Consider the following 56,170-nt stretch of genomic DNA (forward strand, 5'->3'; position numbering starts at 1 on the left):
TGCAGGTCCACCAGATAGGAGGAGGCCAGACGCGGATGCGGGTCGGTATCGAAGTCGGGGTAGTCAAGCCACGACACCGCCCGCCCCCGGTGCTTGAGCTTCGCCACCGTCCACTTCGCCGGCCGCCCCGCAGCGATCGACGCGCAGTGCTCATACAGCCGCAGCACCGTCGGGATCCGCTCAAGCGCCCGGCGGTGCACGTACAGTGCCGTCGGCGTCAGCTTGCCGGCCGCGGAGGCATGCATCGCGCCTCGGACATAGGCGTCGTCGCGCAGCTTCAGCAGCAGCCGGTCCGCCCGCTGGCACGCCTCCTTGTAGGATCGGAAAAAGGAGCGCACATCCTGCTGCAGTGCCACCGGCAGACCGGCAAAGGGACCGCGGCCGTGGAAGAGCTGCACCGCCAGATACAGCAGGGCGTTCAGGGTCGAACGCCGGGCGCCCTCCGTCATCCGCCCGGTATCCGCACCGTCCCGTACCAGACGAGTCAGCTCCACGGGCTTGAGATGCGCCAGCATCTGCGCCACCTCCGGCGGCATCTCTTCGATCAGCGGAAGCCTGCCCCGCCGTTCACAGAAATCGACCAGTGCGCTCACCGCCGTAGCGGTGTCCTGCGACGCCAGCCACTGTGTATCCGGCACCACCCGGTGCGCCAGGTAGTCCAGGCGGGCACGGTCGTCCTTGAACGCATACACCACCCCCGGCGCCGCAGACACCACGCGGACACCGGTCGCCTGCTGCACGTACTCCCGCAGCTCGCCGGCACCATACAGGTGCTGGAACGTCTGCCGAGTGGTCAGCAGCCCGTCGCCGAACTCCTCGCCACGGACCTTCGACCTCTCCCACGTCAGCCGCGCGGACACCACCAGCAGCGTCGAGGCCAGCTCCCACGCCCGCACCAGCGTGCGACGGCGCTCCGCCGGATCCTCGATCACATTCAGTACATACGTCAGCAGCACCACATCGCTGGCCCGGGGCTGCGGCTCGGGACAGTAGAAGGGATCCCAGCCCGCCACCTGGCACTCCAGCCGCTGAAGCGCCCGCACGTCGTCGCCACGCCCGCAGCCGTAGTCCAGCACCGTACGACCGGACAGCAGCTGCCGATCCGCCAGCGCCTGCCGCGCCGGCAGCGACAGCACCGCCCGGCCGATCGCCGTCCGACGCCGCTCGCTGCCCCACACCCGCTCCATCGCCACACCCGCACTCAGCCCGAAGCACCGTTAGCGGCAGCGTAGAAGGCCCACGGCCATCCCGCGCGCGCAACCGGCAAACCTGACACCTCCAGCCCCCCACCGCAGCGGGAGCAGGCAGTAGCCGCAGTCAACACCCCGGGCGTCGCCCGTGCGTAACCGCCGAGACTTCTCCCTGGCGGCGCCGGTGCAGGAAACAGCCCTGTCACAGCGATAGCAGCTAACGGGCTTCGCCACAAACGGACCCGGCCCGTCAGCGGCCGAAGCTGCGGTGACCCGTCTGCCGACCCGCGCCCCGGTATACCGCCGGGCCGCCAGCTTCCTCCGTCCCCGCGCTTCTGAATGCGGGTGTCCTTCGCGTTGTACGTCCTCCCATACTCCGAGCCGCCGCGGGACCCTCAGCGCGTTGCCCTGCAGGGTGATTCCCAACCCCCAGGGCGGTGCTGTCGGGTTTGCGTTCCCACGAGATCGACGACGACGCCCACTTCGGCAAGCAGGGTCGCGGCGTGGGGGCTGGGCTGGCGCCTTCCTCAGCGCGGCCAGGTACGCACCGCGAGTGCCGCCAGACGCTCCTGCCTGGTCTGGATCTGCTCAGGGGTCCAGGCGGCGCACTCTCCGACCTCACGTGTCAAGGTCAGCTGCGAGCGCTTGAAGGTCTCGGCTTTCTCCTTGAACGGCTTATTCCCCAAGCGTGAGTTGGATCCCGCCGTCAGCAGCACCATGTTACCCAGCCGGTAGATCCAGCTATCGGCGTCCTCCCGGTTGCCGCTGTGCGCGAGGAACTCCAACCAGTCCTCGGCCAGAGCATTTTGCGGGTAGACGTGTTCGAGATTGACCTCGTTGGGATTGTCGTTGGGCACGAACTCCGGCTGCCCCTCCTTACGGGCCGTCCTCTCCAACGCAATCAGGTAGTACCTGGCTATTTTGCTGGCCTCGCCGCGTCCGAGGGTCGCCAGGCCGAACTGCGCCTTGAAGTCACTGTCCGAGGGAATAAGCTCGTTCACTCGCTGCCGGATCTGCGGCACCGTCGTGATCTCGCCCTTCCTGATAGCCATGGCAATCTGGGAGTACAGCTCCTCGTACCGGCCCCGGTTGATGCCGCCGGTGACCATGCCGCGCACCGACCAGCCGATCATCGCCTTCAGCAGCTTCTCGATCTGCAGCGCCGTCAGACACTCGACCGCGGCCAGCAGCAGAATCTTGTTAGGGACGAGGTTGAACAGCGCCAGGGTGTCCAGCGCCGGCTTACGCGCCGAGCACTTCTCCGCCCAAATTTCATGGCCCGAGTCGGACAGCGCAGCATAGATCCGCGCCGCCGTCAGCAGCTCCTCTGAGAAGGAGAGGGCATCCTGACTGCGAACAACCTCCTTGCGCATCTTCGCATACAGATCACGCTCGGTGACCTTCCCAACCCGCGAACTCCAGTAATGACGCAGGAACTTAGTGAACTTGTCATTCGCCGCCGTCAGCGACAGAGCCCCAATGGCCTTGTGCCAGTTGTTGCGCACTGAGTCCAGGTGCCCCTTTGCCGCGCCGAAGAGATGGTTCTTCAGCAAGTCGGCGGTCGTCAGATCCGCACCGCGATTGTTGAGCGTCTCGAAAATGACGTAGGCGTCCGCCTCCGACGGCGTCTCCACCACCGCGAGCTGCGCCCGGTGCTGCACATACTTCACCCACTGCAACAACTCGCGGGTGGCCTCTGCGCCGTAGCGCTCGCTCAGCTCCTCCAACTCCCGGCGGAAAAAGCCGTACGCCTTAACGATGTCGGAGTCAGCACGCTTGGCTGGCAGCACAGGCAGCGCACTGCGCGTCACGATGGCATGAAAACGCGGATTGTCCTCCTCGTTGAGCTTGAGGTGCGGCTCCGTCCCTTCCGCATCCCACGCCTGACTCGCCAGGAACTCATCACCGATCAACTGCGCGCGGCCGTGATTCAAACGATGCAGCTCATCACGGATCGCGGCAATAAGCAGCGAAGACGTCACCAGACGCTGCTGGCCATCAATAATCTTCTTCCGATCCTCCGCACCGTCCTGGGTCAGCACAATCGTGCCGAAAAAATACTCCTCCTCTGCCCCCGAACGAATCGCACGACTCAGATCCGTCCAGTAGTCCAGCACCTCCTGGTCTACCTTCCAGCAGTAAGCCCGCTGAAACTGAGGAACAATCAACCGATCATTGCGCAGAATCTCCCCGATACCTACCAAGTTGAGCTGAAGCGTCGTACTGCCGTGACCCGATGCCATGACCAGTAGTCTAACCAGTCGCAGCACCATCTTGTATGACCTTTCATCAGGGGCCTTAACGTGACGACACCGGTGACATCGACGTCTCCCTCGGTCTGGACGTCGGCAAGAGTGAAACCACGCCACCGCCGTCACCCTGGATGGGAAGATGGCGTTCGACAAACGCCTGCCCAACACCGAACGCAAGCTCCGCGAGCTGTTCGCGAAACTCCGGGCCAGGCACGGAACCGTCCTGGTTGTCGTCGACCAGCCGCCCTCGATCGAGGCATTACTTCTGACAGTGGCCCGAGTCATGGGCTGTGAGGACCAGGCGATCGCCGAGCTGGAGTTGATCGTCGGCTTCGACGACGACCTGGCCGGCGAGGCCACCGGGGTAGCAAACCGGCTGCACGGCCCTGTTGACGCAGATCCACCCGTCGCTGGAGCAGTGCTGGGGCCGCGGTTACAGCACCCAGCCGTCCTCACCCTGCTGGAACGATTAGGGTCACCGACGCGGATCCGCAAGGCTGGCCGTCGGCGGCTGGTCACCCTGCTGCGGCCGAAGGCGCCGAGGATGGCCGAACGGCTGATCGATGAGATCTTCGCTTCGTTGGACGAGCAGACCGTGACGGCCCCGGACGCCGAGGAGGCCGCGTTGATCGGCCAAAGACTGGCCGGTTCACTGACGGCCGTCCTTGACCAGCGCAAGCTGCCCGGGCCTCCCCGTTGCGCAGCCGCATCCCGCCCTCATCACGATCTCCAGCGCGAGATCGTCACCCGCGACCACCAGTGCTCTTGGACCCCTTTCACCGGGTCGTCCGCCATCGCCCCCTTGTCATAGGCGTCCCGCAGAATCGTCTTCAGGACGCGGCAGTTGTTGACCTGATTCTCCCGGCCTACCCCGCCCGCCTCCAATTCGTCCAGGAAACAGCTCGATGGCGAGCGGCGTCACGGTATTCAGCTTTCGCGAGCCCAGGCGCGGAAATATGTGCACGTTGAGGGGACTGTCGACGTGCTCGCCTGTGGAGTACTGAGGCATCTTCCGCTGCCGGGTCCACCACTGATTCGCGTATTCCGCCACCGTCTTCTGACCCAGCTCGCGGCGGGTCTCCGCCACGGACGGATCCGTGCGCTTCTTCTCCGTATAGATCTGCGCCGAGGCGTTCGTTCGCGTCATCCTGCGTGCCAAAGCCGCCCTCCTCGGACCGCTTTCCCAGACCGTTCCGGAAACGGATTGTGTACGAGTGCGGGCACCGAGAGGGCCGCGCGCAGCTGCAGTCCTTGAAGAAACGACCCCATACCGCTGGCGAGCTGACGAGCCACGAAACACGCCCTTCCGCACGCGAGCCGGAACATCCGCGCCCAGGCCCCGCCGCAACGGTCACCAAGTCAGCAAGCCGGGACGCCTCCGCGCCCAATGCTGACCGTTTGCTGACCCGAACGGTCTGATCATGCCTCTGACCTGCACAAATGCCCGGATGCTAGATCTTGGACTTGAACATGGTGCGCAGCATGGAGTGCTCCGAGTGGTCGGCTCCCTGCCTGCTGGTGCAGGTCAAGGGCTGTTCTGTGCACGGGCGGCTCCAGGGTACGCAGCGGGGCCCCGGCTGTGCACCGAGACCCCGGTCACGTTCGATCACTCCACGGCGGTGGGCCTGCGCGAGGCCGCCATGGCCTCGCCGAGGTCGGTCAGCGGGCGCAGCCGGTAGGTGTAGGAGTAGTCGCGGGAGGCGAACAGCTTGTACTCGTCGTGAGTGTGGGCGCCCCAGCTGTTGTCGCCGCCCACGCCCATCTGCCGGTGGGCGAGCCGCAGGACGACCTCGTCGCGCGGGGTCAGCTGGTAGTCGTGGCGGGCGCCGACGGACAGGTCCTCCGGGGTGAAGTGGGAGGCGTTGACCTCCAGGAGCGGCTCGCCTGAGACCAGCAGACCGGTGCCGTCGCGGCCGGTCAGCGCCACCCAGCGGACGTCGGTCCTGTTGCCGTTCTCCTGCGGGCGGATGTAGGGCTCCCACTGGCCGGAGACGGTCCCCGAGTAGCGGCCCACGTCGGTGCCGTTGTTGCGGTCGATGTGGTTCTCCTCGGGGCCGCGGCCGTAGTAGTGCAGGCGCTCCAGGCGGCCGGGAAGGAACAGCAGGGTGCCGACCTCCGGGATGTAGGGCAGGGAGGTGGCGCCGGGGTGGAGGGTGTTGTCGACCTTGATCTCGCCGTTGCCGAAGACCGTGTACGTGGTGGTGTACGACGACTCGGTGGTCGTCGGCAGGGTGCCGCTGACCTTGATCTCGACGGCCCTGCCCCGTAGGCCGCGCACACCGACGTCCGTGACCTTGCGGTTCGCGCCGGCGTCGCGCCAGGTCTGGTTGCGGACGTGCTGGCCGTTGCCCTTGTCGTTGTCGGTGGGGGCTCGCCAGAAGTTCGGGGCGGGACCGGAGGCGATCAGCTGGGCACCGCGGGCCTTGTACGAGGTGATGACGCCGGTCTTCTTGTCGACGGTGACGGAGAAACCCCTGCCCGTGACGGTGACCGACTCGGCTCCGTCCTCGAAGGCCAGCTCCGGGACGCTGTCCAGCGGCACCGGGGTCACGGCAGGGCTGTCCGCGTCGACGGCGAGCTGCTGTCCGGCGACCTCGAAGCCGGCCTTCGCCCACTTCGTCGTCTCCTTGGTGGTGAAGGACAGCTCAAGGAAGTACTCCGCGCCCGGCGCCGGCGAGTCCGGCACCTCGAAGGGCACATGGATCTCGCTGCTGGACAGCGGGGCGACGTCCAGCTGAGCCCGGCTCAGCCTGCCGCGCTGCACCACCTCGCCGTCGGCGAGCAGCGCCCAGCGCCCGTCGAACTCGCGCAGGTTGGTGAAGAGATTCTCGTTGGTGAGGGTGACCGCCGCCCCGGGGGCGAGCCGGTCACCGGAGGCCGGGGCGGCGTTGATCGCCTGGTAGACACGCTTGATCTCGGCGGCCTTGCCGGTGTGTCCGCGGTCGGCGGTGACGATGCCGTCCGCGACGAAGTTCCCGTCGTTGGGGTTGTCGGCCCAGTCGCCGCCGTAGGCGAAGAACGTCTTCTGGCGGGGCCGCTTCTCGGTGAGACCGGCCGTCGCCGCGTCGAACCAGAACCGCACCCCGTCGTCGCCGGGACCACGCCCGTCGGACGCCAGCTCGGCGGCGCTCAGGGCGCGGGCGTACACACGTGCCCGGCGGATGGTTCCGCTGAACTCACGGGTCCAGTTGTCGGCGTCGGTGGCGAGCGCGAGGGGGGCGGTGTTGCTGCTGGGGCGCCGGGTGGTGGTGCGGGTGGCCTTCGCCTCACCGTCGACGTAGAGGGTGAGCGTGCCGGCGTCCGCGTCGTAGACGCCCGCGATGTGGTGTTCGGTGCCGGTCCAGCCGTCCGGCAGCGCCCAGCTCGCGGTGATCCACTGGCCGCCGCCGTGGATGAAGAACTCCAGGTTCTTGTTGGTCTGCTTCAGGGCGTACTGGGTGTCGCCCTTGGCGAGGACGGGCTGGTGGTAGCCGAGGACGTGCGGGGTGATCCACGCCTCCAGCGTCAGGGAGCCGGTGAGGTCGAGGCCGGCGTCCCGCGCGAAGACCGTGCCGCCGGCGACGCCCTTGGCGCGGTCGAAGGTGCCGCTGGGGGCCATGATCTCGCCGCGCAGCCGGCCCGGCCCGGTCTCGGTGAGGAGCTTGCGGGTCGGCGTGGGCCAGCTGAGGGACTGGTCGACGAAGTCCCAGATCCAGCCGCCCTGGAGGACGTTGTAGCGGCGGATCAGGTCCCAGTACTTCTTGAAGTTGCCGTTGGAGTTCCCCATCGCGTGGGAGTACTCGATCATGACGTACGGCCGGGTGTCGCCGGTGTTCTTCGCACGGGACTCGACGGTCGCGGGGCTGTCGTACATCTCCGAGCGGATGTCGCTGATCGTCGGCCGGTCGTCGCCCTCGTACTGGACGACGCGCGTGGGGTCGTACGACTTGATCCAGTCGCGCATGGCGACGAAGGTGCTGCCGCCGCCCGCCTCGTTGCCGAGCGACCAGATGACGACCGAGGCGTGGTTCTTGTCGCGGTGGACCATGTTCTGGGCACGGGCGACGCAGGCCTCGGTCCAGTCGGCGTGGTTGCCGGGGTACTCGCCGCGGATGCCGTGGGTTTCGAGATTGGTCTCGTCGACGAGGTAGAGGCCGTACTCGTCGGCGAGTTCGTACCACACCGGGTTGTTCGGGTAGTGCGAGGTGCGGACGCTGTTGATGTTCATCCGCTTGATGATCGTGATGTCCTCGATCATGTCCGCGCGGGTGAGGGCCATGCCCCGGTCGGGGTGCATCTCGTGCCGGTTGGTGCCGCGGAAGGAGACGGGTTTGCCGTTGATCCGCATCAACCCGTCCTTGAGCGCGAACTCTCGCAGGCCCACGCGGTGGGACAGCGTCTCGATCAGTCGTCCGGCCGGGTCGCGCAGCCGCAGAACGGCGGTGTAGAGGTAGGGGTGCTCGGCCGACCAGAGCTTCGGCGCGGGGACGGACTTGGCGGCCGTCGCCGTCGCGTCCTCCCCCACGGCGCCGACCCTGACGGGGATTTGCAACGGGCGGGACCAGACGGGATGGCCGTCGGCGTCGTACACCTGGGTCTCGACGGTGTACCGTCCGGCGCCGCTCCCGCCGTAGTCGCGCACGCTCGCGGTGACCGACAGGTCGGCCGCCCGGTAGTCGTCGCTCAGCGGGGTGTCCAGCTTGAAGTCGCGCAGGTGCACGGCCGGGGTGGAGTACAGGTAGACCGAGCGGAAGATGCCGCTCAGCCGGATCATGTCCTGGTCCTCCAGCCAGTCGCCGTCGGAGTATCGGTACACCTCGACCGCGATCTGGTTGGTACCGGGCTTGAGGTACTTGGTGATGTCGTACTCGGCGGGGGTGAAGGAGTCCTCCTTGTACCCCACCAACTCGCCGTTGATCCACACGTAGTGGGCGGACTTCACGCCCTCGAAGTGCAGGAAGGTCCGGCGGCCCGACCAGTCCTTCGGGACCGTGAAGGTTCGTCGGTACTGGCCGACGGGGTTGTAGCGGGTCGGCGCGGCGGGCGGCTGCGGGTCCTCGCCGAGGCCGTTGGGGCCCCAGTACGGGTAGGTGATGTTGACGTAGATCGGGCGGTCGTAGCCGTGCGTCTGCCAGACGGACGGGACGGGGATGGTGTCCCAGTCACGGTCGTCGACGTCGGTGCGGTAGAAGTCGGTGTCGCGGTCGTCGGGGCGCTCGGTGTAGGCGAACTTCCACTTGCCGTCGAGGCTCAGGCGGTACGGCGAGCGGGTGCGGTCGGCGGCCAGGGCCTGTCTGACGTCCGCGTACGGCATCAGCGTGGTGTGCGGCGGCTCGGCGCCCACCTGGAAGAGGCTGATGTCACCGTTCCATTCCGGAGTGCCGGCCGCCGCTCCGTCCCCGTCGGCCGCGTGCACCGTGGCGGTGGACGCTCCGGACAGGGCGAGCGCGCCGAGCACGGCGGCGCCGCCCTCCAGCAGACGACGGCGGCTGACGGGCACGCCCCGCGGGCGGATCGGGTGACCGGCGTAGGAGTCGAAGGAGTGCGGCATGACCGTGGCCTTCCTCGGGACGACAGTGCGGTGCTGTACGGCTTGGAGGGAGCGTCAGATCCTGTGCGGTGCTGTTGAGAAACCGAACGCACACTAGGTTGTGAACACAGGTGAAGCAATGATGCTGTCGAGGTTTGTGTGTTCCTGGGGGGTCACGCTGCCGACCTTGGCCGAATCCCGCCCCTCGTTCCCGGCTCCGCTCCCGCCCGCTCCCCCGCTTGCCCCGCCCCCGCTTTCGCGGCTCTACGCCGCCGCCTCGATCTCCGTCACCTCACCGGATCGCTGCTCGAACTGCGTTCGGTACAGCTCGGCGTAGCGTCCGTCGGCCGCCAGCAACGCGTCGTGGGTGCCGCGTTCGACGACGCGGCCGGCCTCGACGACCAGGATCAGGTCGGCCGCCCGTACGGTGGACAGCCGGTGGGCGATGACGAGCGCGGTCCTGCCCTCCAGCGCCTCGGTGAGCGCCTCCTGCACGGCGGCCTCGGAGGTGTTGTCGAGGTGGGCGGTGGCCTCGTCGAGGATGACGACACGCTGGCGGGCCAGCAGCAGCCGGGCGATGGTCATGCGTTGACGTTCGCCGCCGGAGAGCCGGTAGCCGCGCTCGCCGACGACCGTGTCCAGGCCGTCGGGCAGAGACCGTACGAGATCGTCGAGCCGGGCGCGGCGCAGGGCGTCCCAGAGCTCGGCGTCGGTGGCGGCGGGGCGGGCCAGCAGCAGGTTGGCGCGGACGGTGTCGTGGAAGAGGTGGCCGTCCTGGGTCACCATGCCGAGCGTGGCGCGCAGGGCCTCGGCGCTCAGGTCACGGACATCGACGCCGCCCACGCGTACGGCCCCCTCGTCGATGTCGTACAGCCGCGGCAGCAGCTGGGCGACGGTCGACTTGCCCGCGCCGGACGAGCCGACCAGGGCGACCGTCTGCCCGGGCTCGGCGCGGAAGGAGATGCCGCGCAGCACCTCGGCGCCGCCGCGCGTGTCGAGGGTCGCGACCTCCTCCAGGGAGGCGAGGGAGACCTTGTCGGCGGAGGGGTAGCCGAAGCGGACGTTCTCGAACTCCACCGAGACCGGGCCCTCGGGGACCTTCTTCGCGTCCGGCTTCTCCTCGATGAGCGGCTTGAGGTCGAGCACCTCGAAGACGCGCTCGAAGCTCACCAGCGCGCTCATCACCTCCACACGCGCCCCGGCGAGCGCCGTGAGCGGCGCGTACATCCGGGTCAGCAGCAGCGCCAGCGAGACGACGGCGCCCGGCTCCAGCGTGCCGCGCAGGGCGAACCAGCCGCCGAGGCCGTAGACCAGCGCGAGGGCCAGAGCCGAGACCAGGGTGAGCGCGGTGATGAACACCGACTGGGCGGTGGCCGTGCGCACACCGATGTCCGCGACCCGGCGGGCCCGGGCCGCGAACTCCGCCGACTCCTCCTCGGGACGGCCGAAGAGCTTGATCAGCGTGGCGCCGGGCGCGGAGAAGCGCTCGGTCATGCGGGTGCCCATCGCCGCGTTGAGCGCGGCCGCCTCCCGCTGCATACGGGCCATGCGGTGGCCCATGCGCCGGGCCGGGATCACGAACACCGGGAGCAGGACGAGGGCGAGCAGGGTGATCTGCCAGGACAGGGTGAGCATGACCGCCAGGGTGAGCAGCAGCGTGACGAGGTTGCTGACCACTCCGGAGAGGGTGTTGCTGAAGGCGCGCTGGGCGCCGATGACGTCGTTGTTGAGACGGGAGACGAGCGCTCCCGTACGAGTACGCGTGAAGAACGCGACCGGCATGCGCTGCACATGATCGAACACAGCCGTACGGAGATCGAGGATGAGGCCCTCCCCGAGGGTCGCCGAAAGCCGCCTCCCGAGGATGCCGAGCGCCGCCTCCGCCACCGCGATCAGGGCGATCAGCAGGGCCAGGCGGACGACCGTGGCCTCGTCGCCGCGGGTCACGATCGCGTCGACGACGCGTCCGGCGAGTACGGGGGTGGCGACGGCGAGGAGCGCGGTCACCACCCCGAGCACGACGAAGAGCGCGATCCTACGGCGGTGCGGGCGGGCGAACGCGCCGATGCGGCGCAGCGTGGCGCGGGCGAACGGGCGGCGCTCCCGCTCGGCGTTCATGACGCTGTGCAGCTGGGTCCAGGCTGTGGTTTCCATGCTCATGGAAAGAAACCTAGAACCTCAAGCAATCTTGAGGTCAAGGGCGTTCTCGGGGCCGAGAGTGCTGTCGGGGCCGAGAGTGTTCTTGAGGCCGAGGGTGCCCCCGGCGCCGAGAGTGTTCTCGGGGCGTCCTCGCTGTCGCAACCCGCCGTTGGCGCAGAGTGGAGAGCCTCTGCGGATGTGACAGCGGTACGACTCTCCCCGGGACGCCTGCTCCGGCGTGTCCCGGTCCGCCGGATACTGTGCCTGCTCCCGCTCGCCCTCGTCGCCGCGGTCGCGGTGCGCCACCGGTCCGTGCTCGCCGAGGGCGTCGGCCATCTGGCGACGGCGAAGTGGCCATGGCTGCTCGCCGCGGCCTGCGCCACCTGTCTGACCTGGGTCGCGGCGGCGGTGACCCGGCAGGGCGCGGTCGTCGACCGGCTGCCGAGACTGCGGCTGCTCGCCACGCAGTTCGCGGCGGGCTCGGCCAACCACCTGCTGCCCACCGGCCTCGGCGCGAGCGCGGTCAATCTGCGTTTCATGACGGTCTGCGGGCTGCCGCTCGCCCGCTCCTCGGCCGCGCTGGCGCTATATCTGCTCGCGGAGAGCGTGGCCCGGGTCGGCCTGCTGGCAGCGCTGCTGATCGCCTTCCCCGACGCGCTGCGTCTCGGGCCACTGCTGCCGACGGGGGCGTGGGGGCCGCTGCTGGGTGTCATCGCCGCCGCGGCGGTCGTGGTGGTGGCCGTCTTCGCACTCGTACGCCGGTTGCGCACCGCAGTGCTCACGTTCCTGCGCACCGCGCTGCACGAGGCACGCTCGGTGCACACCCGCCCGTCCCGGGCGCTGGCGCTGTGGGGCGGTTCGCTGGCCTTCCCCGTGCTCCAGGCGGCCGGGCTGGTCCTGGTCGGGCTCGCCCTGGGACTGCCGGTGCGGCCCGTCCACATGGCGCTCGCGTATCTGGCGGCGACCGTCGCCGTCGCCCTGGTGCCCACGCCGGGCGGCCTGGGCTCGGTCGAGGCGGCGCTGGTCGTGGCGCTGGTGGCGGCGGGTGGCCCGGTGGCGGTGGCGACGGCGGTGGTGCTGGCGTACCGGATCATCACGGTGTGGCTGCCGCTGCTGCCGGGGGCGTTGACGCTGGGTGCGCTGGTGCGGTGGAAGGTCATCTGACCGCCCAGTAACGTGCGGGGTCGGACTCACGGAAAAGGGGCCCCGCCATGCCGGTCCGCGTCGAGCGCCAGGAGCACGTCACCACCGTCGTCCTTTCCCGGCCCGAGGTCCGGAACGCGGTGGACGGCCCGACCGCGGCCGAACTCGCCGCTGCCTTCCGGGAGTTCGAGGCGGACGACGAGGCGCGGGTGGCGGTGCTGTGGGGCGAGGGCGGCACGTTCTGCGCGGGCGCCGACCTCAAGGCGCTGGGCAGCGAGCGGGGCAACCGGGTCACGCCGGAGGGGGACGGTCCGATGGGGCCGACCCGGCTGCGGCTGTCGAAGCCGGTGATCGCCGCGGTCGCGGGGCACGCGGTGGCGGGCGGCCTCGAACTCGCCCTGTGGTGCGATCTGCGGGTCGCCGAGGAGGACGCCGTCTTCGGTGTGTTCTGCCGCCGCTGGGGCGTGCCGCTGATCGACGGCGGCACGGTACGGCTGCCCCGGCTGATCGGCACGAGCCGCGCGCTGGACATGATCCTGACCGGACGGCCGGTGCCCGCGCGCGAGGCCCACGAGATGGGGCTCGCCAACCGTGTCGTGCCGACGGGCCGCGCCCGCGCCGAGGCGGAGGAGCTGGCCGCCACGATCGCCCGGTTCCCGCAGGACTGCCTGCGCGCCGACCGTGCGTCCGTGCTCGACCAGGACGGGCGGGCGGAAGAAGCCGCGCTGCGGGGTGAACTCCGCCACGGCATGGGGGTGCTGGCAACGAGCCTGGAGGGCGCCGCCCGGTTCGGGTCCGGGGCCGGGCGGCACGGCTCGTTCACGGACCTGTGACGGCGCCGTCCGGCCACTGCCACCGGCGCATGCGGCGGTGAGCGGCCCTCGTGCGACGCCCGAGCATCCAGCGCGCCTCCCGAAGCAGCCGTTCGGCCCTCCGAAGGAGCCCGAGTTCGCTGGAGAATGCCCGAAAAGCAACCGATGAGGCCGTCCGGCTGACGCTCCCGGCACGAACACGTGTACCCGATACGGCAGGATGAGCCCTCGCGCCGGTCTCGGGGGAAGGGGTGGCCGGCGCGACGGCACATCGCGGAAATCGAGCAGGTGACAACGTGACGAGACCTCACATCCGGCCGTCGGCGAAGGAATTCGCCGCAGCTCTTGCTTTCGGGGGTGACCGGTGAAGCGAGCGCTCACTGTGGACGACCTGGTCGTCGCCGGGATCGCGCTGGCGGCCGGTCTGCTCGCGGCCTTCCTGCTGCGGATGCTGCTGCGCTGGCTGGGCAAGCACGCCGACCGCACCCGCTGGAGCGGCGACGACCTCATCGTGGACGCGCTGCGGACCGTGGTGCCGTGGGCGGCGTTCCTCGGCGGCGCGGCCTCCGCGGGCGCGGCGCTGCCGCTGACCCGCACGGTCCAGCACAACGTCAACAAGACCCTGACCGTGCTGTTCATCTTCGTCGTGACGCTGGCGGTGGCCCGCGGGGTCGCCGGACTGATGCGGACGGTCACCCAGTCCCGCCCGGGCGTCGCCGGCTCCGCCACCATCTTCGTCAACATCACCCGGATCCTGGTCCTGGCCATCGGCTTCCTGGTGGTGCTGCAGACGCTGGGCATCTCCATAGCGCCGCTGCTCACCGCCCTGGGCGTCGGCGGTCTGGCGGTCGCGCTGGCCCTGCAGGACACGCTCGCCAACCTCTTCGCGGGCATCCACATCCTCGCCTCCAAGACCGTCCAGCCCGGCGACTACATCCGGCTGAGCAGCGGCGAGGAGGGCTACGTCGAGGACATCAACTGGCGTCAGACGACGGTCCGCAACCTGTCCAACAACCTGGTCGTGATCCCCAACGGGGAGCTCGCGAAGACGAACATGACCAACTTCATGCGGCCCGAGGAGCAGTTGACGATCCTGGTCCAGGTCGGCGTCGCCTACGACAGCGACCTGGAGCATGTCGAGCGGGTGACGAACGAGGTCATCGGCGAGGTGATGACCGAGGTCGAGGGGGCCGTACCGGACCACGAACCGATCATCCGCTTCCACACCTTCGGCGACTCGCGGATCGGCTTCACCGTCATCCTGGGCGTCGGCGAGTTCAGCGACCAGTACCGGATCAAGCACGAGTTCATCAAGCGCCTGCACAAGCGCTACCGCCTGGAGGGCATCCGCATCCCGGCACCCACGCGGACGGTGGCGATCCAGCAGGGGACGGTGGCCATACCGCAACAGCGCGGCCCGGAGGAGGCGGACGAAGTGGCCTCCGTCCGCCTCGACTGAGCTCGCTTGTTCGGCTGAGCTCTCCTACAGGGTGGCCGAGTTGTCGTGGTGGCGGCTGCCCCGTCGGCGGCGCGGTGCGGACTGGGACGGTTTCACCGGGGTGACCGTCCAGTCCGGGTGGTCGGGCATGCGCGGCGTCCTGGTGCCGTACAGCCAGTCCCGCAGGAAACCGGACAGATCCTGCCCCGAGACCTCCGAGGCGACGGCGATGTAGTCCTGCGTCGTCGCCGAGGAGTCGCGGTAGCGGTCGAGGAAGGCGCGCTCCAGAGCGTTGAAGGCCTCCTCGCCGACGAGATTGCGCAGCGCGTACAGGACGAGGACACCGCCCAGATAGCGCTGGCCCTCGAACAGGTTCACCGCGTTCGGCGCCGCGACCGGCCCCCAGTCGTGCCGCCACTGGTCGCCGAGAGCGTACGTGTGCTTCATACGGGCTTCCAGGGTCGTCATCCCGAGGGAGTCGGCCCAGCCGCGCTCGTAGCGGTACAGCAGCCCGTAGAAGTCGGCGTGGCCCTCGTTCAGCCACAGGTCGGCCCAGGTGGCGGGGCTGACGCTGTTGCCGAAGTAGGAGTGGACCAGCTCGTGCATCATGTGCGAGGCGATCCGCCGCTCCTCCTGGAGCAGGTAGTTCGGCTTGTAGATCGTGAGGGTCTGGGTCTCCAGGCCCGTGAAATCGAAGGCCTCCGGGTTGTCGGAGTTGCAGGGCAGCAGTCCGTACGTCTCGAACGGGTAGGCACCCAGCCGCGCCTCCAGCCAGGCCACCAGCCCGGGGGTCAGCGCGAGCGCCGGTTCGAGCGCCTCGGCCCGCGCCGTCGGGACGACGTCCCGCAGCGGGAGCCCGTGCGGGCCCTGCCGCTCCTTGATCACGTAGTCGCCGACCGTGATCTGCACCAGTTCCGTGGCCATCGGCTCGCGGGAGCGGTACGTGTACGCCGTCCGGTCGCCCGCCAGGGTCTCCGTGCGCACGAGCGAGCCGGTCGCGACACCGCGCAGGCCGTTCGGGACGGTGAGGCGGAAGGAGAAGTCGGCCTTGTCGGACGGGTGGTCGTTGCAGGGGAAGACGGTGTGCGCCGAGTTCGGCTGGCAGCACACCGCGAACCCGTCCGGCGTGTCGACCCAGCCCGTGTGCGCCAGGGCGCGGCGCGGGTCCGCCGAGTACTCCACGCGGACGGTGACCCAGCACTTGGCCGGGAGGGTCCGTGCGGGCGTGATGCGCAGCTTCTCGTCCACCTGCTCGTACGTCGCCGCACGGCTGCCGACCCGGACGGCGCGGATGTCGAGGCCGAGGGCGTCGAGGGAGAACCGGCTCAGCGCCTGGGTGGTGTGGATCTTCAGGGTCGCGGTGGCGTCGACCAGGTGCGTGGTGGCGTCGTACGCGAGGTCGAGGTGGTAGGCCGAGACGCGGTAGCCGTCGTTGCCGAGGTTCGGGTAGACGGGGTCGCCGAGGGTCTCGGGGCCCGGGGTACCGGAGGTCCGGGCGGCCGACGTCCCCGTTCGCGTCGGCGTGGCCTGGGCGGAGGGCGCCGTGGTCAGGGCCGCCGCCGTGCCTATCAGGGCGGCCGCGGGGGCCGTCACTCTGGTGCGATATCTCAATGGTCCGCTTTCGTTCGGGCGGGCCGGGTGGTCAGGGCCGGCCGCCGGATCGGTGATCTCCCTGCATGACGGCCCGAGCAGGCGATCGGGTTGCACGGAGGCGGTGCCTCCCCTTGTGGGGATTCCTCAGGCCGGCAGCCGTGCGGCACGACTGTGCGGACCCCTGTCGAGGACGGGTCGGTCACGAGATATCTTGATGTCGAGCAATGTTGCAGACGTGGAGCGGAGCACCCGGTGACTGACTCGACCATCATCTATACGCACACTGACGAGGCCCCGGCCCTGGCGACGTATTCCTTCCTGCCGGTGGTCCAGGCGTACGCCTCGCAGGCGGGTGTCGCCGTGGAGACGCGGGACATCTCGCTGGCCGGCCGCATCATCGCGGTGTTCCCGGAGTACCTGACCGAGGACCAGCGCATCCCGGACGCCCTGCACGAGCTGGGCGAGCTGGCCAAGACGCCCGCGGCCAACATCATCAAGCTGCCGAACATCTCGGCGTCGATCCCGCAGCTCAAGGCCGCGGTCGCCGAGCTGCAGGGCCAGGGCTACGCGCTGCCGAACTACCCGGACGACCCCAAGACCGACGAGGAGCGGGAGATCAAGGCCCGCTACGACAAGGTCAAGGGCTCCGCCGTGAACCCGGTCCTGCGTGAGGGCAACTCCGACCGCCGCGCCCCCGCCTCGGTCAAGAACTACGCCAAGACGCACCCGCACCGCATGGGCGCCTGGACCTCCGAGTCCAAGACGAACGTGGCGACCATGGGCCAGAACGACTTCCGCTCCACCGAGAAGTCCACGGTCATCGCCGAGGACGGCACGCTCAGGATCGAGCTGGTGGGCGAGGACGGCTCCACCACGGTGCTGCGCGAGTCCGTACCGGTCCTCGCCGGTGAGGTCGTCGACGCCTCCGTGATGCGCGTCGCCGCGCTGCGCGAGTTCCTCAAGGCGCAGGTCGCCCGCGCCAAGGAGGAGGGCGTCCTGTTCTCCGTGCACCTCAAGGCCACGATGATGAAGGTCTCCGACCCGATCGTCTTCGGCCACGTGGTGCGCGCCTTCTTCCCGAAGACCTTCGAGCAGTACGGCGCGGCCCTGGCCGCCGCCGGCCTGTCCCCGAACGACGGTCTGGGCGGCATCCTCAAGGGCCTGGACGCGCTGCCGAACGGCGCCGAGATCAAGGCGTCCTTCGACGCCGAGCTCGCCGAGGGCCCGGCGCTGGCCATGGTCGACTCCGACAAGGGCATCACCAACCTGCACGTGCCGTCCGACGTGATCGTCGACGCCTCGATGCCGGCCATGATCCGCACCTCCGGCCACATGTGGGGCCCGGACGGCCAGGAGGCCGACACCCTCGCGGTGCTGCCGGACTCCTCCTACGCCGGCGTCTACCAGGCCGTGATCGACGACTGCCGCGCCAACGGCGCCTACGACCCGTCCACCATGGGCTCGGTGCCGAACGTCGGCCTGATGGCGCAGAAGGCCGAGGAGTACGGCTCCCACGACAAGACCTTCGAGATCCCGGCCGCCGGCACGGTCCGCCTGGTCGACCAGGCCGGCAACGTCGTGATCGAGCAGCCGGTCTCCGAGGGCGACATCTTCCGCGCCTGCCAGACCAAGGACGCGCCGATCCGCGACTGGGTCAAGCTGGCCGTCACCCGCGCCCGCGCCACCGGCGACCCGGCGGTGTTCTGGCTGGACGAGACCCGCGCCCACGACGCGCAGCTGATCGCCAAGGTCAACGCCTACCTGGCGGAGCACGACACCGAGGGCCTGGACATCCGCATCCTGCCCCCCGTCGAGGCCACCAAGCTGTCGGTGGAGCGCATCCGGCGCGGCGAGAACACCATCTCCGTCACCGGCAACGTGCTGCGTGACTACCTGACCGACCTGTTCCCGATCCTGGAGCTGGGCACCAGCGCCAAGATGCTGTCGGTCGTCCCGCTGATGGCAGGCGGCGGCCTGTTCGAGACGGGCGCCGGCGGTTCCGCGCCGAAGCACGTCCAGCAGCTGGTCAAGGAGAACTACCTGCGCTGGGACTCCCTCGGTGAGTTCTTCGCCCTGGTGCCGTCCCTGGAGCAGTACGCGACGGCCGCCGACAACCCGAAGGCCAAGGTTCTCGCCGACACCCTCGACCGCGCCACGGCGACCTTCCTCAACGAGGACAAGTCCCCGACCCGTCGCGTCGGCGGCATCGACAACCGCGGCAGCCACTTCTACCTGTCCCTGTACTGGGCGCAGGAGCTGGCCAAGCAGACCGACGACGCGGACCTGGCGAAGGCCTTCGCCCCGCTCGCCGAGACGCTCACCGCCAACGAGCAGAAGATCGTCGACGAGCTGATCGCCGTCCAGGGCAAGCCGGTCGACATCGGCGGCTACTACCAGCCCGACCCGGCCAAGGCCGCCGCGGTCATGCGCCCGTCGGCCACCTGGAACGAGGCGCTCGCGTCCCTGAGCTGACACGGGTGCCCTGACGGGCACAGAGCGGGCTGACGGGCACCGAGAGGCCCGACAGGGCCGCTCGGCCCCGTCCCGGCCCGTCCGCCCCGGCCGGCGCATCGCGCCCGGCCGGGGCGGAGCCATGTCCGGCGCGGCTACCGTGGCTGTACGAGCTCCAACTCCAGCCAGCGTGCGAGGTCCTCGATCTCGTGCCCGACCGCCTCGGTCACGGCCTCGGTGAACGGCTCATCCTCGTGGATCGCGTTGACCTCAAGCACTCCGGCCTTGCGGTCGGCGGTGGCGTCGAGCTTGCCCACCAGCCGGTCGCCGTACAGGATCGGCAGCGCGAAGTACCCCCAGCGGCGCCTGGCGGCCGGCTTGTACATCTCCAACTGGTAGTCGAAACCGAAGAGTTCGGTGGTCCGCCTGCGGTCGTGGATCAGCCGGTCGAAGGGTGACAGCAGGGCGACCCGCCCGGTGAACGGCTGCCCCAACTGCGCCGGATCGACCCGCCACTCGCCCCGCACGCCCTCGACGACGGCCCGCTCACCGGCCTCCCCCACGTCCGCCGGCTCCACCGGGCACTCCGGGCCCCGCGCGCGGGCGATGCCCAGGGCGCGCAGTCGTCGCCCGTCCCGGATGCGCACCGCCTCCGCCACCGGGACCGCGGGTGTGCCGGGGTAGACCCGCTCGGCCAGGTCCCACAGCCGGTCCCCGCCGCTGCGCCCGGCCACCGCGACCTCACCGCGCCGCACCATGAGCTCCAACAGGTTGGTGACATTGCGGTTGTTGCTCCAGCCGCTCGACTTCCACGGCAGCTCGCAGGTGTCGGGAAGCTCTCGGGAGGGCAGCGGCCCCGAGGCGGCGAGCCGGTCGAGCAGGTCCCGCCGGCAGTCGTCGTTGGCGCCGACCCACTCGCGGTGATACTTCCGCCGGAGGGCGGCGTGCCCCGCTCGGGCCACTCGGCCACCTCGGCGCGGTACAGCGCGAGATCCTCACCGGGCCGGATCATCGCCCGCAGCTCCAGCAGGGTCCGGTCCGCGAGGGCGGCGGTCAGGTCGGCCGGTGAGTACCCCGAGGACCCGAGCCGGCTCCACGCCACGAGGTCGGCGTTGGGCGCGATGGCGGCGGTCGGGTCGATCTGCAACAGGGTCAGCTGCCGTACGACATCCAACAGCCCGCCCGCCGGGGTGCCGTCCAGCAGCTGGGCGCGCACGGCGATACGGCGGGCGTCGGTCCGCGAGAGCTCGTGGACGGCCACCGGCGTCACCGGTCCCTCCTCGCGATCGGTTCCGGCACCCGCTGACGGTCGATCCGCATACCGCTCCCCCTGTCCCTGGCTCTTGGTCGGCCCGCGATGTGGCACCTTGATGCTGCCGCACGCCACTGACAACGCCCCTGGAGCAGCCTCATGACCGACGCCCCGCCCTCCTTCAAGCTGCTCCCCGGCGCGGGCGACTCCCCCGTGATCCTGCATGTGCCGCACTCCGCACGGGAGATACCGCCGACGGTCCGCGAGGGCATCCTGCCGGCCGACGACGCACTGTCGCGCGAGCTCGACCACATCACCGACGCGCACACGGCGGAGCTCGCCGAAGCCGCGGCCGAGCGGGCGTCACGCACTCCGTGGCGGTTCGTCAACCGGCTCTCGCGGCTGGTCGTCGACCCGGAGCGGTTCCCGGACGAGCGGGAGGAGATGCTGGCCGTGGGCATGGGCGCCGTCTACACCCGGACCACGCACCTGGCGGAGCTACGGCCCGCCGACACCGACCCGGAACCCCTCGTCGAGCGGTACTTCCGGCCGTATGCGAAGGCGATGACGGACGCCGTGGCCGATCGGCTGGCCGCCACCGGCCGAGCGGTGATCATCGACGTCCATTCCTACCCGAGCGCCCGCCTCCCCTACGAGCTGCACGGCGAGGGGCCGCGCCCGCCGGTCTGCCTGGGCACCGACGCGTTCCACACGCCGCCCGGCTTGCTCGCCGCGGCCCGGGACGCGTTCGCCGCCTTCGGGGAGACGGGGCTCGACAGCCCGTTCAGCGGTACGTACGTCCCGCTGGAGTTCCACGGCACCGAAGCCCGCGTCACCGCGCTGATGATCGAGATCCGCCGGGACACCTACATGACCGAGCCGGGCGGGCCCGCCGGCCCCGGGCTCCCCCGGCTCGCTGAGGCGCTGGCGACCCTCGTCGACGCCGTGTCCCGCTGATCCCGTCTCAGGCCCGCAGCCACTCCGTGACGACGATCTCCCCGCCGGTCCGCAGCCGCAGGGCGAACGGCCCGCTCGGCGGTGCGTCGCTGCTGAAGCGGCCCATGTCGTCGGCCATGACCGGCGTGGCCGTCTGCGGGCCGCCGAGCACCTCGATGCGGGCCTGCTGGGGCGGCAGCACCTGCCCCATCAGCCCCTGCGCGGTCACCTCCACGTCGACGGTCACCTCGCCCGCGCGGAAGGTCAGCATCCGCGGCACGTCGGTCGCCCCCCTGACCGGAATGGCGTCCACCACCGAGTCGAACGTCAGCTCGGCGATCCGGGCGTCGAGGTCGTGCAGCGCGTAGGCCTCGACGGCGATCTGCCGCAGCTGGGGCGGCACTGGGTCCAGGATCGCGGCGGCCTGCCGGAGTTCCTCCTCCAGCAGCTCGACGTCGAACCCGTCGTCGGCGAACCCGTCCTCGCCGACGGGCTCTTCGCCGGTCGCTTCGTCGTGCATGTCGTCGTTCACAGCGCTCCCCGTGCGTCGAGTCGGGCCCGAAGACGGCGCAGACAGCGCTGGCGCAGCGGCCCGATGCTGCCCACGGCGATGCCCAGTGCGGCGGACACCTCCTGGTAGCTGGGCGGCGGCGAGGCCATCAGGACGCGCAGCAACTGGCGGCAGCGGTCGCCGAGTTCCTCGAACTCCTGCCACATCCAGCGGATGCGTTCGGTCTCGGCGGCGGCCTCCTCGGAGTCCAGCAGCGACTGTTCGGGCGTGCGGTCCTCGCTGACCCGGTCCAGCAGCTGGGGATCGCTCGTCACGGTCAGCCGCCTGAGGCTCTTGAGCACCTTCAGGCACTCGTGCCGTGCGGTGCTCGCGAGCCATGACCCGGCCTTCTCGGGTTCCCGGATGCGCCCGAGGTGCTGGGCGAAGCGGAACCAGACGGTCTGGTAGACCTCGTGGCCGTCGGCGTCGTTGAGCCGGTGTGCGCGCACGACGGACCACACCAGTGGGCTCAGCCCTTCCACGAGCGCCTTCCAGGCCGCCGCGTCGCCGTCGACGGCGGACTGGACCAACGCACCGACATCTGCTCGGTCCACAGCCCCACCCCTCGTGTACGGCAAGTCATCGTACGCCGCGGAGGGGACGGTTCCGACCCTCATGACCGAGGAGCCGGCGGCACGACGGGCACAGGGCGCCAGGTCGGGGGCCGAAGCGCCGGTACGTGCGCCCCCCGGACCTCCGCGTACCCGGCGTTCGCCGCGAGCATCTTGTACCGGGCGACACGCGGGTCGCTCTCCTGCTGTGTGGTCATGTGCGCGGCGATCATCCCGGCGACTATGGGCGTGGCGAACGAGGTGCCGCTCCAGTGCGCGAACCCCTCGAACATGACCTGGTCGGGCTTGGTGGTGCAGCTCTCCTCGCTCAACGCGCCGGTGTGGCGCGGGGACTGGCAGGTGCAGGAGTAGCCGAAGCCGTACCGGCAGGCGTCGTAGGTGGAGTGCTGGTAGACGTACGGCACGGGCGTGTCGAAGCCGGTGAGGACGCTGGTGAGCCGCTCGCCGGGGGCGTACGCCTTCACCCAGCCTCCGTGGTTGCTGAAGCAGGCGCCGAACTCCCCGTCGCTGCGCAGTGCTCCGACCGACAGCACGACGTCCTGGTACTCGGGCAGGTCGGCGTAGGCGGCGGGCCAGAAGGGCGTGGCGCTGCCGTTGTTGCCGGCCGCCGCGACGAGCAGGGTGCGCTGGTCACGCAGCTCCTGCATGAAGGCCTCGACGCCGAGCAGGCCGTCGGTGCGGCCGTTGGAGGTGCCGGCGGAGAGGCTGAGGATGTCGGGCCAGCCGCCCGCGTCGACGGCCTCGAAGAGCTTCTCGCCGAACTCGGACTCCAGGATGGCGCCGACGTCGTTCAGGGAGTTGCGGACGGTGATGTTCGTGTTGGGTGCGACGGCGGCGACGAGTCCGGCGATGAACGTGCCGTGCCCGACGTACTCCTGGAGGACGCCGTCGTCGTCGCACTCCTTGATCTGTGCGTCGCCCTCGGTGTGGGCCAGCAGGGGGTGGGAGCGGTAGTCGTGCATGAGGCCGGTGTCGACGACGAGGACGCCGACGGCGGTGTCCGCCTCGTAGGTGCCCTCGGCCGCCGCGGGGTTGAGACCTTCGCCGAGCGGGACGGGCGCGGGTTCGTCGCCGGGGCAGGAGTTGACGCCCGCGATCGCCACGAGGTGGTTGCGGCTGACCAGGCGCCGTCCGGCCCGGCCCTCGGTCTCCCGCAGGGCGCGCAGGGCGTGCGCGACGGTGCGGTCACCGGCCCGGTCGCCCTCGCCGGGGTCGCCGACCTGGATGCGGGTGATGCCCGAGCGGTTGGTCCGCGGGCTCGCGCGGCGCACATGGTCCTGGACCAGGTCGGGTTCGGCGGTGAAGTGCGCCCGTACGGTGTCCTCGACGAGGCGGGCCTCCTCCCCGTCCCGGACCAGCACATAGCCCTTCTCGTAGATGAACTCCGCGGAGTCGTCCGGTCCCATCGCGAGGGGAACGTCGGGCATGGAGCGCTGGATCTGCTCGAACTGCTCGTGGAATCGCTGTGGTGCCATGGCGGGTCCTCCCCCTGAGGCGACGGTCGTCAGTCAGAGCCGTGCGGTCGCTGATTGATACAGCGCCAAACCTGTGTGACACGGTTCCGGGGCAACTACCATCCGTGGAGTGACAGCGGGAAGCGACTCGGTTCTCGAACTGCTGCCTATGGTGTTCGCCGCCCCCAACGACGCGCTGGCGAGGGCAGAAGGGGTGCTCGACGCCGACCCGTCGCCCTTGCACGCCTCCGTCGCCCACCAGGTGATCGGCATCTGGCAGCGGGACTGGGGCGACATGCGCATCGCCCTGTACCACCTGCGGCGTGCCCGGGATCTCGCGGCACGCGCGGAGTCGGCGGACCGGGAGGCGGACGTCCTGGCGGCGCTCGGGGTCGCGTTGGTGCACGCAGGGCGCACTCAGCAGGGGTTGGCGTCGCTGGAGCGCGGGATCGCGCGGGGCAGCGGGCACACCCGGGCGCGGGTGCTGTTCCGCCGGGCCTACGCCCGTTGGGTCCTCGGCCATCACCGGGAGGCGCTGGAGGACGTACGCCGGGCGATACCCGTGCTGCGGCAGGCGGAGGACGTCATCTGGACGGCGCGGGCGCTGACGCTGCGCGCCACCGTGCATCTGGCACTCGGTGCGGTGGACCGGGCGGATGCCGACTTCACCGCGGCCGAGGCGCTGTGGGACACCACCGGCCAGGAGCACGACAAGGCCGACGCGGTGGAGAGCCGGGGCCTGGCCGCGTTCCGGTCGGGCGACATCCCGGCGGCGCTGCGGCTGCTCGACGAGGCCGAGGAGCGGTACGCCAAGCTCGGCACGCCGACGTTCATGCTGAACATCCGCCGCTGCGAGGTGCTGATGGCCGCCGGGCTGGCCCCGGAGGCGCTGGCCGAGGCGGACGCGGCGATCGCCGTGCTCGACGGGATCGGCGGCCAGTCCACCCGCAAGGCCGAGTTGCTGCTGGCCGCCGCGCGTGCGGCTCTGCCGGCGGGCGACGCGCACACCGCGATCGCGCGCGCCGACATGGCCGTACGGCTGTTCGCGGGGCAGCGGCGCAGCTGGTGGGAGTCGCATGCCCGGCTGGTGCTGATCGAGGCGCGGGTGGCCGCCGGGCGCAGTTCGGGGCGGCTGGTGGCCGACGCGGCCGCGGTCGCGGAGCGGCTGGCCTTCTTCGGCGCGCCGGCCGCGCCGGAGGCCTCGCTGCTCGCGGGCCGGATCGCGCTCGGTCTGGGCTGGCGGGCGGACGCCGAGCGGCATCTGGCCGTCGCCGCGCGCAGCAGACGCAGCGGGCCGCCGCTGGCCCGGATGACGGGCTGGGCGGCGCAGGCGCTGCGGGCCCGGGTGGCGGGGTCGGGGCGCGGTGTCCTGGAGGCCTGCCGGCGCGGCCTGGACGTGCTCGACGACCACCGGATGACGCTGGGCGCCTCCGAACTGAGGGCCCGGGCCACCGCGCAGGGCGCGGAGCTGGCCGCGCTGGCCCAGCAGGCCAGCCTCGACTCGGGCAGTCCCCGCCGGCTGCTGGTGTGGAGCGAGCGCTGGCGGGCCACCGCGCTGTCCGCCCCTCCGACCCGGCCGCCGGCCGATCCGCAGCTGCAGAGCGACCTGACCGCGTTCCGGGAGATCGCGGCCCGCGCGGAGGCCGCCCGGATGGAGGCCCGGCCCGTTCCGGCGCTGGAGCGCGAACAGCGGCGCCTGGAGCGGGAGATACGCTCGCGGACCCTGCACATGCGCGGCGACACGCCCGGCGACGGCTACCGCTTCGACGCGGGCCGGCTGCTGCAGCGGCTGGGCGACGACGTACGGCTGGCCGAACTGGCCGTGCTGGACGGGCGGGTTCAGGTGCTGCTGTGCGGGCAGGGGCGGGTGCGCCGGTTCGAGGCCGGGCTGCTGGCCGAGGCGGAGCGAGAGGCCGAGCATGTCCAGGCCGGGCTGCGGCGGCTGGCGCATCCGGGCGCGGAGGGCCGGCTGCCGGTGGTGGAGGCCGCGGGGCGGCGCCTGGAGGAGCTGCTGCTCGGGCCGGCCGCGGCGCATCTGGGCGACGGCCCGGTCGTGGTCGTACCGCCGGCGCGGCTGCACCGGGTGCCGTGGGCGCTGCTGCCGTCGCTGCGCGAGCGGGTGCTCAGCGTGTCGCCGTCGGCGAGCGGCTGGCTGCGCGCCCGGGAGACCGAGCCGCCGCCCGGTGGCCGCCACGTGCTGGTGCGCGGGCCGGGGCTCGCGACGGGCGGCGCGGAGGTGCCTCATCTGGCCTGCCGGTACGGCGGTGCCGTCGTGCTGGAGCACGCCGACGCGCGCGTGCCGCGGGTGCTGGAGGAGCTGGACGGTGCGGCGCTGGCCCATATCGCCGCCCACGGCACGTTCCGCGCGGACAGCCCTCTGTTCTCGTCGCTGCGGATGGCCGACGGGCCGCTCATCGTCCATGACTTCGAACGCCTGGACCGCAGCCCGTACCGGATCATCCTGTCCTGCTGCGACACCGCCCGGTTCGCCTCGGTCGGCGCCGACGAACTGCTCGGCCTGGTCACCGCCCTGCTGCCGCTGGGCACGGCGGGGGTGGTGGCGAGCAGCGCGCCCGTGAACGACGCCGCGGTGGTGCCGCTGATGCTGGCGCTGCACAAGGGGCTGAGCAAGGGCCTGTCCCTGGCGGAGGCGCTGCGCGACGCGCGGGCGGCACTGCCGGGCGACGCGCTGCACCAGGCGACGGGGTGGGCGTTCTCGGCGTTCGGCGCGGCCTGACGGGCGGCCCGAAGGTCTGATCCGACTCCTTTACGCCGACTGCGCGTCCGGCAGCTCCACCAGCCACGGCAGTGCGCCGCGGTCACCGGCGCCGAGGCGGGCGTAGGCGCTGTAGAGGTGGTTGCCGACCGTGCGGACGGACAGGGTGAGTTTCTCGGCGATCTGCCGGTTGCTCAGGCCCGCGGCGGCCAGGGTGACGATCTGCCGTTGCCGGGCGGTCAGTTCCCCCAGGACCAGCCCGGCCAGGGCCGGGGTGCGGGCACCCTGGCAGCGGCGGGCCAGGGCGACGGCACGCGTGCGTGAGGTGCGGGCGGCGCGCGGGTCGCGGTGGGCGCGTACGGCCTGGGCGTGCGCCTCGGCGGCGAAGAGCAGGAAGCCGCGCTCCCGGAGCTGTTCGGCCACCTGGTCGAGGGCGGGACCGTCGCCGCGGGCGAGCGCGGCGGCGTGCGCGGCGAAGACGCCGCTCAGGCGGCCCGCGGCACGCTCGGGGGCGCCGCGGCGGACGGCGTCGTAGGCGTCGCCGCTGATCGTCTCGACTGCCGCGTCGGCGTCGCCGCGGGCCGTTGCCAGCCGGGTGACCGCCCCACCCCCGTCGGGGCGGCCACCCAGGATCATGTGCGCGGCCGGCACATCGCCCGACTGCGCTGCGGCGAGGGCGAGTTCGAGGCGGCAGGACGGATCGTCACCGCCGTGCCGCAGCCCCTCCCGCGCCCATGCCGCCGCCTCGCGCAGCTCCCCGCGCAGCCGCGCGAAACGGGCGCGTACGGCCGCGTATGCGGCCGGCACCGGCGCGCCCTCCGCGACCAGCCACTCCCCCACGGGCGCCGCAGACGTCCGTACGTCCGCCCGCTCGATACGGCGCGTCAGCGCGGCCCGCTCGGCGTCGAGGGCGGGCCCGCACCGGTCCTGCGTACCCGACAGGTCCGGCGTACCCGACAGCCGCCTCGCCCGCAGCCTGCCGGCCGAGGCCCGCAGCACCGGGCCGTGCAGGGGGTGGGCGAGGCGGACGGCGCCCCGGTCGTCGACGTGGACCAGGGAGTCGGCCTCCACGTGTTCGAGGGCGCGAAGATCGAGTTCGTCGAGGTCCAGGGGCAACGGCTCGGCGAAGGCGAGGCGTTCGAGGATCTCGCGCTCGTCGGGGCAGTGGCGGTCGAGGACCCGTGCGGTGCGCTCGCGTACGGTCGCGGTGATCGGCACGGGTCCGCGCCACGCCCACTCGTCCGAGTCCGGGACGCGGGTCAGCAGCCCCCGCTCGCGCACCGCGCCCACCAGGTCGCGCAGCAGCCGCAGGTCCCCCTGGCACAAGCGGTGCAGCCGGTTCACGGTGAGCGGCTCCGGGCCACCGCCCCCGGCCACGTTCGCCAGCAGCTCGGCGGTCTCCTCGCGGGGCAGTGGCGCCAGAGCGAGGCGGGGCAGGAGTTCGCCGGTCCACAGCCGGGAGATCGCGCCGGGGGCAGGGGCGCCGTCGGTGGTGACGACCAGGAGACGCGTGCGGCCGTGCACGGCCAACTGGTGGACGAGGGCGGCCGAGGCGTCGTCGAGCAGATGCGCGTCGTCGACCAGCAGCAGCCGTACGCCGGACAGCCGCTGGAGCGCCTCGTGCAGGGAGGACGTCTCGGGCACGAGGTGCGCGAACGCGGCGAGGCGGAGCGGGCGGGTCTCGGGAGTGCCGGCCACCCTGGCGAAGTCGGTGCCGCGGACGGCCTCGGTGACGAGGCGGGTCTTGCCGCAGCCCGCCGGCCCCGTGATCACGATGCCGTGCCGGCCGGCGGTCAGGGACCCGCGGAGCAGTTCGAGTTCGTCCTCCCGTCCGGTGAACGGCCAGGGCAGTTCCAGGGTGTTCGCGTCGCGTTCGAAGGTCGTCACGGCAATAGGAGCGCGGTGACTCACGCTTGATACACCGGTACTTGAGTAGCCCCCGACTCAGGCGCCCGCGGCGGGCCGACGGCACCCTGTTCGCATGACCGCTCGCTACTGCTCCCTCGCGCAGCAGTCGGCGCCCGCCTTCGCACCGGGGCTGGCCGCCGAGCGGCTCAGTGCGCTCGCCGGCGGGCGCCGGATGTGGGTCAACGGCACCGTGCTCCACTACTGCTTCTTCGACCGGGACTCCGACTCGTCCGTGCTCTCCGACCCGGAGACCGGCAGGACGCAGCGCGTGTCGTGGGTCGGCAGCAAGGAACAGCGGGACGTCGTGCGCGAGTGCTTCCTGGAGTGGCACAGCCTCGGTATCGGGCTGTCGTTCGTGGAGGTGGGCGACCGCTCGGAGGCCGAACTGCGCATCGGCTTCCAGTTCGGCGACGGATCCTGGTCGACGGTGGGCAAGGACGCGCTCCGGGTCGGCCTGAACGAACGCACGATGAACTTCGGCTGGGACCTGACCGCGCCCGGGGAGCGCGGAACGGCGCTGCACGAGATCGGGCACGCGCTCGGCATGCTGCACGAGCACCAGAGCCCGTTCGCCGGGATCCACTGGGACGACGAGGCCGTGTTCGCCGATCTGGCGGGCCCGCCGAACTTCTGGAGCCGGGACAAGACGTTCTTCAACATCCTGCGCAAGCTCGATCCGAACGAGGTCAACGGCTCCGTCTGGGACCCGCACTCGATCATGGAGTATCCCTTCTCGGCCGGGCTGATCCTGGAGCCGGAGCAGTTCCGCGCGGGTCTGAACCCGCCGGGTGTCCTGTCCAAGGCCGACAAGGAGTTCGTCCGCCGCTGGTACCCGCCGGCCGAGGCGCCGGGGCCGCGGGAACTGGTGCCGTTCCGCTCGGTGCCCCTGCGGCTCGGCCCGGCCGGGCAGGCCGACTTCGTGGTCGAGCCCCCGGAGACCCGCGAGTACACGGTGGGCACCTTCGGGCACAGCGACACGGTGGTCGTGGTCTTCGAGGAGCGGGGCGGCGAACCCCGCTACCTCACCGCCCGGGACGACGGCGGCACCCCGCACAACGCCACCGTCAGGGCCCGACTCGTCAAGGGCCGCCGTTACTTCGTCCGGGTGCGCCTCTACTCCAGCTGGGGTTCGGGGGAGACAGCGGTCATGTGCTGGTGAGAGCACGGATCCGCTGCCGCGCGGGACGCCGTATACCACTGTCCGGCGCCGGGGGAAGCGGCTGGGGACGGTCACCTTCGGGGGAATGTGTCGCTTGGACACGGAGGTGACCGCCCCAGCCAGCGGGGTCCGCCGCACGGGGGTAGCGGCGGACCCAGCAATCGCCGTGCGCGCCGAGCGTGCACGGATGCCAACCGATCCGCTGCCCGACTGGATTCTCGCCGTCCGCCGCGAGATCGGGGACAACGTGGGAGCCGCCCGTGAGTGGCGCGAGCTCTCTCAGGAGAGGCTGGGCGAACTCACCGGCCTCGACCGCAAGACCATCAACCGGATCGAGCAGGGCACCCACGGCACGATCATTGATCACCTTGTGCTCCTCGCTCACGCCCTCGACGTGCCGCGCGCAGATCTCGTGGGGTGACCGCCGCCGGGTGACAGGGGTTGCACCCGGCGGCGGCCCCGCGCGGCCACCCTGTCTGGTCGCAGAGCGGCCGCGCTCTTCCCGCTACCGGCGCGATCGGTGCGCCGCCGGCAGTGGGGCTCATATGTCCCAGGCGTCCGCCGGGTCGTCGAGCTGTCCGCGGTGACGGTCAGGCCGAACCGGTCGTAGCCGGGCTCGCCGGCCTGCTGCCACCAGTCGAGCGCGGCCGCCACCTCGTCCCAGAGCCTGCGCGGCCCGGACTGCCAGACCTGGGCTTCGTCCTGGCCGTCGCGGAACATGACGCACGCCCACGACTTGTCGGTCAGGCCGTAGAACCACACGGGCCGTGCCCCGTCACGCTCGGCTGCCGCCTGGCGGTAGCAGTCCCGTACGCGCAGGCCCACGGCGAACGAGCTGACGGCGAACCGGTCGCCGAGCAGCTGGTCCACGGTGACGGACGTCGTGGAGCGGTCGGCCCCGGTGACCCCATGGGGTACGTACACGTCGTGCCCAGCGAAGGGCAGCCGGTGGGAGCGCAGCTTCATGAACTCCACCGGGCCGGTGAACCGGCCCTCAGCGTGCTTGCCGTCCTCGGCGACCTCCAGGCGCACGACGGCGTCCTGTGCGCAGTAGTGCGTGCCCCACGGCGCGACGATCAGCCCGCCGGGCCAGGCCTGGGCGATCCAGGCAGGCGGGATGCTGCGCAGTCCGGCCGTGGCGATGATCCGGTCGTACGGGGCGCCTGGCTCGTCTCCTTCCTCTCCGTCCCGGGCCAGCACGAGGACGGGGAGCCCGCAGCGGGCGAGCCGGTCTCGTGCCGCCGTGGCCACGGCGGAGTCGATCTCGATGGTGACCACGTTGTCGTGGCCGAGCCGGTGAGCGAGCAGTGCCGCGTTCCATCCTGTGCCTGTGCCGATCTCCAGCACGCGCTGCCCGGCCTGCACGTCCAGGTCCCGCAGCATGCGGAAGACCACGGACGGCATGGACGCGGATGATGTCGGTACGTTGCCGCGGCCCTCGGCCTTGCCGTCGTCCCACTGCGTGACGATCGGCACGTCGGCGTCGGCGTAGGAGAACCACAGGCTCGGCTCGTCCCGCAGGTCCACGGTGACGGTGGTGCCTGAGTCCATGTCGTACGGCCACATCAGTTCCGGAAGGAAGTCGGCTCGCGATATGGCAGCGAACGACGGGACCCAGTCAGAGGTCAGCGTCTTGCGTTCCAGAAGGGAGCGGCCCAGCGCGGACCGCCCCTCCCCTACTCCGTCGAGCGTCATCTCAGCCGATGGCCTTCGGTCCGCCGTCGGGGGGCGGGGGGTCCTGCGGGCCGGGCCACGGCTCGCCGGGTAGGCCGTCGCCTCCCTGGCCGCCTCCGCCGCCTCCGGCCATCCGGCAGATCATTTCCCTCATCGGGTTCTCCTCGTGGTGGGTTTCATCGTGCTCGCCGCCAGCCCGCGGTGGGAAGGCGGCTCCGGCACCTGCGCGGCGTGCCCGCCGGTACTCGTCGTGCAGCCGGTCGCCTTCAGGGCAGGGCAAGTTCAGATTCGCGCCCGTGTCATCCACCGCCCGGCAGGTCGCGCACCTCAGCTGGTGATCCCCCAGGCGCCGGAAGGCAGCCTGCTTCCGCGTCTCACCGTCGACGCCGAGCTGCTCGTTGTGGTCACACAGCGCGTCCAGGACGCGGGCCAAGCGGCGGGCATGGCCGACAGCGCCGCCGGTCCTGCTGCTCGGCTCGGCCTCCAGTCGGCTCCGCGCCTCCCACACACATTCGAGCACGCTCCAGCGGCGGCGGCCCGGCTTGAGCCTCATGGCGGCCTGCTCCACTTCCGGGGCCAGCAGCTCGATGTGCCCGCGCAGTTGGAGTGTGAGCGTGGCGATTTCGTCGGCGGCCGGGGGCAGTGCCTCGGGTACAGCGTCCGGATCGAGCAGGCGGTCCACGGCCGCGCGCATCGTGGCGACGTCCACGGGCCGTGTGGTGGGCGCGGCCTCTTGCGGGGTGCGGTTCATGCCGAGGCTCCCGTCCCGTGCTCCGAGCCGGCTCGGGGGCCGAATGCGTCCTCGATGGCTGCGCGCAGAGCGTCCGGGTCGGTGTGCCAACTGCCGTCGCCCGGGCACATCCGCCAGTGCGGGCCAGGCCCTTGCGTCCGTCGCGACGGCGGGATCGTCACGGCGCTGCCGGTGCCGAGCGCGCGCGTGTTCTCCACCTCCCATCCGGACGCCGTGCCGACGAGGGTGAAGAAATACACGGCAGAAACGGATTCCTCGACGACGGCTCCGCAGCGGGTGCCGAGGATCGCCATCGCTGCTAGGCCGACGCTGCGCGGTACGCGGATGGCGTCCCAGTCGTGTCCGGCGTCGTACAGAGTCCACCCTGCAGCGGACTGTAAGCGGCTGGTCGGCATGTGAGTCTCCTCGGCGCCTGTCGTGATCAGGTGCGTACAAGAGTGGTCCTCATGAGGGGCGCCGCCGAGGACTTCAACAGGCCTCTTTGGGAACCAAAAGAGGACTTTCGTTGGGTCCTACGGGTGACGGCTGGCCAACCTGAGGGCTTGCAGCGACACTTACCGCAGTGCTCGACATGGAGGTGCAGCAGTGGCACGGCCCGCAGGCAACACCCGCCTCAAGTCCGCTCGCATGGCGGCCGGTTACCACTCTCAGCAGGCCCTCGCCGACGTCCTCCGAGTAGGCGTACGGCAGGTCCGCCGGTGGGAATCAGACAATCCGCCGTGGCCGCAGCCCGAGGTGGGCCAGGCTATTGAGCGGCTGCTCGGGCAGCCGCTGGACCAGCTGGGCTTCACGCCTGCGGGCGGTGTGGCGACCGATCGCAGCCGCCGCACGGTGCTCGCCGCGACGTTCGGCGCCGTCGGTCTGGCCGCTGTGCCCACCCACCCCACCGCGGTGCAGCCCGCGACCGCCGCGGACGATTACCGGGCCGTGACCCGGTCGCACCGGCGACTGTACTGGTCCGTCGCCCCAGCCACCTTGCACCCTGCCGCGCTCGCGCACGCCACCCTCGGGTGCGCGCTGCTTCCGGAGGCCACCGGGCAGACCCGGCAGCGGATCGCCGCGGCGCTCGCCGAGTCGTATCTGCTGGCGGGCCGAATCGAGTTCTTCGACCTGCGCGACGCCGATCGCGCCCAACAGACCCTCCTGCGTGCGCTTCAGGCTGCGGGCGAGGCCGATGACCCGCTGCTCGGGGCCGCGGTCCTGGCGCACATGGCCTTCATCCCCGCCTGGACCGGCGACCGGGAGGCGGCCGCGGAGCGGATGGTGGCCGCGCGGACCTATGCCCCGCGTGGCCCTGCGTCAGCCGAGCTGCTGGCGTGGCTGGACGCCGTCGAGGCCGAGTGCGAGACCCGGTGCGGCAACACCAGGACGGCGCTGCACCTGATCGGTCACGCCGAGGACATCCTCGGCGCTGGCAGCGCGCACGAGAGCCCTGAGTGGCTCGACTGGTTCAGCCCGGTCCGGCTCGCCGCTTTCAAGGGGAACACGCAGCTCAAGGCGGGGCACCTGCCGCAGGCACGCGAGACCCTGCTCCGTGTCCTCGACTCGCTCGACCCGGCAGAGGAGAAGCAGACCACGGTCGTGCTCGGCGATCTGGCCGCCGTCGAGGCCGCGGCCGGCGATCCCGAGGCGGCGTGCAGGTACGCGCTGCGTGCGCTCGATCAGCTGGAGCGCACGTGGTACGCGATGGGCATGGACCGGGTGCGGGAGGTGCGGCGCGCGCTGGCGCCGCACCAGCACGAGCGGTGTGTGCGCGAGTTGGACGATCGGTTGTACGGGTGGTCGACTACGGTCAGCGCTCTCGCTCGTTGAACTCGCGGATCAAGCCCGGCAGTTCGAGGAGGCCCTCCACCCGGAAGGTGGGGAGCTTCTCTGCTTCCTGGGTGTTCCACTGAATCGTCGCCCACGGCCCGCGGTGCACGAGCGCCGTGTGCATTCCCGCTTCGCGGGCGGGGCGGATGTCATTGTCGACGCGGTCTCCGACGTAGAGAATCTCGTCGTTGGCGAATGGGGTCACATCGGCGACGCGGACGAAGAACTCGGCGTCGGGCTTACTGGCGCCCCAGTCGTCAGAGGTGCCGATCAGGTCGACGTCAGCAGTGAACAGCTCGCGAAGGAGCCCGCCCGCGCGCACCGTCTGGTTCCCGGCGATGCCCAGCCACAGGCTGTCCGCGCGGAGCGCCGCGAAGGCGTCTCGGACGTCCGGGTACAGGTCCCGCTCCCCGAATGTCTCCGGCTTGCCAGCCTCGGCGCGGCGCTCGCGTTCAGCGTAGAGGTCGAAGCCCGGCTCGAACTCCTGGAAGGTCTCGCGGTAGTCGCGGCCCTGGGCGATGACGGCGCCGAACATGGCGGCGAAGGTGTGACGGGGTACGCCGAGCCAGTCGGCCCAGGTGCCGTATTCGGTCGTCTCGTCTACGAGGCACTCGCCGACGTCGAAGATCACAGCACGAATCATGAGGGCAGCGTATCCAGCGGGGTCCGGCTGTCAGGAGGCGCCCGTAGGTTTGTCCCATGTTCCCCGACTCCCCGGCCCCGGGCCCGTTGCGGCCTGCTGCGGTCGTGAATGAGGCGATCCGCGCGTAGGCGCGGGCGGCATGGGGGCGGCCGTTCACGGATGAATAGCGGGCGGAGTACGAGTGGCTGGTGGTCAAGTGGGCGGAGGCCTCACGAAGCGAGGTCGTCGAAGCCGCGTAGCTACAGGCGCCTGTTCGGGAAGCCACCTCGCATGGACCGGCGGCGCGCAAACTAGGAGGCCTCAACTACACAATCGGGAGGGTGACCGGCCCCAGCCACGCCACGCAGGTGAGTGCCTGGCGCCCGCGTCGGCTACAGATCCCGGGTGAACACCACCATCGGCCGGCCCGGCCCGTCGTAGTCCTCCTCGACCCGCGCGTCGAAGCCGAGGCTGCGGTGGAAGGCGATGGAGCCCTTGTTGCCGAGGGAGGTGATCGCCTTGAGGCGGACCGCGCCCTGGCCTCGGGCCGCCTCCGTGAACTCCCCGTAGAGGCGGCGCCCCAGACCGGTGCCGCGAGTGTCGTCGCGGGTGGCGATGAGGTGGACGTACCCGGTGCCGTCCGGGGTGACGAAGCCGATGACGTATCCGCGGATGCCGTCCTCGGCGCGGGCGACCAGACAGGTGGCGCCGAACTCCCGCACCAGCACCGGCTGATGGAGTGCGCGCAGGTCCCGCTCGCCCCAGTAGCGGGCGTGGTCCTCCACCACCTGGTGCAGGTCGGCGACATCGGCGGGGACGATCTCCAGCGGCATGGACCCGATCATGGCACGGGCGGCGCGGGCGGCCGGGGGGCGGGCCGCGGGCGCCGCGCGCTGTGCTCGCGCCTCGGGCGGTTCGAGGACCTCCCCCGTCGGGGGCGAAGCCCAGCAGGCGCCGGGTCGCGGGCGTGGCGGAGTCGAAGTGGAGGACCAGGCGGTGCCGGCCGGGGGCCGGGGCGGGGAGGGCGCGGGCGGCGGCCGTGGTGCCGCCCAGGGCTTCGGGCAGGGCAGCCAGGCCGGTCGCTGTGGGGCGTATGGTCACGGGAGTCGGACGAGGCTCGCCTCGAACTCCGTGGTCCGCGCGGGTCCAGATCTCCGCCAGGTCGAAGTCGGCGGTGCGATCGCGCTGCGGCAGCGTCCGTCTGCCCGCGGCCGACGTCAGGGCGCGACCGGGGAGGCGGGCGGCGGCTGGCTCTTCGTACAATTTGAGGCCGAACGACATCTGCTCCGCGTCCGGCACCCGCTGTCCGGCGCACCGCGGCCGAAGGAGTGTGCCCATGCCCGGCCAACGATCGATCACCGAGGCCGAGAAGCTGGCCGAGGCCAAGCTCGGCGGCATCCCGCTGCACCGGGAGCAGATGGCCGTCGTCGCCAACATCCACCGCGCGGCCTCGGCGGTCCGCCAGCACCTGGAGAACTCCGTGCTGCGCGGGGCCGACCTGACCTGGACGGCGTTCGTGGTGCTGTGGGTGGTCTGGGTGTGGGGCGAGTCGGAGACCCGGCATGTCGCGGAGGAGGCCGGGATCTCCAAGGGGACGCTCACCGGCGTGGCGCGGACCCTGGAGGGGCGGGGGCTCCTGCAGCGGGCCGGGCATCCGACCGACGGCAGGCTGGTGCTGCTCAGCCTGACCGAGGAGGGCGAGGCGCTGATGCGGCGGCTGTTCCCGGCGTTCAACGAGGAGGAGGCCTTCGTCGCCGGGCGGCTCAGCGACGAGGAGTGCCGGAGTGTCGCGGAGGGGCTGCGCCGGGTGGTGCTCCAGGTCGAGGAGCGGGGCGAGGAGCGCAGGCTCGCCCTGCTCGACGGGGCCGAACCCGCGCCGCGGCGCAGCGGACGCCGGCCGCGGGCCTGAGCATCGCCCGCCTGCTCAGCGGCGCTCGCGGGCGGCCCGTACGAGGGCGTCGAAGAGACCCTGCTGGGCCGGATCCCGGTGCGCGGTGTCCTCGGGGTGCCACTGCACCGCGGTGAACCACCCTTCGGCGCCCGGGAGTTCGAGCCCCTCCACCGTGCCGTCGGCGGCGCGCGCGGTGACCGTGAGGCCCGAGCCGAGGCGGTCCACCCGCTGATGGTGGTAGCAGGAGGCTTCCGCCTTCTCGGCGCCGGTGGCCTGTTCCAGCAGGGTGCCGCGCCGGATCGGCACCGGGTGCCTGCCTGGGCAATCTGCTCGCCCGTACCGAGATCCGCATCATGTTCGAGGAGCTGATCCCGCGTCTGGCGGACATCCGCCTGGGCCGGAGACGTGCCGCGGGTCCGCTCCAACTTCGTCAACGGCATCAAGAAGCTGCCGGTCGAGGTCACGCTCGCCTGACCGAGAGGGCGTGGTGGAAGACGTCACGGGGGTCCCACCGCGCCTTGACGCGTTGCAGCCGGCGGTAGTTGTCGCCGAAGTACAGGGCGTGCCAGGGGGCGCCCGTGTTGCGGGCGGGGTCGGCCAGGTCGGTGTCCGGGTAGTTGACGAACGCGCCGTCGGCCGCGGCGGGGGCGCCGCCGGTGTCGGCGTACAGGTCCTCGTAGAGCTCGCGCAGCCAGCCGATGTGTCGGGCGTCGTCGCGCGGGTCCTCCCATCCGTTGACGTAGAACATCTTGATGCTCGCGCCACGGTGGGGTGTCGCGGTCGCGTCCGGCGCCACGGTGTTGACCTTGCCGCCGTGGGTGTAGAGGCTCAGGCTGCCGCCCGGGTGGTCGTAGTCGGACCGGGTGAGGTGGTGGTGGATGACGCCGATCTGCCGGTCGGTGAAACCCCGGCGCAGATAGCCCGACTTGACCTTCAGCCGGTAGACGGGGCCGGGGTCGCCCGGTGAGCCGGCCAGGGCCGCGGCCAGCCAGGGCTGGTTCCGCACCGTGCGGAGCGGCCGCACCGGCACGCCCCGGTTGATCGCGGCCAGGTGCTCGTCCAGCATCCGTCCGGCGCCGGAGTCCGCGGCCACCTGGCCGATCATGACGACCGTCCCGGAGGCGCGGCGGGTGAGGGCGAGTTCGCTGTAGAGGGCGAGGTACGGCGAGTCGGGGGCGCTGTGCCGTTCGGCCCATTCGCAGTGGTTGCGGACCAGCCGGGCGAAGGACGTCCGGTCGAGCTCCTGCCAGTCCCAGGAGACCGAGAAGCTCAGCACACCGGAGGGCGGTGCGGGCAGCAGGCCGGACGGGTCGTCGCCCTGTGCGCCGGGTGTGCGGAACCAGTAGCGGGTGACGATGCCGAAGCTGCCGCCGCCACCGCCGGTGTGCGCCCACCACAAGTCCCGGTGCGGGTCGGCGAGTTCACGTGTGGCCACCACACTGCGCGCCCTGCCGTCGCGGCCCACGACGACCACCTCGACCGCGTACAGATGGTCGACCGACAGGCCCATCAGCCGCGACAGCGGCCCGTAGCCGCCGCCCAGCACATGTCCGCCCACGCCCACGGTGGCGCACCAGCCGGCCGGGACCGTCACTCCCCAGCCCGCATACAGCCTCCGGTAGACCTCGCCGAGCAGGGCCCCGGCCTCGACGGCGAAGGCACGGCGGCCCGGGTCGTAGGAGACGCCCGTCATGGCGGACATGTCGACGACCACCTCCACGGCCGGGTCGGCGACGAAGCTCTCGAAACCGTGGCCGCCGCTGCGGACCGTGATCCGCCGGCCGCTGTCGACCGCCTGCTGCACGGCCCGTACGACATGCGCGGTCGTACCGACCACCCAGACGTGCTCCGGACTGCCCACGAACCGGCGGTTGTAGCCCCGGGAAGCCAGGGACCGGTGACGCGGATCGCCGCGTCCGACCATGGCCGGCCCGGGCGGCGCAGGGCAGGACGTCCGGTCCGGGGCCGCCGCGGCGGCTGCCGTGACCGGACCAGGGGCCGCGATCCCCGCCGTCGTGGCGACCAGCCCGCCGCGCAGCACGTTCCTCCTGCTGAACAAGGTCATGGAGACTCCTCGGGGCTCCTCGGCACTCCTCGCTCCGGACGGACACGAACGTAGGCGGCGGGGAAGCAGGCGTCAGTCGTCCCAGCCCCACCCGCACGGTGGGGCCAACCCCCGGAAAAACCGGGTGCCCAGGCGGGGCGAGGAGCAGTACGGTCGCGGAATGCCTGACTCGGACGGCTACTTCGGAGAGAACATCGCGGCCACCTACGACGAGTCGACGGCGGAGATGTCCCGCCCCGACGTGGTGGAGCCGGCGGTCGACGTACTGGCCGAACTCGCCGGCGACGGCCCGGCGCTCGAACTCGGCATCGGGACCGGCCGCATCGCGCTGCCGCTGGCCGCGCGGGGGATCGCGGTGCACGGCATCGACATGTCCCGCGCCATGGTGGACCGGTTGCGCGCCAAGCCCGGTGGCGATGCCATCGAGGTGACGATCGGGGACTTCGCGACGACGCGGGCGGGGGGGCGAGTTCGCGCTCGTCTACCTCGTCTTCAACACGATCGGCAATCTGACGACCCAGGACGCCCAGGTCGACTGCTTTCGCAACGCCGCCGCCCAGCTACGGCCCGGTGGCTGTTTCGTCGTCGAGGTGGGCGTACCCGATCTGCGCCGGCTGCCTCCGGGACAGAGCGCCGTACCGTTCCACATCAGTGACACACGTTGGGCGTTCGACACCTACGACGTCGCCACCCAGGCGATGAGCTCGAACTACGTCACCATCGTCGACGGCCGCGCCGAGCACTGGTCCATCCCGTTCCGGTACGTCTGGCCGGCCGAGCTGGACCTGATGGCCCGGCTCGCCGGACTGCGCCTGCGCGACCGTTGGGAGGACTGGACGCGCGAGCCGTTCACCAGCGAGAGCGGCAAGCACGTCTCGGTGTGGGAGAAGCCGGTGGCCTGACCCGGGAGCGGGCAGCTGGGCCGGTGCCGCCGGTCAGGGATTCGTCCACGCCTCGGGGTCGTCCGCGAGGCTCAGGACGTCGTCGGGCAGCTTGGCCGCGGCCACCTGGGCGAGGGTGACCTCGCCGAGGATCTTGCGGACGTTGGCGCGTACGGCGATCCACAGCGGCAGCAGGGACTCGGCGGGACCGGTGTAGGAGAGGTCGGGTGGGCGCACGCCGCGCACCGAGACCAAGGGGCCGTCCGCCACGCGGATCACATCGGCGATGGCGATCGAGTCCGCCGGGCGGGCGAGCCGGTAGCCGCCCTTGCCGCCGCGCTGACTGGTCACCAGGCCGCCGCGGCGCAGGTCGCCCAGGATGCCTTCCAGGAACTTGTGCGGGATGCCCTGTGCCTCGGCGATCGCTTCGGCCTTCAGCGAGGTGTCGTCTCCCGCCGCGGCCAGCTCCAACGCCGCCCGCACCGCATAGTCCGCCTTGGCCGAGATCCGCATGCCGCGATTATCCCCCACCGCCGTGCTGGTCTTCGGCGGCCGTCTCCTCGGTCAGCCGGGGAGCCTGGACGGGTCAGCCGGGGAGCCTGAAACGGGTCAGCCGGGGAGGCTGAACGGCGGGTGGGCGCCGTTGAGGAAGTAGTCCCCGACCTCGCGCAGTCTGGGGGCGACGGGTTCTCGCAGGGTGTGCGTGCGGGTGTCGCGCCAGAAGCGGTCCAGGCCGTGTCGCGCTAGGGCGGCCGGCATACCGACGGCGTCCAGGGCCCGGGTGGTGATCTCCTGCGCGGTCCGGGAGGCGGCCGCCTCGGCCGCGCTCGCGAGGACCGCGATCTCGGCGCACTCCTCGTCGTCGAGTTCCTCGCCGCGTGCGAGGCCGCGGGTCAGGGCCTCCACCGCCTGGTCGGCGAGGGCGGACGCGGCACGTGCGGCGACGGCGAGTTCGCCGTACGCGGTCAGCACGTACGGGTCCTGCGGCGGGCCGCCCGGCCAGGGCTGGGGAGAGAACGTCTGCCAGGCCGACCGCGCCGCCCTTCCGTGCTCGCGGACCTCACCGAGCAGTCCCTCGGCGACGCCGAGACAGACCTGGGCGGAGACCAGCCGTGCGGTCGGCGCGGCGAGACCGGCGAAGGGCGACAGGACGCCCTCGTCCGCGCAGAGGGAGCCGAGCACGTCGTCGGCCGCGACCGGCACCGAGTGGAACCCCACGCCGCCGCCGGCCGCCAGGCGACGGCCGAACGTCTCGCCGCCGCTGCCGTTCACCAGGCCCGGGTGGGCGGGGTCGACGAGGACGGCGAGGGGCTCGCCGGTGCCGGGCACGGCGGCGCGGACCACCAGCCGGTCGGCGATGCCGGCTCCGGAGCCGTACCACTGGTGGCCGTCCAGCAGATAGCCGCTCGCCGTGGGGGTCAGCGTCAGCGGCGGTTCCTGCGAGGCGAGCCCGCCTCCCCAGTACCACTGCCCGGCCGCGAACGCCCGCTCGACGCCGGCGGCACGGTCGGGCGCGGCGAAGAAGCGGGGGGAGCAGGACAGGAAGTAGTGGCTGCCCAGCAGGTGGCCGATGGCTCCGTCGGCCGTGGCGATGGTCCGTACGACCGTGTAGGCGGTGCGCCAGTCCGCGCCGCCTCCGCCGTGTGCGGCCGGTGCCAGCAGCGTCAGCAGTCCCGACTCGCGCAGCCGCGCGACCTCGTCGAGCGGTCGTTTGCCGGCCTGCTCGCGCTCGACCGCGTCCGTGGCCAGGTCGTCCGCCAACTCGCGGGCTGTGTGCGGCCAGTCGGCCGGCCCGGTTTGCGCTTCGGTCGCCCCGTCGGCCGGCGGTGCACTCGTCATGGGCGTCATCCTCACTCGCTCCGCTTCGAGGGGTCAACGATTTCCCAGTAAGTCGATAGGAAATCTAGGGAATGACGCCAACAAGTGAGACGCTGTCGTCCATTATGTGAACGCCCCCTTGGGGCGGACGCAACCTTCTGCCACGATCCCCATCAACCAGGTAGGAAAACTAGGGATCTGTGGGGTGGGGTGCCATGCGAACGCGCAACCGCACAGACCTGTCCCTGCCTCTCCTGACCTCGCGCCGCCACATCGACTTCGGGCATTCGTCCAGCGCCATCTGTCGGCCCGTCTGAGACCGTCCGCAGCACCTGCCTGCCCGCACCGCGACACCGCAGTACTCCCTGCCATCCCCGCCGTCCGGCCGCCGTCCCCTGCCGGGACGGCCGACGAGTGGCGGACCGGTGCGCGCCCACAGGCTCCAGGCCCCCCTTGCCGTACCGCCCTGAACACCTCCCTGAACACCTCCCCTGAGAGGACACCCCTGTGTCTGCCGCAAGACCGCTCACCACCCTGCGCACGTTCGCCGTCACCGCGGTGCTCCCGCTGCTGCTGACCGCCTGCGGCTACGGCGCCGCATCCACCGATGACGGCAAGCAGACCGAGGTCGCGGCGGACGCCGAGAAGCTCTCCGCCGACGAAGTGAGGATCGGCTACTTCCCCAACCTCACGCACGCCACCGCCCTGGTGGGCATCCAGGAAGGCCTGCTCCAGAAGGAGCTCGGCGGCACCGAGCTCAAGCCCTCGACCTTCAACGCCGGCCCCTCGGAGATCGAGGCGCTCAACTCCGGCTCCCTCGACATCGGTTGGATCGGCCCGTCCCCGGCCATCAACGGCTACGTCAAGGCGAACGGCAAGAACCTGCGGATCATCTCCGGTTCGGCCTCGGGCGGTGTGAAGCTCGTCGTCGACCCGGAGAAGGTCAAGTCCCTGAAGGACGTCAAGGGCAAGAGGATCGCCACCCCGCAGCTCGGCAACACCCAGGACGTCGCGCTGCTCAACTGGATCGCCGAGCAGGGCTGGAAGGTCGACGCGGAGAGCGGCAAGGGTGACGTGTCGGTGGTCCGTACGGACAACAAGATCACCCCGGACGCCTACAAGTCCGGCTCGATCGACGGGGCGTGGGTGCCCGAGCCGACCGCGTCCAAGCTGGTCGCCGAGGGCGGCAAGGTGCTCCTCGACGAGGCCGACCTGTGGCCCGACAAGAAGTTCGTGATCACGAACATCGTCGTGCGCCAGGCGTTCCTGAAGGAGCACCCGGACGTCGTCGAGGCGGTCCTGCGCGGCTCGGTGAAGACCAACGAGTGGATCAACGCCCACCCGGACCGGGCCAAGGCCGCGGCCAACGAGGCCCTGAAGGAGCTGTCGGGCAAGGCACTGCCCGCCGAAGTCATCGACCCGGCCTGGAAGTCGATCACCTTCCTGGACGACCCGCTGGCCGCCACCCTCGACACCGAGGCGGAGCACGCGGTGAAGGCCGGTCTGCTGGAGGCGCCCGACTTGAAGGGCATCTACGACCTCGCACCGCTCAACAAGGTCCTCAGGGCCGAGGGCAAGGACGAGGTCGACGACGCCGGTCTCGGCGTCGAGTAGCGAGCACGGCACCCTGCGAGTCCCCAGGATATGACGACCATGGCCACTACGACGGCCACGACCGCCACGGACGCCACGGACGCCGCGGACGCCGCGGCGGTGACGTACGCCGCCCGTGTCGAGCACGTCTCGAAGTCCTTCCCGGCGCCGGGCACATCCGGCGGGCGGCAGCTCGTGCTGGACGACATCACCCTCGATGTCGCGCCCGGCGAGTTCGTCACCCTCCTGGGGGCCTCCGGCTGCGGCAAGTCCACGCTGCTCAACCTGGTCGCGGGCCTTGACCTGCCGTCCGCCGGGTCGATCCGCACGGACGGCAGGCCCGCCCTGACGTTCCAGGAGCACGCGCTGTTCCCGTGGCTGACCGCGGGCGGGAACATCGAACTCGCCCTGAGGCTCAGGGGAGTTCCCAAGTCCGAGCGGCGCCGGGAGGCGGAACGGCTGCTGGACCTCGTCCGCCTGCGGGGTGCGTACGGCAAGCGGGTGCACGAACTGTCGGGCGGTATGCGCCAGCGGGTCGCACTGGCCCGGGCGCTGGCCCAGGACAGCCGGCTGTTGCTGATGGACGAGCCGTTCGCCGCGCTGGACGCGATCACCCGGGACGTGCTGCACGACGAACTGACCCGTGTCTGGCGGGAGACGGGCGTGTCGGTGCTGTTCGTGACGCACAACGTGCGTGAGGCGGTGCGGCTCGCCCAGCGCGTCGTCCTGCTGTCCTCACGGCCGGGCCGGATCGCCCGGCAGTGGACGGTCGGCCTGCCGCATCCGCGCCGTATCGAGGACACCGCGGTCGCCGAACTGTCCGTACAGATCACCGAAGAACTGCGTGGGGAGATCCGCCGCCATGGCCGGCACTGACAACGGCATCGCCATCGACAAGGACGGCGCCGAGGACCTGGCGGGGCTGGAGGCCGGGCTCGACGCGCTGGACTCGGTCCAGGTCGGCCGTACGCCGCTGCGCGAGACCCTGATCCGCAAGGTGGTGCCGCCCGTCACCGCCGTCGCGCTGGTGCTGGTGGTCTGGCAGTTGCTGGTGTGGGCCGAGGTCGCGCCCGCCTACAAGCTGGCCTCGCCGTCCGACGTGTGGGGCGAGGTCCGCGAGGCCTGGCTCCAGGGAACGCTCCTCGACTACATCTGGACGTCCGTCTCGCGGGGCCTGCTCGGCTTCCTGCTCGCCCTCGCCATCGGCACGCCGCTCGGTCTCCTGGTCGCCCGGGTGAAGTTCGTCCGGGCCGCCGTCGGCCCCATCCTGTCCGGGCTGCAGTCCCTGCCGTCGGTGGCCTGGGTGCCGCCGGCCGTGCTGTGGCTGGGCCTGAACAACTCGATGATGTACGCCGTGATCCTGCTCGGCGCGGTCCCGTCCATCGCCAACGGCCTGGTGGCGGGCGTCGATCAGATCCCCCCGCTGTTCCTGCGGGCCGGGCGCACCCTGGGCGCGACCGGGCTGCGCGAGGCCTGGCACATCGTCATGCCGGGGGCGCTGCCCGGCTATCTGGCGGGCCTGAAGCAGGGCTGGGCCTTCTCCTGGCGCTCGCTCATGGCCGCCGAGATCATCGCCTCCTCGCCCGATCTCGGCGTCGGTCTGGGCCAGTTGCTGGAGAACGGGCGCAACAACAGCAGCATGCCGCAGGTGTTCCTGGCGATCTTCCTGATCCTGCTCGTCGGCATCGCCGTCGACCTGCTGTTCTTCAGCCCGCTGGAGCGGCGGGTGCTGCGGCGGCGGGGGCTGCTGGTCGCTCGCTGAACGCCGTGGACCGGACCGCCCGGGCCGGCCCGTCACGAGCGCTTCGGCGGCTGGATCCAGCCCAGGGACCGCTCGACGGCCCGCTTCCAGCAGGCGTACTCCCAGTCCCGCCGTTCGGGATCCATGTCGGGCAGCCATTGCGCGGCCCGGTGCCAGTTGCGCCGCAGGACCCGCAGGTCCGGCCAGTAGCCGGCCGCGAGTCCGGCGGCGTAGGCGGCGCCCAGCGACACCGTCTCATGGACGAGGGGCCGGACCACGGGCACGTCGAGCACGTCGGCCAGGATCTGCATGAGGAGGTGGTCGGACGTCATGCCGCCGTCCACCTTGAGCTGCTTCAGGGCTAGCGCGGAGTCGGCGTTCATGGCGTCGACGACCTCGCGGGTCTGCCATCCGGTGGCCTCCAGGACGGCGCGGGCCAGGTGGCCCTTGGTGATGTACGAGGTGAGGCCGACGATGACGCCGCGGGCGTCGCTGCGCCAGTGCGGTGCGAACAGACCGGAGAAGGCGGGGACGATGTAGCAGCCGCCGTTGTCCTCGACGGTGCGTGCCAGCGTCTCGATCTCGGGGGCGCTGTGGATCAGGCCGAGCCGGTCGCGGAACCACTGCACCAGCGAGCCGGTGACGGCGATCGGGCCTTCCAGCGCGTAGACCGTGGGTTGGTCCGCGATCTTGTACGCGACCGTGGTGAGGAGTCCGTGCTGGGACCGTACGAGGTCGGTGCCGGTGTTCATCACCAGGAAGCTGCCGGTTCCGTAGGTGCACTTCGCCTCGCCCGGTGAGAAGCAGGTCTGTCCGAACAGAGCCGCCTGCTGGTCGCCGAGGGCCGCCGTGATGCGGACGCCTGGGAGCAGCGCGCGGGCCTCGCCGTAGCTCTCGGCCGAGGGCCGGATCTCCGGCAGCATCGAGCGCGGCACTCCGAAGAAGTCCATGAGCGCCGCATCCCAGCTCAGCGTCCGGATGTCCATGAGCATGGTGCGGCTGGCGTTGGTGGCGTCGGTGATGTGCAGGCCGCCGTCCGTGCCGCCGGTGAGGTTCCAGATCAGCCAGCTCTCCATGGTGCCGAAGAGCACCTCGCCGTCACGGGCGCGCCGCTCCAGACCGTCGACGTGGTCGAACAGCCAGCGGATACGGGGCGCGGAGAAGTAGGTCGACGGAGGGAGGCAGCAGTGGTCGAGGAAGAACTCGTCTCCCGGGTCCTTCCTCAGTTCGTCGACGAGCGGCGCGGTACGGGTGTCCTGCCACACGATCGCCCGGCCCAGCGGGACACCGGTCCGCGGGTCCCAGAGCACCGACGTCTCACGCTGGTTGGCGATCCCGATGGCGGAGATCTGCCCGGCGTCGATCCCGGCGTGGGAGAGCGCCTCGGGTACGACGCGCTGGAGGTTGCGCCAGATCTCGACGGCGTCGTGCTCGACCCAGCCGGGCCGGGGGAAGTACTGCTGGTGCTCCCGCTGGGCGACCGACGCCAGCCGTCCGCCGTGGTCGAACAGGATGCATCGCGTGGAAGTGGTGCCCTGGTCGATGGACATCACATACCGCTCAACCATGATCGACCCTGCCTTCCGAAGTGTCGCGGAGTGCCGGTGACCTACCAGCGGGCCGCACCCAGGTCTCTGGAGATCGCGCGTGCCGCCTCCCGCAGCACGGTGATCAGGGCCGGCAGGGGCCGGCCTTTGGTGTCGCAGATCCGCTCGACGGCGCCGGACACGCCGATCGCACCGACCACGAGACCGCCCTGCCCCCGGATCGGGGCGGCGATGCCGGCCTCGCCCATGCTCATCTCCTGGACCTCGGCGCCCCAGCCGAGGTCCCGTATCTCGCCGAGGGCACGGTTGATCTGCTCGGGGTGGACCAGGGTGTGCCGGGTGTACGCCTCCGGTTCGTCCGCCAGCAAGGAGTCGACGGGGCTGGCCCCGAAGGCCAGCAGGACCTTGCCGAGCGAGGAGGCGTGCAGCGGCAGCAGCGCGCCGACGTCCAGGGTCTGGAGGGTGTCGTCGGGGCGGAAGACATGGTGGATGACGAGCACCCTGCCCTCCAGAGGCGTGCCCAGACGGACGGCCTCCCCGCTGCGGGCGGCCAGCGCGTCGGCCCAGTTGATGGAGCGCGAGCGCAGTTCGTTGACGTCGAGGTAACTGGTGCCGAGGTGCAGCAGAGCGGCCCCGAGCTGGTATTTCCCGGTCGCCGGGTCCTGCTCCACGAAGTCCACGTGTTGCAGGGTGCGCAGGATTCCGTGGGCGGTGCCCTTGGCGAGTCCCAGCGACGACGCCACCTCTCCCAGCCCCAGCCGACGGGATCCGCCGGCGAGCAGGCGCAGGATCGCCGCCGCCCGCTCTATCGACTGGACTGGGCCGGCCATGAAGCGATGGTAGTCCCGCTTTTTCCGATTTGGGACTCTCGTTCGGTAATGCCGACCCGGGTTCGTTGACCGCTCATACTTCCCTCCTTAGCGTGCCTTCATGCCCGGTCTTCGGCCAGGCGGGCTTTCCCGAGGAGGAGGACACATGATCACAGCGCAGCTCGACGCCGCGCCTCGCGGGGAAGTCGAACACGTCTTTTCGCTGCCGCACACCCCGGGGGCCGTCGCCGGCATACGTCGCCGCATCCGCGGGATCCTCGCCGACTGGAACCTGGCCGCGGACATCGCCGAGGACATACTGCTGGTGGTCTCGGAGCTGCTCACCAACGCGATCGTGCACGCCCTGCCGCCGGCGACCCTGCGACTCTCGCGCAGCCGACTGGACCTGTACGCAGCCGTACGCGTCGAAGTGACCGACATGGGTCCGGCAACCCCGCCGACCCGGCCGGCCTGCCCTCCCGATCCCGACGAGCACGGCCGGGGCGTCGGCATCGTCACCGCCCTGGCGACCCGATGCGGCGTCCATGCACACGCCGACGGGACCAGCCGCTGGGCAGAGCTGCGCTTCACCGAAAGCTGAGGACGACGGGCGAGCCGGTCGCCCGCACTGGGCGACACCCAGAGCGTTCATGCTCATGCCAATATGCCCTGATTACTGATACCCCACTGGCCGACCGCCGACCAAGGTGTCAGTACGCCCTGGTTCGGTCGAAGTCGGTGATGTTGATCTTTACGTTGGTGTCGTCAAGCGTTGTGGGAGAGTCACCGGTGGTCGTCTGACCGGGCTGAACATCGGTTACGAACTCGGTTGAGTTGGCCACACGGGTGCCGTCAGGAGCGATGGCTTCCCAGCTCCAGGAGTAGTTGGATTTCTCAGAACTCTGGTTCTTGATCGTCCAGGTTACCCAGATGTTGGCGAACCCAGCCTGTGAGCGGTCATCAAGCCTGAAGCTCTGGAGATCATCACGCTCGTTGGGCTCGGGCTCCTCCCGTCCGCCTTGCGGCGACTCCTCTTGTTGCTCGGTCTGCCGCTCCTCAGTCTGCGTCTCCCTGGTTGGCGCTGGGGTGGAGTCATCGTCCTCGGTGGTGCATCCACCGAGCGTCAGGCCGCCTGCTGCGGCAAGTGCTACAAAGACTGATGCAATACCTCGGTGCTTCATGGTGTGCCTCTTCGTGGTGCTACCACCACGTGTACACCCAACCGACGTGTTGCGCTCTCCTGGCTTTTCGGGGGCTCACCGCGAGGGCTGTCATGGGTCATCAGAACCTCGTCGACAGATCTAAGGGCTGGTCAACAGCATGGTGTTGTGAGACGAGAGCCCCGGAAACGATCAAGGGCCTCGTCTCACATGATGTGATCCAAGGCCCTGACCTGCGATGACAGTCCATCGAACTGTCGGGACGACAGGATTTGAACCTGCGACCCCTTGACCCCCAGTCAAGTGCGCTACCAAGCTGCGCCACGTCCCGATGCGTGTCGCGCGGCGGACCGCGTGATCATGCAGGTCAACCCTACCTCATCCCTGTACGGCCCCCACCAGCCTCCGGCTGCCCCTTGACCGATAATTGTTGTCGCCCATAATTGCTGAACCAAAGAGATCCCTCGCCGGGCAGGCCCCCGGGGCCGCGACCGAACGGAGACCCCATGTCCTTCCTGGCCCGGCCCGCGGTGGCCACGCTCGTCGCCAAGGCCATGCAACAGGTGACCGTGCGGGCGGAGCGCCGCTCGGGCGGTCGGGGCTCCGCCGCCGCGTCGCACGCCCGCTTCCCCGAATTCCCGCACAGAATAAGAGAGTTGACGATCCCGACGTCGATCGCCCCGGCCCGGGCCACCGTGTATCTGCCCGCGAGCGATGAGCCGGCTCCCCCGGTGCACGTCAACTTCCACGGCGGCGGCTATGTCATGACGCTGACCGAACTGGACGACCCGCTGTGCCGGTTCCTCGCCGCCGAGGCGGGGGCGGTCGTGATCAACGTGGACTATGTCGTCGCCCCCCGGCATCCGTTCCCGGCGCCGCCCCGGCAGGCGTACGAGGTCGTCCGGTGGGTCGCGGAGCACGGCGCCGAGCAGGGCTGGGACGGCGGCCGGCTCACCGTGGGCGGGCAGAGCGCGGGCGGCGGGCTCGCGGCGGCCGTGGCGCGGCAGGCCCTCGAAGAGGGCGGGCCCTCGATCGCGCTCCAGGTGCTGCACTATCCCCCGCTCGACCTCGCCACGAACGCTCGGGACAAGCGCGCCGCCATCGCCAGGCCCATGCTGCGTCCCTGGATGGCCGACGTCTTCGACACGTCGTACGTCCCGGATGTGCGGCGGCGCGCCGACCGGCTCGTGTCCCCCGCGCATCCGTCGGACACCGCGGATCTGAAGGGCATCGCCCCGGCTCTGGTGGTCACCGCCGAGTACGACCTGTTGCGGGACGAGGGTGAACGTTACGCCGAGCGGCTTCGCAAGGCGGGTGCGCTGGTCGAGCACCACGAGGTGGTGGGCGCCGATCACGGGTACGACGGGCAGGACGACGACAAGGCCCGTGAGGTCTACGCCGTGATCGCTCGGCATGTGCGGGAGGTCGGAGCGGGCCGCTCCATCTGACCTCAGCCGTTGCGCACCATCGGTGACTGGTCGGCGGGCGTCTTGTCCGGCGTGTACTCCTCAGGACAGGTGACGCGGACGTGCGCGGAGACCGGCCGGGCTGCGGAGCCCCCGTCGGCCGCGAACCATGCGGGCTCCCGCGCCGGTCCGGATGGCGTGGCGTTCCTGGAGCCCTTTCCCGGGCTCCAGGATCTCCCCGCCGCGAACCCCGCCGTCAACAGGGCAACAGCCGCCACCACCCACCAGGGGAGCCCGGCCGTGGCCATGAACGCGACGACAGCCACCACCGCGAGAAATGCCGTCACGGCCCCGTTCCCCCTTCACCAGCAACTCCCCTGCCCCGGACGTCCCGAAGGCCGCCCGCGTCACAGCAGGCATATGACGCAACAATACGCGATACCGTCGTATAACCCAGTTCGGACCATCAGTACATATGACGGACGCCAACCACCGTGTGTGCGCCGGACGGTGGCGTCCGTCCACGAGGCCGGCCCAACCGGTCAGTGCGCGGCGATCAGTTCTTGCTCGCTGTCGGCCCTGGACGCCCGCTTCGAGCCGCGCAGTGCGGCCATGCCGATGAGGACCATGGACGCCAGGCCCGCGAGGGCGAAGGCGGTGAACCCCCAGTCGCCCCGGTTCGCGGCGAGCAACTGGCCGCCCAGCCACGGCCCGAAGACGGCGCCGAAGCGGCCCATGCCGGAGGTCCAGCCGACGGCGGTGGCACGGTTCTCGGGACGGGAGCGGATCGAGACGGTCGCGTAGATCATGGTCTGGGCGCTGTTCAGGAACACTCCGGTCAGGAACACCACCGTGAAGGTGAGCGCCAGCGGCATGTGGACGCTGAGGAGGAAGACCCCGGCGGCGGTCAGCGCGAACCAGACCGCCGAGATCCGCGGGGCGCCGAACCGGTCGGAGGCGCGTCCGGCGACCAGCATGCCGACGATGCCGCCGAGGTTGAACAGCACCACGAAGGTCAGCGCGGAGCCGAGGTTGTAGCCCTCGCCGCGCATCAGGGTGGGCAGCCAGGTGGCGACGCCGTAGACGAGGAGCAGTCCGCCGAAGGAGGCCGACCAGTACAGCAGGGTCTGGCTCCACTAGCCGCCGCGGAAGAGGTTGGCCAGGGAGTTCCAGCGGTCGGCGGCGGGCTCGCGGCCGGCCGGGGCGGCGGGCAGTTCGACGTCGTAGCGCAGGGCCGGCTCACCGGCCTCCTCGCCACGGCCCTTGGCGACCAGGAAGCTCAGCGACTCGGGCAGGGACCTCACCAGGACCGGCACGAACAGCAGCGGGAGCACACAAGTCCCAGAACGCGGCCCGCCAGCCGAGCGGTTCTACGACCCACAGGGCGACGTAGGCGGAGAGGATGCCGCCCGCGTGGTGGGCGGTCATCAGCAGGCCGATGGTGAGGGCGCCACGGCCGCGCGGGGCGTAGTCGGAGACCATGCTGATCGCGGCGGGCAGCAGACCGCCGAGCCCGACACCGGCGAGGGTCCGGCCGAGAGCGAACACCTCGACACCGCCCGCCATCGCGCACAGCCCGGAGGCCAGCGAGAAGAGCGCGACGCAGGCGACCATCGGCTTCTTGCGGCCGATCCGGTCGGCGACGGTGCCCGCGGTCAGGGCGCCGACCAGCATCCCGAAGGTGGCGTAACTACCCAGGTCGCCGGCCTGGTCGGGGGTCAGGCCGAGGGCCTTCTCCGCCAGCATGTGGGGCAGGACCGAGCCGTAGATGAACATGTCCAGGCCGTCGAAGAGGACGGCCAGCCAGCACAGGCCTACGGCCAGGACGGCCAGTCTGCCGCCGCGAGCGGTTGGGGAGGGGCAGGGACGGGGCCGTCTCAGGCGACCGGCAGTGTCCCGTGCGTATGGAAGGACTCGATCGTCTTCAGGCCCCACGCCTGCCCCTTGGCCCGCTCAGCCTCGGTCCAGGTGATCAGCGGCCAGTCCGGGGCCAGCACCAGCCGGGTGAGCGGGTTGCACAGCTCGACGCGGTTGCCGCCGGGCTCGTAGACGTACAGGAAGAAGGTCTGCTGGATGGCGTGCTTGTGCGGGTCCGTCTCGATGAACACGCCCGTGTCGATGGTGAGGTCGGCGGCGCGCAGGATCTCCTCGCGGGTGTCGGTCGCGAAGGCGATGTGGTGCAGCCGGCCGGAGGAGCCGGTCCAGTCCGAGGTGTAGACGACGTCGTACGACTTGTTGGTGAAGGTCAGCCAACGGGCCGCGATCTTCCCGGAGTTCAGCCGGATCTGCTCGGTGGGCCGCGCGCCCAGCACCCGCTCCTGGAACTCGGCGTTGGCGAGCACGTCCGCGGCGAGGAAGTTGACGTGGTCCAGGCGCCGCACCCCCACCCCCCGGTCGGGCTTGGCCTGCGGCTGGTTCTTCAGCGTCGGCCGCAGCTCCTGCGGCGCCCGGTAGTGCTCGCTCTCCCAGTACAGGGCGTGCTCGTGCCCGTCGGGGTCGGTGGTGAGGTACAGCCTGCCGATGCCGGGCTCGTCCTCGACCCACCTGCCGGAGCCGCCCGCCGCCTCGACCGCCTCGACACGGCGGTGCAGTGCCTCCTCGCTGGAGCTGCGCAGGGCGAGCCGGCCGAGGCCCGGCTGGGCGCGGGCGGTGAGGACCAGGCTGTGGTGCTCGTAGTCGTCGAACGTACGCAGGTAGACGGTGTCGCCGTCCTGGCCGTTGACGGTGAGCCCGAGATAGTCGGTGAAGAAGGCGACGCTGGCGTCGAGGTCCGGGGTGAACAGCTGGGCGTGGCCGATGTGGGCGATGTCGCCGAGCGGCGGGGTCATCGGGGGCCTCCAGGGAAGTGTGCGGGCGTCTGGGCCGGCTCGGCGGGCCTGGGGAAGACGGTGCCGTCGAAGATCTTGCGGGCCGTCCGGACGACGGCCGTGCGGCGGGCGGTGGGGAGTCCGTCGGGGTCGGTGGCGAGGCTGCTCTCGATGTCCAGGAATCCCGTGGGGTGTTCGATGCGGACGCGGTCGCCCGTGGCGGGCAGTCGTGCGAGCTGCACGCCGACACCGCCTTCGATCCGCAGCCCGGCGGCCACACTGGCCGCGCCGAGCACACCGATCGACGTATGGCAGCGGACGGGGATGAAGGTGCGGGTGGTGACCGCGCCGCCGCCCCGGGGCGGGGCGAGGAGCGTGAGCTTGGGGACGGTCGTGTCCGAGACGTCCCCGAGGCCCATCAAGTGGCCTGCCGCCAACCGGAGCTCGCGCAGCCGGTCGGCGAGTGCGCGGTCGTTCTCCAGGACCTTGGGAGTCTCGTAGCCGGTGACCTCCAGCGCGGCGGCCGGGACGAGGACGGTCGGCATGCCGTTGTCCACGCAGGTCACCGGGATGCCGTCGAGCATGTCGCGGACGTTGCCGGTGGGCAGCAGCCTCCCTTCGCCGGCCGGGAACTCGATCACCACGGGAGCGGCCGTGCCGGGCACGCCGGAGATCTCGGCGTCTCCCGTGCAGTCGACGCGGCCGCCCGGCGTCGGGAAGGACACGGTGGCGAAATCGCCGCTGTTGACCATGCGGATGCGCACGGAGGTCCGTTCCCGCCCCGCCGGGACGAGGCCGCGCTCGACGGCGAACGGCCCGACGCCCGCGAGGATGTTCCCGCAGTTCTGTCGGTCACTCACCTCAGGCTCCACGACGGCCACTTGGAGGAAGAGGTAGTCGACATCGGCCCTCGGATCCGACGAGCGCGAGACCACCGCGACCTTGCTGGTGAGCGGGTGAGCCCCGCCCAGGCGATGGTGATCTTCTCGCCCCGGGCGGCGGCCAGGGCGATGGCTCCGCCCGCCCGCCACACGAAGTCACCGGCGTGCGCGGTGACGACGAGGGTCGAGCGGGGCGGGGCCGGGGGTCCCCCCGGTTCGAGCGGGGTCGAGAGCTCGGGGGCGGGCGCATGGGCGTGCGTCATCGCTGGTTCTCCTTGGGCGACAGGTGTGCGCCCGCCTCGAACGCTCGGTCGCCACGACTTGTCCGGCTCACTCGCCCCGACTTGTCCGGCTCACTCGCCCCGACTTGTGCGACTCAGTCGCCACGCCTTGTCCGGCTCACTCGCCACGCCTTGTCCGGCTCACTCGCCACGACTTGTGCGACTCACTCGCCGTGACTTGTACGGCTCAGTCGCGCAGCGCCTCGATCACGCTGGTGAGATGGGCGCGGACGGCCGCCTCGGCCGCCTGCGGGTCCCTGGCCGTGATCGCCTCGATCATCGCCAGATGCTCGTTCAGGGAGTGCTGCGGACGTCCCGGCCTCAGCGCCAACTGGAAACGGTGCCGCACCAGTTGTGCGTTCAGCCGCTCCAGCAGCTCCACGGCCGTGCGCTGGCCGGAGAACTCCTGGATTCTGGCGTGCAGTTCCTGGTTGAGCTCGGAGTACGTCATCGGCTCGCCGTCGGCCACGGCCTTGGTCATCGCCGCGCCCAGGTCCGCCAGCCGGGTCAGCTGCTCGTCGTCGGCCGCGACAGCCGCCTTCGCGGCGCACAGGCCTTCCAGGACCATGCGGCACTCGGTGATGGCGACCGCTTCCTCGACGCTCACCACCCGCACCCGCGAACCGCGGTTACGGATCCGCTCGACCAGGCCCTGAGCCTCCAGATCGATGAGTGCCGCCCGGATGCTGGCCCGTGTCACACCGAACTGCTCGGCGAGTTCGTTCTCCACCAGCCGCTGCGCCGGTGCCATCTCGCCGTGCAGGATCGCCTGCCGCAGCTGCGCGAGCGCATGCTGCTTGGCCTGCTCCCCGGTGCCCGGACGGGCTTCGTTCGGCATCTGCCCTCCCTGAGTGAGTGCCTGTCGAACGTAAATCTAGCCAAACAGAATTGTCAACAATTTTGTCAGCCGACCTTCCTCGGGAGAGCGACCAGGAAGGCAGCCGGCCGACGGCCCCCGGACATGACGGAGCCCATGTCCCGCGAGGCCCAGCACTCTCAGTTCCCGGCCGGAGGTGCCGTCGAGCCCCGGATCTCCAGGGCCGGTGTGGCGAGTTGGACCCGGCCCTCACCCCCGGCTCCCTCGAAGCGCTCCAGGAGGCAACGGGCCGCGCGGCGGCCGACCTCGTGGCTGGTGTTGTCGACCGTGGTGAGCCACACGTGGCGCAGGCGGGCGATGCTCGTGTTGTCGTAGCCGACCACGGACAGGTCGCGCGGGACGCGCAGGCCCAGCTCCTCGGCCGCGGACAGCGCGCCGATGGCGGCGATGTCGTTGACGGCGAAGACGGCCGTGGGCCGCTCGGGGCGGCTGAGCAACCGGACGGTGGTGCGGTAACCGCCCTCCTCGGTCATGTCGCTGGGCTCGATCACCGCCTGTTCGGCGAGGCCGTGCTCGCGCATCGTCGCCTCGAAGCTGCGTCGGCGCAGCTCGCCCACCGCCCCGTACCCCGCGATGTGCGCGATACGGCGGTGCCCGAGGCCGATGAGGTGCTCGGCGACCAGGCGGGCGCCCTGCTCGTCGTCGTTGGCCACGACGTCGACCCCGGACGGCACCGGTTCGCGCGCGCCGGCCACGACCACCGGGATCCGCCCGGCCACCGCCCCGAGCGCGGCGGGGTCCGGCAGCGTGCCGACCACGACCAGGCCGTCCACGCTCAGGTCGAGCAGGGGGCCGGCCGGGTCCTGGCCGGCGCGGCGGTTGAGGCGGGCGTCGGCGAGCAGCATGTGCAGGCCGTTGTCGTGCAGCAGCGAGTTGAGGCCGTCGAGCATGTCGACGAACCAGGGATTGCGCAGGTCGTTCAGGAGGACGCCCACCGTGCGGGTGCGCTGCTCGCTGAGGCTGCGCGCGGCGGCGTTGGGGCGGTAGCCGAGTTCGCGTACGGCCCGCAGGACGGCGTCCCGCTTCTCCGGCCGTACCTGATCGGAGCCGCGCAGCACCAGCGAGACCAGTGACTTGGAGACGCCGGCCCGGTCGGCCACGTCGCGGATCGTCGGCGGTCTCATGGGATGGACCGTTCCATGAGGCTGCGCCGCTTGTCAAAGGGTTGACACCGGCAGATACGGCGCCCAAGGTGGGCTGGACAGAAAATGGACCGGTCCAAAAGAGGGGCTGTCATGGTGGAATCGCTCGGTGTCGCCGTCATCGGATTCGGCTGGATGGGCCGGGTGCACACCCAGGCGTACGCCCGCCTCCCGCACCACTACCCGCGGCTGCCGCTGCGCCCGCGGCTGGTGACGGTGGCCGAGGACGTGCCGGGCCGGGCCGAGGAGGCCGCCGCGCAGTTCGGCTTCGCCGACACGACGCGCGACTGGCGCGCGGTGGCCGCAGACCCGCGGGTGCGGGCGGTCAGCATCACCGCCCCGAACTTCCTGCACCGCGAGATCGGTGTGGCGATGGCCGAGGCCGGCAAGCACATCTGGATCGAGAAGCCGGTGGGCCTGACGGTCGCCGACGCCCAGGCGGTCGCCGACGCCGTCGCCAAGGCCGGCGTCCAGGGCGCGGTCGGCTTCAACTACCGCAACGCGCCCGCCGTCGAGGCCGCCCGCGACCTCATCGCCTCCGGCGAGATCGGCACCGTCACACACGTCCGCGTCCGCCTCTTCAGCGACTACGCGGCCCACCCCGAGGGCGCCCTGACCTGGCGGTACGAGAAGGAGCGCGGCGGCAGCGGGGTGCTGGGCGACCTCGCCTCGCACGGCGCCGACCTGGCCCGCCATCTGCTCGGCGACATCGCCTCCCTGACCGCCGACACCGCCGTCTTCATCCCCGAACGGGCCCGTCCCACCGGCGCCACCGCCGGCCACACCCGCGCCGCCGGCGGCGAACTCGGGCCCGTCGAGAACGAGGACTACGTCAACTGCCTGCTGCGCTTCGCCTCCGGCGCGCGCGGCGTCCTGGAGGCCTGCCGGGTCTCGGTCGGCGAGCAGAACAACTACGGCTTCGAGGTGCACGGCACCAAGGGCGCGGTCTTCTGGGACTTCCGCCGGATGAACGAGCTGGGCGTCAGCCGTGGCACGACCTACCAGGACCAGCCGGTCAGCACGGTGTACGTCGGGCCGGGCGCCGGCGAGTTCGGCGCCTTCCAGCCGGGCGCGGCGAACGCCATGGGCTACGACGACCTGAAGGTCATCGAGGCCTACCGCTTCCTGCGCTCGGTCGCCGAGGGCACCCCGCACGGGGCCACCCTCCAGGACGCCGTGCACAGCGCCGCCGCACTGGACGCGATGGTGCGGTCGGCGCAGAGCGGTGCGTGGGTGACGGTGGACGCGTAGCCGGGACGGCACGGTGGTCGCGGCGGGGCGGTCATGGCACGGCGGTCGAGGCGGGACGGTCACGGCACGGCGGTCGGGGCGGGACGG

41 protein-coding genes, 1 tRNA gene and 8 pseudogenes (1 of these 50 running past the window's edge) are annotated in these 56,170 nt (G+C 71.1%); 19 read left to right on the forward strand and 31 right to left on the reverse strand.

Annotated elements, in window-relative coordinates; genetic code table 11:
• Nucleotides 1-1,187, reverse strand: partial view of a DNA phosphorothioation-associated putative methyltransferase gene (locus AQI70_RS10495; protein ID WP_062148246.1) — the 5' portion only. The gene continues 256 nt to the left of window position 1, outside the view; 1,187 of the gene's 1,443 nt are visible here — the first part of the coding sequence; the start codon lies at nucleotides 1,185-1,187; the stop codon falls past the left edge of the window.
• 530 nt (nucleotides 1,188-1,717) lie between these two features.
• Nucleotides 1,718-3,433 carry a DUF262 domain-containing protein gene (locus tag AQI70_RS10500; protein ID WP_159042644.1) on the reverse strand — a complete coding sequence of 572 codons (1,716 nt, stop codon included), beginning with the start codon at nucleotides 3,431-3,433 and terminating at the stop codon, nucleotides 1,718-1,720.
• 77 nt (nucleotides 3,434-3,510) lie between these two features.
• On the opposite strand from AQI70_RS10500, the pseudogene AQI70_RS10505 reads away from it, so the two are divergent.
• Nucleotides 3,511-4,121 (forward strand): annotated as a pseudogene (locus tag AQI70_RS10505) (IS110 family transposase); the annotation flags it as partial.
• A 927-nt stretch (nucleotides 4,122-5,048) separates the two neighbouring features.
• On the opposite strand, the gene AQI70_RS10510 reads toward AQI70_RS10505, so the two are convergent.
• On the reverse strand, nucleotides 5,049-8,972 hold the full coding sequence (locus tag AQI70_RS10510; protein WP_062146842.1) for a glycoside hydrolase family 2 TIM barrel-domain containing protein: 3,924 nt from the start codon (nucleotides 8,970-8,972) through the stop codon (nucleotides 5,049-5,051).
• Nucleotides 8,973-9,215: 243 nt separating this feature from the next.
• Nucleotides 9,216-11,105: an ABC transporter ATP-binding protein gene (locus AQI70_RS10515; protein ID WP_062146844.1), complete on the reverse strand. Its 1,890-nt coding sequence runs from the start codon at nucleotides 11,103-11,105 to the stop codon at nucleotides 9,216-9,218.
• A gap of 183 nt (nucleotides 11,106-11,288) precedes the next feature.
• Between AQI70_RS10515 and AQI70_RS10520 the strand changes: the two genes are divergently transcribed.
• The 3 genes from AQI70_RS10520 (at nucleotide 11,289) to AQI70_RS10530 (ending at nucleotide 14,504) form a co-directional block, all read left to right on the forward strand.
• Complete coding sequence (locus AQI70_RS10520) at nucleotides 11,289-12,254, forward strand: lysylphosphatidylglycerol synthase transmembrane domain-containing protein (protein WP_079051236.1); 966 nt, start codon at nucleotides 11,289-11,291, stop codon at nucleotides 12,252-12,254.
• 47 nt (nucleotides 12,255-12,301) lie between these two features.
• Entirely contained in the window at nucleotides 12,302-13,066 is a 765-nt protein-coding gene (locus tag AQI70_RS10525) for a crotonase/enoyl-CoA hydratase family protein (protein WP_062146846.1), read from the forward strand.
• Nucleotides 13,067-13,409: 343 nt separating this feature from the next.
• Nucleotides 13,410-14,504 (forward strand): mechanosensitive ion channel family protein, encoded by a 1,095-nt coding sequence (locus AQI70_RS10530; protein WP_062146848.1) that lies wholly within the window; start codon nucleotides 13,410-13,412, stop codon nucleotides 14,502-14,504.
• A gap of 24 nt (nucleotides 14,505-14,528) precedes the next feature.
• On the opposite strand, the gene AQI70_RS10535 is transcribed toward AQI70_RS10530, so the two are convergent.
• Nucleotides 14,529-16,076 (reverse strand): M1 family metallopeptidase, encoded by a 1,548-nt coding sequence (locus AQI70_RS10535; protein WP_062146850.1) that lies wholly within the window; start codon nucleotides 16,074-16,076, stop codon nucleotides 14,529-14,531.
• Nucleotides 16,077-16,328: 252 nt separating this feature from the next.
• Here AQI70_RS10535 and AQI70_RS10540 point away from each other — a divergent pair, with 252 nt between their 5' ends.
• A complete protein-coding gene (locus AQI70_RS10540; RefSeq protein WP_062146852.1) occupies nucleotides 16,329-18,548 on the forward strand; it encodes an NADP-dependent isocitrate dehydrogenase in 2,220 nt (739 codons plus the stop codon).
• 134 nt (nucleotides 18,549-18,682) lie between these two features.
• Here AQI70_RS10540 and AQI70_RS10545 read toward each other — a convergent pair whose 3' ends face one another.
• Both AQI70_RS10545 and AQI70_RS40085 read right to left on the reverse strand, forming a co-directional pair.
• On the reverse strand, nucleotides 18,683-19,489 hold the full coding sequence (locus tag AQI70_RS10545; RefSeq protein WP_244181565.1) for a DNA glycosylase AlkZ-like family protein: 807 nt from the start codon (nucleotides 19,487-19,489) through the stop codon (nucleotides 18,683-18,685).
• A gap of 44 nt (nucleotides 19,490-19,533) precedes the next feature.
• A pseudogene (locus AQI70_RS40085) lies at nucleotides 19,534-20,004 on the reverse strand (DNA glycosylase AlkZ-like family protein); the annotation flags it as partial.
• Between AQI70_RS40085 and AQI70_RS10550 the strand changes: the two are divergent.
• On the forward strand, nucleotides 19,939-20,736 hold the full coding sequence (locus AQI70_RS10550; RefSeq protein WP_062146854.1) for an N-formylglutamate amidohydrolase: 798 nt from the start codon (nucleotides 19,939-19,941) through the stop codon (nucleotides 20,734-20,736). The pseudogene AQI70_RS40085 and the gene AQI70_RS10550 sit on opposite strands and share 66 nt — an antisense overlap.
• 7 nt (nucleotides 20,737-20,743) lie before the next feature.
• Here AQI70_RS10550 and AQI70_RS10555 read toward each other — a convergent pair whose 3' ends face one another.
• Genes AQI70_RS10555 through AQI70_RS10565 form a run of 3 tightly spaced genes read right to left on the reverse strand, consistent with a single transcriptional unit; the run spans nucleotide 20,744 to nucleotide 23,312 of the window.
• Complete coding sequence (locus tag AQI70_RS10555) at nucleotides 20,744-21,235, reverse strand: hypothetical protein (RefSeq protein WP_062148251.1); 492 nt, start codon at nucleotides 21,233-21,235, stop codon at nucleotides 20,744-20,746.
• Between the two features lie 8 nt (nucleotides 21,236-21,243).
• Nucleotides 21,244-21,819, reverse strand: a complete 576-nt coding sequence (locus AQI70_RS10560) for an RNA polymerase sigma factor (RefSeq protein WP_037885657.1) — start codon at nucleotides 21,817-21,819, stop codon at nucleotides 21,244-21,246.
• A 59-nt stretch (nucleotides 21,820-21,878) separates the two neighbouring features.
• The gene (locus tag AQI70_RS10565; protein WP_062146856.1) at nucleotides 21,879-23,312 is read right to left on the reverse strand and encodes a S8/S53 family peptidase; all 1,434 of its coding nucleotides are present in this window, start codon (nucleotides 23,310-23,312) and stop codon (nucleotides 21,879-21,881) included.
• Nucleotides 23,313-23,460: 148 nt separating this feature from the next.
• On the opposite strand from AQI70_RS10565, the gene AQI70_RS10570 reads away from it, so the two are divergent.
• Entirely contained in the window at nucleotides 23,461-26,028 is a 2,568-nt protein-coding gene (locus AQI70_RS10570; RefSeq protein WP_062146858.1) for a CHAT domain-containing protein, read from the forward strand.
• Between the two features lie 30 nt (nucleotides 26,029-26,058).
• Here the strand turns inward: AQI70_RS10570 and AQI70_RS10575 are convergent, their stop codons facing one another.
• Nucleotides 26,059-27,894, reverse strand: coding sequence for a LuxR family transcriptional regulator AbsR2 (locus tag AQI70_RS10575; protein WP_062146860.1), 1,836 nt, complete (start codon nucleotides 27,892-27,894; stop codon nucleotides 26,059-26,061).
• A 94-nt stretch (nucleotides 27,895-27,988) separates the two neighbouring features.
• Here AQI70_RS10575 and absR1 point away from each other — a divergent pair, with 94 nt between their 5' ends.
• Both absR1 and AQI70_RS10585 read left to right on the forward strand, forming a co-directional pair.
• Nucleotides 27,989-29,074 (forward strand): beta-glucuronidase AbsR1, encoded by a 1,086-nt coding sequence (gene absR1 / locus AQI70_RS10580; RefSeq protein WP_062146862.1) that lies wholly within the window; start codon nucleotides 27,989-27,991, stop codon nucleotides 29,072-29,074.
• Nucleotides 29,075-29,261: 187 nt separating this feature from the next.
• Complete coding sequence (locus AQI70_RS10585; protein ID WP_062148255.1) at nucleotides 29,262-29,495, forward strand: helix-turn-helix domain-containing protein; 234 nt, start codon at nucleotides 29,262-29,264, stop codon at nucleotides 29,493-29,495.
• Here the strand turns inward: AQI70_RS10585 and AQI70_RS10590 are convergent.
• The 3 genes from AQI70_RS10590 to AQI70_RS10600 form a co-directional block, all read right to left on the reverse strand.
• A complete protein-coding gene (locus AQI70_RS10590) occupies nucleotides 29,456-30,625 on the reverse strand; it encodes a methyltransferase domain-containing protein (RefSeq protein WP_425264610.1) in 1,170 nt (389 codons plus the stop codon). The genes AQI70_RS10585 and AQI70_RS10590 overlap by 40 nt on opposite strands.
• 145 nt (nucleotides 30,626-30,770) lie before the next feature.
• Nucleotides 30,771-31,499 carry a DUF6415 family natural product biosynthesis protein gene (locus AQI70_RS38440; protein ID WP_062146864.1) on the reverse strand — a complete coding sequence of 243 codons (729 nt, stop codon included), beginning with the start codon at nucleotides 31,497-31,499 and terminating at the stop codon, nucleotides 30,771-30,773.
• On the reverse strand, nucleotides 31,496-31,894 hold the full coding sequence (locus AQI70_RS10600) for a hypothetical protein (protein ID WP_062146866.1): 399 nt from the start codon (nucleotides 31,892-31,894) through the stop codon (nucleotides 31,496-31,498). Before AQI70_RS10600 ends, AQI70_RS38440 begins: the two co-directional genes overlap by 4 nt.
• Before the next feature lie 190 nt (nucleotides 31,895-32,084).
• On the opposite strand from AQI70_RS10600, the gene AQI70_RS10605 reads away from it, so the two are divergent.
• Nucleotides 32,085-33,311, forward strand: a complete 1,227-nt coding sequence (locus AQI70_RS10605; RefSeq protein WP_062146867.1) for a helix-turn-helix domain-containing protein — start codon at nucleotides 32,085-32,087, stop codon at nucleotides 33,309-33,311.
• Here the strand turns inward: AQI70_RS10605 and AQI70_RS10610 are convergent.
• Both AQI70_RS10610 and AQI70_RS10615 read right to left on the reverse strand, forming a co-directional pair.
• The gene (locus AQI70_RS10610) at nucleotides 33,292-33,954 is read right to left on the reverse strand and encodes an HAD family hydrolase (protein WP_208607334.1); all 663 of its coding nucleotides are present in this window, start codon (nucleotides 33,952-33,954) and stop codon (nucleotides 33,292-33,294) included. The two genes, AQI70_RS10605 and AQI70_RS10610, sit on opposite strands and share 20 nt — an antisense overlap.
• 371 nt (nucleotides 33,955-34,325) lie before the next feature.
• A complete protein-coding gene (locus AQI70_RS10615) occupies nucleotides 34,326-34,778 on the reverse strand; it encodes a GNAT family N-acetyltransferase (protein WP_208607335.1) in 453 nt (150 codons plus the stop codon).
• A 491-nt stretch (nucleotides 34,779-35,269) separates the two neighbouring features.
• Here AQI70_RS10615 and AQI70_RS10620 point away from each other — a divergent pair, with 491 nt between their 5' ends.
• A complete protein-coding gene (locus AQI70_RS10620; protein WP_062146873.1) occupies nucleotides 35,270-35,842 on the forward strand; it encodes a MarR family winged helix-turn-helix transcriptional regulator in 573 nt (190 codons plus the stop codon).
• A gap of 15 nt (nucleotides 35,843-35,857) precedes the next feature.
• Here AQI70_RS10620 and AQI70_RS10625 read toward each other — a convergent pair.
• Nucleotides 35,858-36,136 (reverse strand): annotated as a pseudogene (locus tag AQI70_RS10625) (gamma-glutamyl-gamma-aminobutyrate hydrolase family protein); the annotation flags it as partial.
• On the opposite strand from AQI70_RS10625, the pseudogene AQI70_RS40095 reads away from it, so the two are divergent.
• A pseudogene (locus AQI70_RS40095) lies at nucleotides 36,127-36,298 on the forward strand (cytochrome P450); the annotation flags it as partial. The pseudogenes AQI70_RS10625 and AQI70_RS40095 overlap by 10 nt on opposite strands.
• On the opposite strand, the gene AQI70_RS10630 reads toward AQI70_RS40095, so the two are convergent.
• Nucleotides 36,285-37,889: an FAD-binding oxidoreductase gene (locus AQI70_RS10630; protein WP_062146875.1), complete on the reverse strand. Its 1,605-nt coding sequence runs from the start codon at nucleotides 37,887-37,889 to the stop codon at nucleotides 36,285-36,287. The pseudogene AQI70_RS40095 and the gene AQI70_RS10630 sit on opposite strands and share 14 nt — an antisense overlap.
• A gap of 160 nt (nucleotides 37,890-38,049) precedes the next feature.
• Here AQI70_RS10630 and AQI70_RS10635 point away from each other — a divergent pair.
• A pseudogene (locus AQI70_RS10635) lies at nucleotides 38,050-38,791 on the forward strand (class I SAM-dependent DNA methyltransferase).
• Between the two features lie 33 nt (nucleotides 38,792-38,824).
• On the opposite strand, the gene AQI70_RS10640 reads toward AQI70_RS10635, so the two are convergent.
• Nucleotides 38,825-39,283: an RrF2 family transcriptional regulator gene (locus tag AQI70_RS10640; RefSeq protein WP_062146877.1), complete on the reverse strand. Its 459-nt coding sequence runs from the start codon at nucleotides 39,281-39,283 to the stop codon at nucleotides 38,825-38,827.
• 96 nt (nucleotides 39,284-39,379) lie between these two features.
• Nucleotides 39,380-40,609, reverse strand: coding sequence for an acyl-CoA dehydrogenase family protein (locus AQI70_RS10645; RefSeq protein WP_062146879.1), 1,230 nt, complete (start codon nucleotides 40,607-40,609; stop codon nucleotides 39,380-39,382).
• Between the two features lie 486 nt (nucleotides 40,610-41,095).
• Between AQI70_RS10645 and AQI70_RS10650 the strand changes: the two genes are divergently transcribed.
• The 3 genes from AQI70_RS10650 to AQI70_RS10660 are packed head-to-tail and all read left to right on the forward strand — an operon-like array spanning nucleotide 41,096 to nucleotide 43,943.
• Nucleotides 41,096-42,202, forward strand: coding sequence for an ABC transporter substrate-binding protein (locus AQI70_RS10650; RefSeq protein WP_062146881.1), 1,107 nt, complete (start codon nucleotides 41,096-41,098; stop codon nucleotides 42,200-42,202).
• A 39-nt stretch (nucleotides 42,203-42,241) separates the two neighbouring features.
• Nucleotides 42,242-43,057, forward strand: a complete 816-nt coding sequence (locus AQI70_RS10655) for an ABC transporter ATP-binding protein (RefSeq protein ID WP_107116975.1) — start codon at nucleotides 42,242-42,244, stop codon at nucleotides 43,055-43,057.
• On the forward strand, nucleotides 43,044-43,943 hold the full coding sequence (locus AQI70_RS10660) for an ABC transporter permease (RefSeq protein ID WP_062146885.1): 900 nt from the start codon (nucleotides 43,044-43,046) through the stop codon (nucleotides 43,941-43,943). Before AQI70_RS10655 ends, AQI70_RS10660 begins: the two co-directional genes overlap by 14 nt.
• Before the next feature lie 32 nt (nucleotides 43,944-43,975).
• Here the strand turns inward: AQI70_RS10660 and glpK are convergent, their stop codons facing one another.
• Together glpK and AQI70_RS10670 are read right to left on the reverse strand one after the other, a co-directional pair.
• Entirely contained in the window at nucleotides 43,976-45,490 is a 1,515-nt protein-coding gene (glpK, locus tag AQI70_RS10665) for a glycerol kinase GlpK (RefSeq protein WP_062146887.1), read from the reverse strand.
• 41 nt (nucleotides 45,491-45,531) lie between these two features.
• Nucleotides 45,532-46,299 (reverse strand): IclR family transcriptional regulator, encoded by a 768-nt coding sequence (locus tag AQI70_RS10670; RefSeq protein WP_062146889.1) that lies wholly within the window; start codon nucleotides 46,297-46,299, stop codon nucleotides 45,532-45,534.
• A gap of 145 nt (nucleotides 46,300-46,444) precedes the next feature.
• On the opposite strand from AQI70_RS10670, the gene AQI70_RS10675 reads away from it, so the two are divergent.
• Complete coding sequence (locus AQI70_RS10675; protein WP_079051238.1) at nucleotides 46,445-46,879, forward strand: ATP-binding protein; 435 nt, start codon at nucleotides 46,445-46,447, stop codon at nucleotides 46,877-46,879.
• 109 nt (nucleotides 46,880-46,988) lie between these two features.
• Here the strand turns inward: AQI70_RS10675 and AQI70_RS10680 are convergent, their stop codons facing one another.
• Both AQI70_RS10680 and AQI70_RS10685 read right to left on the reverse strand, forming a co-directional pair.
• Nucleotides 46,989-47,459 (reverse strand): hypothetical protein, encoded by a 471-nt coding sequence (locus AQI70_RS10680; protein ID WP_062146891.1) that lies wholly within the window; start codon nucleotides 47,457-47,459, stop codon nucleotides 46,989-46,991.
• Nucleotides 47,460-47,695: 236 nt separating this feature from the next.
• Nucleotides 47,696-47,769: transfer RNA gene (locus tag AQI70_RS10685), tRNA-Pro, on the reverse strand.
• Between the two features lie 175 nt (nucleotides 47,770-47,944).
• Between AQI70_RS10685 and AQI70_RS10690 the strand changes: the two genes are divergently transcribed.
• On the forward strand, nucleotides 47,945-48,886 hold the full coding sequence (locus tag AQI70_RS10690; protein WP_062146893.1) for an alpha/beta hydrolase: 942 nt from the start codon (nucleotides 47,945-47,947) through the stop codon (nucleotides 48,884-48,886).
• Between the two features lie 2 nt (nucleotides 48,887-48,888).
• Here the strand turns inward: AQI70_RS10690 and AQI70_RS10695 are convergent, their stop codons facing one another.
• The 7 genes and pseudogenes from AQI70_RS10695 to AQI70_RS10720 form a co-directional block, all read right to left on the reverse strand.
• Nucleotides 48,889-49,191: a hypothetical protein gene (locus AQI70_RS10695; RefSeq protein ID WP_062146894.1), complete on the reverse strand. Its 303-nt coding sequence runs from the start codon at nucleotides 49,189-49,191 to the stop codon at nucleotides 48,889-48,891.
• A 195-nt stretch (nucleotides 49,192-49,386) separates the two neighbouring features.
• Nucleotides 49,387-50,725, reverse strand: a pseudogene (locus tag AQI70_RS10700) (MFS transporter).
• Nucleotides 50,722-51,672 carry a VOC family protein gene (locus tag AQI70_RS10705; protein WP_062146896.1) on the reverse strand — a complete coding sequence of 317 codons (951 nt, stop codon included), beginning with the start codon at nucleotides 51,670-51,672 and terminating at the stop codon, nucleotides 50,722-50,724. The pseudogene AQI70_RS10700 and the gene AQI70_RS10705 overlap by 4 nt, the downstream one beginning before the upstream one ends.
• Nucleotides 51,669-52,622 (reverse strand): annotated as a pseudogene (locus AQI70_RS10710) (PrpF domain-containing protein); the annotation flags it as partial. The pseudogene AQI70_RS10710 and the gene AQI70_RS10705, both read right to left, overlap by 4 nt.
• Nucleotides 52,621-52,795 (reverse strand): annotated as a pseudogene (locus AQI70_RS37240) (PIG-L family deacetylase); the annotation flags it as partial. The pseudogenes AQI70_RS10710 and AQI70_RS37240, both read right to left, overlap by 2 nt.
• Nucleotides 52,796-53,000: 205 nt before the next feature.
• Nucleotides 53,001-53,651: a GntR family transcriptional regulator gene (locus tag AQI70_RS10715; RefSeq protein ID WP_062146897.1), complete on the reverse strand. Its 651-nt coding sequence runs from the start codon at nucleotides 53,649-53,651 to the stop codon at nucleotides 53,001-53,003.
• A 158-nt stretch (nucleotides 53,652-53,809) separates the two neighbouring features.
• Nucleotides 53,810-54,814, reverse strand: a complete 1,005-nt coding sequence (locus AQI70_RS10720; protein WP_062146898.1) for a LacI family DNA-binding transcriptional regulator — start codon at nucleotides 54,812-54,814, stop codon at nucleotides 53,810-53,812.
• Nucleotides 54,815-54,925: 111 nt separating this feature from the next.
• Between AQI70_RS10720 and AQI70_RS10725 the strand changes: the two genes are divergently transcribed.
• Nucleotides 54,926-56,083: a Gfo/Idh/MocA family protein gene (locus tag AQI70_RS10725; RefSeq protein ID WP_062146899.1), complete on the forward strand. Its 1,158-nt coding sequence runs from the start codon at nucleotides 54,926-54,928 to the stop codon at nucleotides 56,081-56,083.
• Nucleotides 56,084-56,170 lie beyond the last annotated feature (87 nt).

It is taken from the genome of Streptomyces curacoi (assembly GCF_001513975.1).
Lineage (GTDB): Bacteria > Actinomycetota > Actinomycetes > Streptomycetales > Streptomycetaceae > Streptomyces > Streptomyces curacoi.

Excerpts from the sequence above, each read along its gene's own strand:
- AQI70_RS10500 (WP_159042644.1), bottom strand. The coding sequence starts at position 3,433 with ATGGCATCGGGTCACGGCAGTACGACGCTTCAGCTCAACTTGGTAGGT.
- AQI70_RS10510 (WP_062146842.1), bottom strand. The coding sequence starts at position 8,972 with ATGCCGCACTCCTTCGACTCCTACGCCGGTCACCCGATCCGCCCGCGG.
- AQI70_RS10515 (WP_062146844.1), bottom strand. The coding sequence starts at position 11,105 with ATGGAAACCACAGCCTGGACCCAGCTGCACAGCGTCATGAACGCCGAG.
- AQI70_RS10525 (WP_062146846.1), top strand. The coding sequence starts at position 12,302 with ATGCCGGTCCGCGTCGAGCGCCAGGAGCACGTCACCACCGTCGTCCTT.
- AQI70_RS10550 (WP_062146854.1), top strand. The coding sequence starts at position 19,939 with ATGACCGACGCCCCGCCCTCCTTCAAGCTGCTCCCCGGCGCGGGCGAC.
- AQI70_RS10555 (WP_062148251.1), bottom strand. The coding sequence starts at position 21,235 with ATGCACGACGAAGCGACCGGCGAAGAGCCCGTCGGCGAGGACGGGTTC.
- AQI70_RS10565 (WP_062146856.1), bottom strand. The coding sequence starts at position 23,312 with ATGGCACCACAGCGATTCCACGAGCAGTTCGAGCAGATCCAGCGCTCC.
- AQI70_RS10570 (WP_062146858.1), top strand. The coding sequence starts at position 23,461 with ATGGTGTTCGCCGCCCCCAACGACGCGCTGGCGAGGGCAGAAGGGGTG.
- absR1 (WP_062146862.1), top strand. The coding sequence starts at position 27,989 with ATGACCGCTCGCTACTGCTCCCTCGCGCAGCAGTCGGCGCCCGCCTTC.
- AQI70_RS10585 (WP_062148255.1), top strand. The coding sequence starts at position 29,262 with ATGCCAACCGATCCGCTGCCCGACTGGATTCTCGCCGTCCGCCGCGAG.
- AQI70_RS10590 (WP_425264610.1), bottom strand. The coding sequence starts at position 30,625 with ATGGACTCAGGCACCACCGTCACCGTGGACCTGCGGGACGAGCCGAGC.
- AQI70_RS38440 (WP_062146864.1), bottom strand. The coding sequence starts at position 31,499 with ATGAACCGCACCCCGCAAGAGGCCGCGCCCACCACACGGCCCGTGGAC.
- AQI70_RS10600 (WP_062146866.1), bottom strand. The coding sequence starts at position 31,894 with ATGCCGACCAGCCGCTTACAGTCCGCTGCAGGGTGGACTCTGTACGAC.
- AQI70_RS10610 (WP_208607334.1), bottom strand. The coding sequence starts at position 33,954 with ATGATTCGTGCTGTGATCTTCGACGTCGGCGAGTGCCTCGTAGACGAG.
- AQI70_RS10615 (WP_208607335.1), bottom strand. The coding sequence starts at position 34,778 with ATGATCGGGTCCATGCCGCTGGAGATCGTCCCCGCCGATGTCGCCGAC.
- AQI70_RS10620 (WP_062146873.1), top strand. The coding sequence starts at position 35,270 with ATGCCCGGCCAACGATCGATCACCGAGGCCGAGAAGCTGGCCGAGGCC.
- AQI70_RS10630 (WP_062146875.1), bottom strand. The coding sequence starts at position 37,889 with ATGACCTTGTTCAGCAGGAGGAACGTGCTGCGCGGCGGGCTGGTCGCC.
- AQI70_RS10640 (WP_062146877.1), bottom strand. The coding sequence starts at position 39,283 with ATGCGGATCTCGGCCAAGGCGGACTATGCGGTGCGGGCGGCGTTGGAG.
- AQI70_RS10645 (WP_062146879.1), bottom strand. The coding sequence starts at position 40,609 with ATGACGAGTGCACCGCCGGCCGACGGGGCGACCGAAGCGCAAACCGGG.
- AQI70_RS10655 (WP_107116975.1), top strand. The coding sequence starts at position 42,242 with ATGGCCACTACGACGGCCACGACCGCCACGGACGCCACGGACGCCGCG.
- AQI70_RS10660 (WP_062146885.1), top strand. The coding sequence starts at position 43,044 with ATGGCCGGCACTGACAACGGCATCGCCATCGACAAGGACGGCGCCGAG.
- glpK (WP_062146887.1), bottom strand. The coding sequence starts at position 45,490 with ATGGTTGAGCGGTATGTGATGTCCATCGACCAGGGCACCACTTCCACG.
- AQI70_RS10670 (WP_062146889.1), bottom strand. The coding sequence starts at position 46,299 with ATGGCCGGCCCAGTCCAGTCGATAGAGCGGGCGGCGGCGATCCTGCGC.
- AQI70_RS10675 (WP_079051238.1), top strand. The coding sequence starts at position 46,445 with ATGATCACAGCGCAGCTCGACGCCGCGCCTCGCGGGGAAGTCGAACAC.
- AQI70_RS10680 (WP_062146891.1), bottom strand. The coding sequence starts at position 47,459 with ATGAAGCACCGAGGTATTGCATCAGTCTTTGTAGCACTTGCCGCAGCA.
- AQI70_RS10690 (WP_062146893.1), top strand. The coding sequence starts at position 47,945 with ATGTCCTTCCTGGCCCGGCCCGCGGTGGCCACGCTCGTCGCCAAGGCC.
- AQI70_RS10705 (WP_062146896.1), bottom strand. The coding sequence starts at position 51,672 with ATGACCCCGCCGCTCGGCGACATCGCCCACATCGGCCACGCCCAGCTG.
- AQI70_RS10715 (WP_062146897.1), bottom strand. The coding sequence starts at position 53,651 with ATGCCGAACGAAGCCCGTCCGGGCACCGGGGAGCAGGCCAAGCAGCAT.
- AQI70_RS10720 (WP_062146898.1), bottom strand. The coding sequence starts at position 54,814 with ATGAGACCGCCGACGATCCGCGACGTGGCCGACCGGGCCGGCGTCTCC.
- AQI70_RS10725 (WP_062146899.1), top strand. The coding sequence starts at position 54,926 with ATGGTGGAATCGCTCGGTGTCGCCGTCATCGGATTCGGCTGGATGGGC.